The organism is Peribacillus sp. B-H-3 (genome assembly GCF_048572925.1).
Lineage (GTDB): Bacteria > Bacillota > Bacilli > Bacillales > DSM-1321 > Peribacillus.
Window position 1 is genome coordinate 3064003 of the sequence record NZ_CP183879.1, and the last position, 57671, is coordinate 3121673.

General features: G+C 40.6%; 54 protein-coding genes and 1 pseudogene (2 of these 55 only partly in view). 11 read left to right on the forward strand and 44 right to left on the reverse strand.

Annotated elements, in window-relative coordinates:
- Positions 1-572 carry the 3' portion of a 3-ketoacyl-ACP reductase gene (locus tag ACN6MY_RS15255; RefSeq protein WP_419880959.1) on the forward strand. It extends 145 nt beyond the left edge of the window, so the window shows 572 of its 717 coding nt (coding positions 146-717); its start codon lies off the left edge, out of view; the stop codon is at positions 570-572.
- A gap of 84 nt (positions 573-656) precedes the next feature.
- Here the strand turns inward: ACN6MY_RS15255 and ACN6MY_RS15260 are convergent, their stop codons facing one another.
- The 10 genes from ACN6MY_RS15260 to ACN6MY_RS15305 all read right to left on the reverse strand — a co-directional run bounded on the left by ACN6MY_RS15260 (position 657) and on the right by ACN6MY_RS15305 (position 13611).
- Positions 657-2072 (reverse strand): sigma-54 interaction domain-containing protein, encoded by a 1416-nt coding sequence (locus tag ACN6MY_RS15260; protein WP_419880960.1) that lies wholly within the window; start codon positions 2070-2072, stop codon positions 657-659.
- 121 nt (positions 2073-2193) lie between these two features.
- Positions 2194-2982: a 3-hydroxybutyrate dehydrogenase gene (locus ACN6MY_RS15265; protein ID WP_419880961.1), complete on the reverse strand. Its 789-nt coding sequence runs from the start codon at positions 2980-2982 to the stop codon at positions 2194-2196.
- Between the two features lie 56 nt (positions 2983-3038).
- Entirely contained in the window at positions 3039-4478 is a 1440-nt protein-coding gene (locus ACN6MY_RS15270) for a GntP family permease (protein WP_419880962.1), read from the reverse strand.
- Positions 4479-4939: 461 nt separating this feature from the next.
- A complete protein-coding gene (locus ACN6MY_RS15275; protein ID WP_419880963.1) occupies positions 4940-5794 on the reverse strand; it encodes a carbon-nitrogen hydrolase family protein in 855 nt (284 codons plus the stop codon).
- A gap of 197 nt (positions 5795-5991) precedes the next feature.
- Entirely contained in the window at positions 5992-6810 is an 819-nt protein-coding gene (locus ACN6MY_RS15280; protein ID WP_419880964.1) for a hypothetical protein, read from the reverse strand.
- Between the two features lie 387 nt (positions 6811-7197).
- Positions 7198-8916, reverse strand: coding sequence for an ABC transporter ATP-binding protein (locus tag ACN6MY_RS15285; protein WP_419880965.1), 1719 nt, complete (start codon positions 8914-8916; stop codon positions 7198-7200).
- Positions 8917-8999: 83 nt separating this feature from the next.
- On the reverse strand, positions 9000-10268 hold the full coding sequence (locus ACN6MY_RS15290) for a LysM peptidoglycan-binding domain-containing protein (protein ID WP_419880966.1): 1269 nt from the start codon (positions 10266-10268) through the stop codon (positions 9000-9002).
- Between the two features lie 460 nt (positions 10269-10728).
- Positions 10729-11478, reverse strand: coding sequence for a (S)-benzoin forming benzil reductase (locus ACN6MY_RS15295; protein WP_419880967.1), 750 nt, complete (start codon positions 11476-11478; stop codon positions 10729-10731).
- 148 nt (positions 11479-11626) lie between these two features.
- Positions 11627-12613 carry an aldo/keto reductase gene (locus ACN6MY_RS15300; RefSeq protein ID WP_419880968.1) on the reverse strand — a complete coding sequence of 329 codons (987 nt, stop codon included), beginning with the start codon at positions 12611-12613 and terminating at the stop codon, positions 11627-11629.
- Between the two features lie 122 nt (positions 12614-12735).
- On the reverse strand, positions 12736-13611 hold the full coding sequence (locus ACN6MY_RS15305) for an NAD(P)-dependent oxidoreductase (RefSeq protein WP_419880969.1): 876 nt from the start codon (positions 13609-13611) through the stop codon (positions 12736-12738).
- Between the two features lie 199 nt (positions 13612-13810).
- Here ACN6MY_RS15305 and ACN6MY_RS15310 point away from each other — a divergent pair, with 199 nt between their 5' ends.
- On the forward strand, positions 13811-13990 hold the full coding sequence (locus ACN6MY_RS15310) for an H-type small acid-soluble spore protein (protein WP_419880970.1): 180 nt from the start codon (positions 13811-13813) through the stop codon (positions 13988-13990).
- Positions 13991-14114: 124 nt separating this feature from the next.
- On the opposite strand, the gene ACN6MY_RS15315 is transcribed toward ACN6MY_RS15310, so the two are convergent.
- On the reverse strand, positions 14115-14819 hold the full coding sequence (locus ACN6MY_RS15315) for a CAP domain-containing protein (protein ID WP_419880971.1): 705 nt from the start codon (positions 14817-14819) through the stop codon (positions 14115-14117).
- Between the two features lie 495 nt (positions 14820-15314).
- Here ACN6MY_RS15315 and istA point away from each other — a divergent pair, with 495 nt between their 5' ends.
- Together istA and istB are read left to right on the forward strand one after the other, a co-directional pair.
- Complete coding sequence (istA, locus tag ACN6MY_RS15320; RefSeq protein ID WP_419884159.1) at positions 15315-16571, forward strand: IS21 family transposase; 1257 nt, start codon at positions 15315-15317, stop codon at positions 16569-16571.
- Positions 16568-17329, forward strand: coding sequence for an IS21-like element helper ATPase IstB (gene istB, locus ACN6MY_RS15325; protein WP_419880522.1), 762 nt, complete (start codon positions 16568-16570; stop codon positions 17327-17329). Before istA ends, istB begins: the two co-directional genes overlap by 4 nt.
- 87 nt (positions 17330-17416) lie before the next feature.
- On the opposite strand, the gene ACN6MY_RS15330 is transcribed toward istB, so the two are convergent.
- From ACN6MY_RS15330 to ACN6MY_RS15365, 8 genes are all read right to left on the reverse strand, one after another.
- On the reverse strand, positions 17417-18877 hold the full coding sequence (locus tag ACN6MY_RS15330) for a spore germination protein (protein WP_419880972.1): 1461 nt from the start codon (positions 18875-18877) through the stop codon (positions 17417-17419).
- Positions 18878-18898: 21 nt separating this feature from the next.
- Complete coding sequence (locus ACN6MY_RS15335) at positions 18899-20014, reverse strand: Ger(x)C family spore germination protein (RefSeq protein WP_419880973.1); 1116 nt, start codon at positions 20012-20014, stop codon at positions 18899-18901.
- Positions 20007-21086 (reverse strand): GerAB/ArcD/ProY family transporter, encoded by a 1080-nt coding sequence (locus ACN6MY_RS15340; protein WP_419880974.1) that lies wholly within the window; start codon positions 21084-21086, stop codon positions 20007-20009. The genes ACN6MY_RS15335 and ACN6MY_RS15340 overlap by 8 nt, the downstream gene beginning before the upstream one ends.
- A 234-nt stretch (positions 21087-21320) precedes the next feature.
- The gene (locus tag ACN6MY_RS15345; protein WP_419884181.1) at positions 21321-22286 is read right to left on the reverse strand and encodes an ABC transporter ATP-binding protein; all 966 of its coding nucleotides are present in this window, start codon (positions 22284-22286) and stop codon (positions 21321-21323) included.
- On the reverse strand, positions 22279-23262 hold the full coding sequence (locus tag ACN6MY_RS15350) for an ABC transporter ATP-binding protein (RefSeq protein WP_419880975.1): 984 nt from the start codon (positions 23260-23262) through the stop codon (positions 22279-22281). The genes ACN6MY_RS15345 and ACN6MY_RS15350 overlap by 8 nt, the downstream gene beginning before the upstream one ends.
- A 9-nt stretch (positions 23263-23271) precedes the next feature.
- Positions 23272-24195 carry an oligopeptide ABC transporter permease gene (gene opp4C, locus ACN6MY_RS15355; protein WP_419880976.1) on the reverse strand — a complete coding sequence of 308 codons (924 nt, stop codon included), beginning with the start codon at positions 24193-24195 and terminating at the stop codon, positions 23272-23274.
- Between the two features lie 14 nt (positions 24196-24209).
- Positions 24210-25166 carry an ABC transporter permease gene (locus tag ACN6MY_RS15360; RefSeq protein WP_419880977.1) on the reverse strand — a complete coding sequence of 319 codons (957 nt, stop codon included), beginning with the start codon at positions 25164-25166 and terminating at the stop codon, positions 24210-24212.
- A gap of 51 nt (positions 25167-25217) precedes the next feature.
- Positions 25218-26945, reverse strand: a complete 1728-nt coding sequence (locus ACN6MY_RS15365; RefSeq protein ID WP_419880978.1) for an ABC transporter substrate-binding protein — start codon at positions 26943-26945, stop codon at positions 25218-25220.
- A 574-nt stretch (positions 26946-27519) separates the two neighbouring features.
- Here ACN6MY_RS15365 and ACN6MY_RS15370 point away from each other — a divergent pair.
- Positions 27520-28734, forward strand: coding sequence for a threonine synthase (locus ACN6MY_RS15370; protein ID WP_419880979.1), 1215 nt, complete (start codon positions 27520-27522; stop codon positions 28732-28734).
- 120 nt (positions 28735-28854) lie between these two features.
- On the opposite strand, the gene ACN6MY_RS15375 is transcribed toward ACN6MY_RS15370, so the two are convergent.
- The 8 genes and pseudogenes from ACN6MY_RS15375 to ACN6MY_RS15410 all read right to left on the reverse strand — a co-directional run bounded on the left by ACN6MY_RS15375 (position 28855) and on the right by ACN6MY_RS15410 (position 36715).
- Entirely contained in the window at positions 28855-30360 is a 1506-nt protein-coding gene (locus tag ACN6MY_RS15375) for a glycoside hydrolase family 32 protein (RefSeq protein WP_419880980.1), read from the reverse strand.
- Positions 30361-30393: 33 nt separating this feature from the next.
- A pseudogene (locus tag ACN6MY_RS15380) lies at positions 30394-30648 on the reverse strand (carbohydrate ABC transporter permease); the annotation flags it as partial.
- 10 nt (positions 30649-30658) lie between these two features.
- Entirely contained in the window at positions 30659-31444 is a 786-nt protein-coding gene (locus ACN6MY_RS15385; protein WP_419880981.1) for an MBL fold metallo-hydrolase, read from the reverse strand.
- 95 nt (positions 31445-31539) lie between these two features.
- The gene (locus tag ACN6MY_RS15390) at positions 31540-32151 is read right to left on the reverse strand and encodes a flavin reductase family protein (protein WP_419880982.1); all 612 of its coding nucleotides are present in this window, start codon (positions 32149-32151) and stop codon (positions 31540-31542) included.
- Between the two features lie 237 nt (positions 32152-32388).
- Entirely contained in the window at positions 32389-33006 is a 618-nt protein-coding gene (locus tag ACN6MY_RS15395) for an alpha/beta hydrolase (protein ID WP_419880983.1), read from the reverse strand.
- A 44-nt stretch (positions 33007-33050) separates the two neighbouring features.
- Positions 33051-34028 carry a ring-cleaving dioxygenase gene (locus tag ACN6MY_RS15400; RefSeq protein ID WP_419880984.1) on the reverse strand — a complete coding sequence of 326 codons (978 nt, stop codon included), beginning with the start codon at positions 34026-34028 and terminating at the stop codon, positions 33051-33053.
- Positions 34029-34232: 204 nt separating this feature from the next.
- Positions 34233-35750, reverse strand: a complete 1518-nt coding sequence (locus ACN6MY_RS15405; RefSeq protein WP_419880985.1) for an ABC transporter permease/substrate-binding protein — start codon at positions 35748-35750, stop codon at positions 34233-34235.
- Complete coding sequence (locus tag ACN6MY_RS15410) at positions 35747-36715, reverse strand: ABC transporter ATP-binding protein (protein ID WP_419880986.1); 969 nt, start codon at positions 36713-36715, stop codon at positions 35747-35749. Before ACN6MY_RS15410 ends, ACN6MY_RS15405 begins: the two co-directional genes overlap by 4 nt.
- Before the next feature lie 190 nt (positions 36716-36905).
- Between ACN6MY_RS15410 and ACN6MY_RS15415 the strand changes: the two genes are divergently transcribed.
- Positions 36906-37358 (forward strand): OsmC family protein, encoded by a 453-nt coding sequence (locus ACN6MY_RS15415; RefSeq protein ID WP_419880987.1) that lies wholly within the window; start codon positions 36906-36908, stop codon positions 37356-37358.
- A gap of 75 nt (positions 37359-37433) precedes the next feature.
- Here ACN6MY_RS15415 and ACN6MY_RS15420 read toward each other — a convergent pair whose 3' ends face one another.
- Positions 37434-37679 (reverse strand): YkuS family protein, encoded by a 246-nt coding sequence (locus tag ACN6MY_RS15420; RefSeq protein ID WP_419880988.1) that lies wholly within the window; start codon positions 37677-37679, stop codon positions 37434-37436.
- Between the two features lie 95 nt (positions 37680-37774).
- Between ACN6MY_RS15420 and ACN6MY_RS15425 the strand changes: the two genes are divergently transcribed.
- On the forward strand, positions 37775-37906 hold the full coding sequence (locus ACN6MY_RS15425) for a YuzL family protein (RefSeq protein ID WP_419880989.1): 132 nt from the start codon (positions 37775-37777) through the stop codon (positions 37904-37906).
- A 379-nt stretch (positions 37907-38285) separates the two neighbouring features.
- Here the strand turns inward: ACN6MY_RS15425 and ACN6MY_RS15430 are convergent, their stop codons facing one another.
- The 6 genes from ACN6MY_RS15430 to ACN6MY_RS15455 form a co-directional block, all read right to left on the reverse strand.
- Positions 38286-39224: a magnesium transporter CorA family protein gene (locus ACN6MY_RS15430; RefSeq protein WP_419880990.1), complete on the reverse strand. Its 939-nt coding sequence runs from the start codon at positions 39222-39224 to the stop codon at positions 38286-38288.
- Positions 39225-39241: 17 nt separating this feature from the next.
- Positions 39242-39367, reverse strand: coding sequence for a hypothetical protein (locus tag ACN6MY_RS15435; protein WP_256213149.1), 126 nt, complete (start codon positions 39365-39367; stop codon positions 39242-39244).
- A 239-nt stretch (positions 39368-39606) separates the two neighbouring features.
- A complete protein-coding gene (locus ACN6MY_RS15440; protein ID WP_419880991.1) occupies positions 39607-41718 on the reverse strand; it encodes a YhgE/Pip family protein in 2112 nt (703 codons plus the stop codon).
- A 198-nt stretch (positions 41719-41916) separates the two neighbouring features.
- Positions 41917-42195, reverse strand: coding sequence for a hypothetical protein (locus tag ACN6MY_RS15445; RefSeq protein WP_419880992.1), 279 nt, complete (start codon positions 42193-42195; stop codon positions 41917-41919).
- Positions 42196-42321: 126 nt separating this feature from the next.
- Positions 42322-42957: an FMN-dependent NADH-azoreductase gene (locus ACN6MY_RS15450; protein ID WP_419880993.1), complete on the reverse strand. Its 636-nt coding sequence runs from the start codon at positions 42955-42957 to the stop codon at positions 42322-42324.
- An 88-nt stretch (positions 42958-43045) separates the two neighbouring features.
- Positions 43046-43897 (reverse strand): VOC family protein, encoded by an 852-nt coding sequence (locus ACN6MY_RS15455; protein ID WP_419880994.1) that lies wholly within the window; start codon positions 43895-43897, stop codon positions 43046-43048.
- 261 nt (positions 43898-44158) lie between these two features.
- On the opposite strand from ACN6MY_RS15455, the gene ACN6MY_RS15460 reads away from it, so the two are divergent.
- Positions 44159-44443: a winged helix-turn-helix transcriptional regulator gene (locus ACN6MY_RS15460; RefSeq protein ID WP_419884182.1), complete on the forward strand. Its 285-nt coding sequence runs from the start codon at positions 44159-44161 to the stop codon at positions 44441-44443.
- A 248-nt stretch (positions 44444-44691) separates the two neighbouring features.
- Complete coding sequence (locus ACN6MY_RS15465) at positions 44692-45612, forward strand: NAD(P)/FAD-dependent oxidoreductase (RefSeq protein WP_419884183.1); 921 nt, start codon at positions 44692-44694, stop codon at positions 45610-45612.
- A 42-nt stretch (positions 45613-45654) separates the two neighbouring features.
- Here ACN6MY_RS15465 and ACN6MY_RS15470 read toward each other — a convergent pair whose 3' ends face one another.
- Positions 45655-45804, reverse strand: a complete 150-nt coding sequence (locus ACN6MY_RS15470; protein ID WP_419880995.1) for a lmo0937 family membrane protein — start codon at positions 45802-45804, stop codon at positions 45655-45657.
- A 178-nt stretch (positions 45805-45982) separates the two neighbouring features.
- Here ACN6MY_RS15470 and ACN6MY_RS15475 point away from each other — a divergent pair, with 178 nt between their 5' ends.
- Both ACN6MY_RS15475 and ACN6MY_RS15480 read left to right on the forward strand, forming a co-directional pair.
- The gene (locus tag ACN6MY_RS15475; RefSeq protein WP_419880996.1) at positions 45983-46306 is read left to right on the forward strand and encodes a YckD family protein; all 324 of its coding nucleotides are present in this window, start codon (positions 45983-45985) and stop codon (positions 46304-46306) included.
- A gap of 143 nt (positions 46307-46449) precedes the next feature.
- The gene (locus ACN6MY_RS15480) at positions 46450-48432 is read left to right on the forward strand and encodes a S9 family peptidase (protein ID WP_419880997.1); all 1983 of its coding nucleotides are present in this window, start codon (positions 46450-46452) and stop codon (positions 48430-48432) included.
- 55 nt (positions 48433-48487) lie between these two features.
- On the opposite strand, the gene ACN6MY_RS15485 is transcribed toward ACN6MY_RS15480, so the two are convergent.
- From ACN6MY_RS15485 to ACN6MY_RS15525, 9 genes are all read right to left on the reverse strand, one after another.
- Entirely contained in the window at positions 48488-48673 is a 186-nt protein-coding gene (locus ACN6MY_RS15485) for a YozQ family protein (protein ID WP_419880998.1), read from the reverse strand.
- Positions 48674-48692: 19 nt separating this feature from the next.
- Entirely contained in the window at positions 48693-49532 is an 840-nt protein-coding gene (locus ACN6MY_RS15490) for an MBL fold metallo-hydrolase (protein ID WP_419880999.1), read from the reverse strand.
- Between the two features lie 305 nt (positions 49533-49837).
- On the reverse strand, positions 49838-50818 hold the full coding sequence (locus ACN6MY_RS15495; protein ID WP_419881000.1) for an ABC transporter permease: 981 nt from the start codon (positions 50816-50818) through the stop codon (positions 49838-49840).
- Complete coding sequence (locus ACN6MY_RS15500) at positions 50811-51728, reverse strand: ABC transporter ATP-binding protein (protein ID WP_419881001.1); 918 nt, start codon at positions 51726-51728, stop codon at positions 50811-50813. Before ACN6MY_RS15500 ends, ACN6MY_RS15495 begins: the two co-directional genes overlap by 8 nt.
- Positions 51725-52516 carry an SGNH/GDSL hydrolase family protein gene (locus ACN6MY_RS15505; RefSeq protein ID WP_419881002.1) on the reverse strand — a complete coding sequence of 264 codons (792 nt, stop codon included), beginning with the start codon at positions 52514-52516 and terminating at the stop codon, positions 51725-51727. Before ACN6MY_RS15505 ends, ACN6MY_RS15500 begins: the two co-directional genes overlap by 4 nt.
- Before the next feature lie 421 nt (positions 52517-52937).
- Positions 52938-54431: a DHA2 family efflux MFS transporter permease subunit gene (locus ACN6MY_RS15510; protein WP_419881003.1), complete on the reverse strand. Its 1494-nt coding sequence runs from the start codon at positions 54429-54431 to the stop codon at positions 52938-52940.
- Positions 54432-55450: 1019 nt separating this feature from the next.
- Entirely contained in the window at positions 55451-56314 is an 864-nt protein-coding gene (locus ACN6MY_RS15515; RefSeq protein ID WP_419881004.1) for a phosphotransferase family protein, read from the reverse strand.
- 275 nt (positions 56315-56589) lie between these two features.
- Positions 56590-57195 (reverse strand): group-specific protein, encoded by a 606-nt coding sequence (locus tag ACN6MY_RS15520; RefSeq protein WP_419881005.1) that lies wholly within the window; start codon positions 57193-57195, stop codon positions 56590-56592.
- 99 nt (positions 57196-57294) lie between these two features.
- Positions 57295-57671, reverse strand: the 3' portion of a protein-coding gene (locus ACN6MY_RS15525; RefSeq protein WP_419881006.1) for an SRPBCC family protein. 73 nt of this gene lie beyond the right edge of the window; 377 of the gene's 450 nt are visible here — the last part of the coding sequence; its start codon lies off the right edge, out of view; the stop codon is at positions 57295-57297.

A 57671-nucleotide genomic window follows, 5' to 3' on the forward strand; every position in this document is an offset into this window, starting at 1 on the left:
AGCTTGAGCAATATGGGGTTGAATATTCTGCCGCTGCTGCAGATGTTACAGATCTTGTGTCAGTTACATCTGCTGTGGAACATATCAAGAATGATATTGGCTCTATTGATATCCTTATTAATAACGCTGGAATTGCAAAGTTCGGCGGCTTCCTTGAATTGTCTGCTGAAGAATGGGAACGCATCATTCAGGTTAATGTAATGGGTGTTTACAATGTCACAAGAGCTGTTCTTCCAGGCTTAATTGAACAAAAATCAGGAGATATTATAAACATTTCTTCTTCTGCCGGCCAAAAAGGAGCACCAGTGACAAGTGCCTACAGTGCATCAAAATTTGCTGTATTAGGACTTACTGAATCGTTGATGCTTGAAGTCAGGAAACACAATATCCGTGTCAGTGCTTTGACTCCAAGTACAGTTGCAACTGACCTTGCCATCGAAACAAACCTGACAGACGGAAATCCTGAAAAAGTCATGCAGCCTGAAGATCTTGCTGAATTCATTGTTTCACAGTTAAAACTCAATCCTCGTGTGTTTGTAAAAACTGCAGGAATGTGGTCTACAAATCCTTAAGCACAAGAAATGAGTTAGCATAAGCGGCTAATATCTGAAATGAGACCAAAACGGCTATTCAAATGAATAGCCGTTTTGGTCTATTTAAAATTCCTCCAGGATACCGTAACTCCTGCATTTATCGTACAAACTGGTTTTGCCGATTTTCAGCAGTTTGCTGGCCTTGAGTTTATTGCCCCCTGCCAGCTTTAAAGCTTGCATGATTGCTTTTTTTTCTGCTGCAGCGACTGTCTCTTTTAGCGGCAAAACTTCCTGGAGCAATGGCATGGCTGTTGCATACTGCCCATTGTCCGTTACGTACATGTCTAAATCCTGAAGATATAATGGCAAATGCTCATGGCGGATTTCCTGCCCATCCAAAATGTTGATTGCTCTTTCAAGCACATTTTCCAATTCCCTGATGTTACCTGGCCAGCTATAGTTTTCAAGCAGATGAACCACTTCTGCAGAGACAGAAATCTCTGGCCGGCTAAAATTTTTTTGTAGTTTTTTCAGAAGAATATCTCCAATTATCCAGATATCATCCCTTCTCTCCCTTAAAGGGGGAATTTCCACTTTCAATACATTCAGCCTGTAATATAGATCTTTTCTGAATTCACCGTTTTCTACCATCTTATCAAGATCGCGGTGGGTAGCAGCAATAATTCGGACATCTACTGTTTTTGGAGCATTCCCGCCCAGCCTCTCAATTTCTTTTTCCTGCAAAACCCTTAAAAGCTTGCTTTGCATTGGCAGCGGCATATCGCCGATTTCATCAAGAAAAACAGTTCCTAAATGGCCCTGCTCAAACTTCCCTTTTTTGCCGCCTTTTTTTGCACCTGTAAAAGCTCCCTCTTCATATCCGAATAGCTCTGATTCCAATAGATGCTCAGGGATGGATGCACAGTTCATCCGAATGAATGGGTACCTTGATCTGGTACTGTTCTGGTGGATGGCGTGTGCAAACAGCTCCTTCCCAGTGCCAGACTCACCGAGGATCAAGATGGACGAGCTGCTGCAGGATCCTTTTTCAGCAAGTTTTTTCGCTACAATGAATTGAGGGTTTGATCCAATCAGATCCTTGAACGTATATTTGCTTTGCAGTTCTTTTTCCAGCCTATTTTTGTAATAATGCAGCTCTTCCAATAGGGGCTGAATCTTCCTGGAGTAATCCAGCCACTCCTGAGGATTTTTGAACATAACGGTACCGACAGAGCCTACCAGCTCATCATCAACTACCAGCGGATAACGGTTGGCAATCATTTCACTCCCTTTAATCGCCTGTACCGCTGATAATTCCGCAATTCCGGTTTTAGCGACGATATGCATCCTCGAGTTTTCTATAACATCCTGGACATGGCGTCCTATTGCATCCTCCTCGCGTATCCCGAGAAATTCACAATAGGCACTGTCCATATACCGGATGTAACCTGTCCGGTCTACTACTACTAGCCTTTCTGCCACTAAATGGATGACTTCCCTGATCCATTCTGCCGGGAGTATTTCAATGCCAACCTTCATGATAAACTTCATCCTTTATCCATAAAATGAAATAAGTATATTCATTATAACAAAATATGGAGGCAAGCCTTCGTTAATATTATAAAATTCAAATAATTTCAGGTGATTTACAGCATAGTAATTATTGAACGGTATATCCTCCATCCAAAACCGCTGCCTGCCCTGTAATCCCCTTTGCTTTATCACTTGCTAAAAAAATGGCATAATCTGCAATTTCGGATACTTCTATCAATCTTTTTTGCGGCACCAAAGGAAAAATCACTTCTTCAAGCACTTTACCGACATCCACATTCCTTGTTGACGCCAAATCCTTTAATTGATTGCGGACAAGGGGGGTATCCACATAACCCGGGCAAATTGCGTTAACAGTTATTCCATGGCCTGCCCCTTCTAGGGCTGCAACCTTTGTTAATCCGATTACACCATGTTTCGCGCTATTATACGCAGCTTTTCCGGCAAAACCGATTAATCCATTGATCGACGCCATATTCAGGATTCTTCCATAATTCTGCTCTTTCATGATAGGAAAAGCATGCTTGATTGCCATAAAAGGAGCCGTAAGCATGACGCTTATCAGTTTTTCAAAAGTCTCAGTGGGAAATTCCTCGATTGGTGAAACATGCTGTAAGCCAGCGTTGTTAATCAAAATATCCAGTCTTCCGAATCTGTCAATCGCTGATTGAATTCCTACCTTTATATCACTTTCATTGGCCACATTGCAGGTAAGGGCCATCGTTTCATGTCCCTTTTTCTGAAGTTCCAAAGAAGCCTGCATGCTTGCCTCTTCATTTAAATCCGCAAGTATGACACTTGCCCCTTCTTTGGCAAAGGCCTGTGCCATCGCCAGCCCTATACCGCTTCCTGCTCCTGTTATAAATGCCACTTTGTTTTTCAAAGAATTCACCTTCATGCACCCGCCTTTGCCCCCCTGCCATTTTCTGCCGAGGGTGAAATGTATTTTTGAAATTACATGATTCCAGTCAAGCTGTAAAGACCAATAATCAAAAACACGGTCACTGTTTTTAAAATGGTGATTGCAAATATATCTTTGTAGGATTGCCTGTGAGTAAGACCTGTAACAGCGAGCAATGTTATGACTGCACCGTTATGAGGCAGTGTATCCATTCCGCCTGATGCCATGGCAATAACTCTATGCATCACTTCTGGAGGAATTCCGTATGTTGCCATTGCGGCAACATACTTTTCTGACATTGCACTGAGTGCAATTCCCATTCCGCCTGAAGCAGAACCGGTTACGCCCGCTAATGCTGTGGTCGTAACAGCACCATTCACTAATGGATTGGTAAACGTTTCTGATATCCCTTTGCTGACTGCCCCGAAGCCTGGCAAAGAAGAGATCACACCTCCAAACCCATATTCAGCTCCCGTATTCATGACCGCAAGCAGGGCACCGCTGATACTCATGTTTAATCCACTCTGGAAATTCGACCTGATCTTTTTCCAATCATACAAAATGGCTCCTGCAATTCCGATAGCAAGTGCGAGCTCTACGGACCACACTGCAGCAACAGCCGAAGTCTCCACTTTACCGAATAAAGGCAGATTAATTTTGGCAAAATCAAAGCCTTGCGGGTACCACTTTGGAATGTATATAGTGAAAACTTTATTCATCACGCCTACAAGTACGAGCGGAACAAAAGCAAGTACTTGCCTTCCAGCAGGCAGTGTCCCTGGAGAAAGAACATGATCCGGCTCATTTATGACTTCTTTTTGGGCTTCGGCTGCAGCAGCTGAGGCATCAAATCCATAATAGCCTTCTCCAGCCCTTTCAGCCTTCTTCTTCCTGTATTCCAGGTAGAGTAGGCCGACAATTAAAATAAATACGCCTCCTGCTGTTCCGAGGATAGGTGCAGCATAAATGTCTGTTTTAAAGAAAGTAGTTGGAATAACATTCTGGATTTGCGGTGTACCAGGAAGAGCATCCATCGTGAAAGTGAATGCGCCTAAAGCAATGGTTCCAGGAATCAGGCGTTTCGGAATATTAGCTTCCCTGAATAAATTTGCTGCAAAAGGATATACAGCAAACACAACAACAAACAAGCTGACTCCGCTGTAGGTTAATATGGCACCAAGTAGGACAATAGCCAGTATAGCGCGCTTGGCACCGACCAATTTAATGATAGTCTTAGCAATTGTTTCGGCAATGCCAGACATTTCTACAACTTTTCCGAAGATGGCACCGAGCAGGAATACAGGAAAATAAAGCTTAATGAATCCGACCATTTTCTCCATGAATACATTAGAAAAAAACGGAAGGACATAATCAGGATTCGTCAGTAAAACCGCGAATAAGGCACAAATCGGCGCAAAAAGAATGACCGAAAACCCTCTGTAAGCTACAAACATAAGCAAAGCTAATGCTAAAAGAATGACAACTAACTCCATATAGTTCCTCCTTCTCCAACTTTTATAGAAAGCGTTTTCATAAAATTATGATAAAATTGCAGAGGCTATTTCCCTGTCCTCCCTCCATTTCATGTTCGGCTTTGTTAAAGTAGATTATTGATTTAATCAGTGAGATTCGCTTATCGACGCTGGGGCCCGGCAAACACCTCCGGAATGAAACTGTCTGGAGCGAAAATCAACAGACAAGTTAACAAAGCCGATTATTAAAGGATGTTCACTATTATAACTTGCAAGTTTCATGCCAACATTTGCTTGCCTAAAAATGGAGATAAATAAACCGTCTGTAAATGACATTTCCGCAATTCCGGAAAAAATCGAAGAGAAAAACTTTCCGGAATTACGGAACTTTCCGTTTTTGTGGAACAAGGAATAGGTATCCGTTATTTTAATATGCAAAAAAGCCTGCATGCCAGCACTGAAGCCGCACACAAGCCCATCGTCTAATAGTGTATATTCTTATTTCCCCAGTCAAAATAAAGATCTGTTCTGCGGTCACGCCATGTAGTAACAGAACCTCTTTCACGGACTTTATACAGCAGCTCTAAATCCAAGTCTGCAGTTACAATCATATCATAATTCATCTCACCCTCAGCTAAGATTCCGCCCGGAGGAAAAGGTATATCATTAGGAGTCAAAATTGCAGCACTTCCGAAATTCGCTCTCATAAAGTCAACTGTGGGAAGCGATCCAGTTGTTCCTGCTCCTACTACATAAACCTGGTTTTCAATGGCACGGGCATGGCTCGTATAGCGTACACGATGAAACCCATGCCTGTCATCTGTGCAGGATGGACAAAAAATCACATCTGCCCCTTCTGCCCTGGCCATTCTCACAATTTCCGGAAACTCGATGTCATAACAGGTAATGATAGCGATTCTTCCCTTTTCGGTTTCAAAAACCTGCAGCTTCTCCCCAGGAGCCATATTCCATTCTTCGACCTCTGTGGGGGTCATATGCAGCTTTGCCTGTTCTTCAATTCGTCCGTCCGGGTAGAATAGATGGGCCGTATTGTACAATTCCCCTTCCTTTTGAATAACATGCGTACCGCCGATGATATGCATCTGATAGTCGCCTGCAAGCCGCATAAATAGGCTTTTATATTGCTCTGTAAAACCCGGCAGTTCATTTATCGTAAGCGAAGTGCCATCTTCGCTGCCGATGGAAAGGAGCTGAGTAGTGAAAAATTCCGGAAATAAAACAAACTCCGAACCAAATTCTTCAGCAGTTTTTATATAATGCTCGCACTGTCTTGCGAACTCTTCAAAGGATGAAATGGTATGCAGATGATACTGCACGGCAGAAACGCAATTTCATTGTACTCCCCCTATGCATTTTTTGCTGGAGGGATTCACAAACATGCCCTCATGCAGCAAGTAAACAGTCTAGAAAGTAATATATAACATCACCGCCTTAGCTGTAAAGCAATTCATTTAATTGAGGTAAAAAAATTCAGCATCCCTAGCAATGCGTTCTTATTCTCCTATTTCCCGCATTAAAGGGCAGAAAATCCTCGATGTTCAAGGGAATACAGTGAATCGCAAAAAAAGTCATATAGGCTTTTTTCAGATCTCATAAATGAAAATTGCCAATTTCTATAGAGGGCATCCAGAAGGAAACACATAAGCATGCCAGAGCAGGCACAGCTTTTCTTTAAATGAAAAAGAGATTGCCCTTGTTCAAAAAGGATGCTTGTGTATGGATTAAGAAGAGTCCTTTCTGCATTCCTGCTGCATCTTCTAAGTGCTTTAAATTGAACATATAAAGCTGGACCTTTAACGGTTTCAAGGCTGAATTCGTAAGCAGCAAATTCCTTAATCAGCTTGATTCTGCGACTTCTGAAAGATATAAATTCAAAGATCTTTTTTTCTTTTAAAGCTGCATCTTCTTCCATGCAGGCGTCATACAAACATATTCTCTCCTTTATTTTCAAATCAATGGCATCCAGATAAATAGGATAACGAAATCCTCCCCATGTATCCGGAAATCGTGCCTCGCCCAATAAAAACTGATAGCCTCTGAACAGCTCCTGCATTAAACGCGGGTACAGACAGTCTATTTCGGGATAATGATCTGTCGATACGATAGCAGTTGGATAATCACGGTAAAAAATTAAGTCGTCTCCGCTGAATTGGGGATTCCAGGGAAAGAAGGTTATATTGTCATCCAGGTTATCAGGATGATTCCAAAGATAAACTTTTTCCTTATTATAGATAGCAAATGCAACAGGCTCAAAGCCGTGCCATAATCCGTTAAAGTCCGTCTTTTCCATCATTTCGTCAACTTGCTTCCACAAGTCCTCAATCTGCTGCATGATTTTACACCGCTCCCTCATATAAAGAACACTATTTTATTCACTTGGCCGGAACTCTTACTTCAATCACAATAGTGTAAATCTAACACAAATATCTGAATTTTTAAATTAAAACACCATGCTTTTCCTCTCAATTTTTTCGACATAAACCTCCACTGTGAGCGACACGTTTTTTTATTAAACTGCTCTTAATCTATCACATTTATTTGCCATCAGCAGCAGGATTCTAGTCGAAGTCCGTAAGGTTCATGCGTGGCCGCCTGGATTGTTGATTCCCAAAGAATCTGACGAATTTATTTCAATTAACAATGTGCAGAAATCAGCTAAATCCTTTGACATTCCTGTTAAAAAAACAGCAATCCAAATGGAATGCTGTTTTTTAATGGTCTATGCCTGCTGAAATTGTACACGGTGGAGCTTTGCAAATATCCCTCCTTGCTGAAGCAGTTCCTCATGGCCGCCCTGCTCAACAATGCCCTCTTCTGTAACAACCACAATCCGGTCAGCATTCCTGATTGTTGCCAATCGATGGGCTATTACCAGGGTTGTTCTATTCTTGGCAAGCTCGGACAGCGCATTTTGGATGATCATTTCCGTTTCCGTATCAAGAGCCGAGGTAGCTTCATCCAGAATCAGGATAGGCGGGTTTTTCAAGAACATTCTAGCAATCGCAATTCTTTGCTTTTGCCCTCCCGAAAGCTTTAGGCCCCGTTCGCCAATTTGAGTTTCATAGCCTTCCGGAAGACCTTCTATGAAACTCTCCAGATGGGCTCGCCGTGCTGCTTCTTCTATTTGTTCAAAGGTAGCATCAAGCATCCCGTATCCAATATTTTCTCTTAGCGTTCCGGTAAAAAGAAAGACATCCTGCTGGACAATGCCAATCTGTGAACGAAGAGAATTTTTGGACATATCCCTTATATCAATACCATCGATGAATATACTCCCTTCATCTACATCGTAGAAGCGGGGTATCAGGGAACAAATAGTCGTTTTCCCTGCTCCTGAAGGTCCAACAAAAGCAACCGTTTCTCCAGCGGATATGGTTAAATCAATGCCAGTTAAAATCCTTTTGCCAGCGTCATAGCCGAATGCTACAGAATGGAAATCAATATCACCGTGAAGCGAAACCATTTCAATGGCATCCAGTTTATCTTCAACATCAGGATGGATGTCAATCATTTCTGTAAATCTCTTGAAACCGGCCATGCCTTTTGGATAAAGCTCCATTAAAGCATTAATTTTATCGATAGGCTTAAATAACACATTAACATAAAGAACAAAACTCACAAGCTCTCCGCTGGTAAGCCGGCCTTGGTAGCAAAGCCATGCGCCATATATCAAAACCGCAATCGTCATAAAACGGGTCATCATATAAATGGCAGATGCGGTATAGCTCATTGTTTTGTAGGCACGAAGCTTTGCATTGCGAAAATTTTTGTTATTTAATGAAAACCTGTTTATTTCAAATTTTTCATTTGTGAAAGATTGCACCACACGAATGCCTGATACACTGTCTTCAACCCGCGCGTTCACTTCCGCGATTTGTGTGTACATGTTTTTCCATGCTTTATTCATGCTTAAATTACTGAAAATAATCAGTGCAATCAAAAATGGAGTAATGGCAATCGCAAGCAGCGCCATTTTCACATTTACCGCCAGCATAATGAAAAATGCGCCTATAAATGTCATAACAGCTATGAACATGTCCTCGGGACCGTGGTGTGCCAATTCGCCAATGTCTAAGAGATCATTCGTTATCCTGCTCATGATATGCCCTGTTTTCGTATTGTCAAAAAAACGGAAGGACTGCTTTTGAACATGCTGAAAAAGCTGCTGCCTCATATCAGTTTCAATATTGATTCCAAGCTTATGACCGAGATAATTAACAATGTATTGAAGTAAGGTGCTCAATATATATAATAGAAGCAACCCGGCACTTACTAAAACAATCGATCCCCAATCCCCTCCTGGAAGCAGATCATCAATAAACCACTGAACTGACAGCGGAAAAGCAAGCTCCAACAGGGCGACGATGACAGCACTGCTAAAGTCCAGCAAAAACAATTTTTTATGCGGAATATAATATGAATAAAAACGTCGGATCATGGTGTTCTCCTTTTATTGGTTAATCCAAAGATACTAGGATTATAAACGCATCTCGCTAAACATTCAATATTTTCTGAAAAAAATCATGACTTTAGGACTAAAATATTTTGCTTTATGTAGGCATCATTTTGTGGAAACTCCAGACCTAATCTCCAAAAAGTCGTACCTGCTATTTCATATTCATCCATGAGCTGATATTTAGCTGTTATGCTTCTGATATCTTCATACCAGACATCATGCTGCTTTTTCTTGGGCCAATATTGATACCAGGGTGATGCTGCCTTCAAGTCATAATGAATATCGCTTTTTTCTTCGATCGCCCGGTTTTGGGCGCGCAGCATGGAGCTTGCAGCTGTTTTGTTGCTCGGAATCTCCCAATCATAGCTGTATAGCGGGAAAGCAGTCAAAAGCTTTCTCGCTGGAATCTTGGAAACTGCATAGTTCAGAACATCTTTCATCCACCAAATCGGTGATATTGGATTAGGCGGCCCTGTCGGGTACCCATAATCAATAGTCATTACAGCAGTAATATCAGCTATTTTCCCAATCTCCTCATAATCATGTCCCCCAACAATCCGGTTATTTGGGATATTTCCTGTTTTGGCATGGACATTTACCTGCAAAACCAGGCGGCCTAACGCCTTTTTCAGTTCCCTTAGCAGCAAAACATAATTTGCCCTGCTCGCAGGCGGAACGAATTCAATATCCATGCTTACCCCAGCATAGCCTTTTTCCGCCACATATGACATGATGCTCCTCACCAGTCGCTGCCGGTACTCTGTATTATCCAGCACGCCTCCTGCAAGCTCCGGGCTGAATTCATCATTAAGAAAGTTTCTGATCATCAAAAGCGGCATGACACCAAGCTGTTTGCTTTTGGCAATCATTGAGCTGTCATTGCCAATGATATAAACATATCCCTCTTTTGTGAAGGAATAAGCGACGATAGCAAGATAGGTGAGCTGCTCTGCAGACTTTTCAAGTGCCGAAAAAACCTCGCCTCCGTTTGCAGGAAATGAAAATGAAAGAGTTTTAAGACGAAGCTTATACCGGGTTGGAATCTTCAGTAGCTGCCCTATTTTTATAACATCAGGCTTTAACCCTGGATTGGCCTTAAGGATGGCAGGGATTCTCACATCGAACCTTGCCGCTATCTCCCCAAGGACATCTCCCTGCTTCACTTTATATATTCGATCCTCCACTTTTGATGCAGGAATATATAAGGCAAGTCCCGGGATAATTTCATCTCCGGATGGCAAGCCATTCAATGTCCTGATTTCCGCAGTATCTGTCCGGTATTTTTTTGCGATTTCAAACAAAGTATCACCCGCTTTAACAACATGGATCCCCAAAGTATCACCTCCTGGTAATAGGTATTAATTAAGTTTATGGATAAAGAAGCCAGAGGTATGACAAGAACTTGGATCAAACGGGGATAATATTGCAGTCGAGGAGAGAGTACACTGCTCTTTTTACTGAAATGCAGGTGGATTAAAACATTTATTAGCTTTATTACCCACTCCCTATAAATCGCTGAATTTTTAGTTCGTTTATTTCTTTATGGCGTTATCTTGTGTTTTTTTCATTTTTGAAAGCTTTGTTGCTATGGAACATGGAGGTTGATTTAACAATGGGATCGCCTCACAGAACCAATTAAAAAACAACAATCTTTAAAGTAGAGCCAATTTTTCACAACAGCCGCAGTGATCCTTGATTCAAAAAGAGGTAAAAGTAACCGTATTCCTTAAAAAAGCAATTATGCACTCTTAAGGCATAATTGCTCGATTTCTGGCATTTGGTTGTTGCTTCTTGTTAAAGCATTTCTTTAATATCGTAAAATTTGCCATTTTGCAGCTGTGTCCATTGAAGCAGGTCCATTACTTTTTCCGCTACAAGGGCAGGTGTCCTGAGCATGCCGTTTTCTTTGTAATCCTTGAAACGTGAGGACTCTGCAAAATCCTTCTCGTCAGCTTCACGGATGTCAGCCTGCATTTCTGTATCCATAATACCTGGCGAAAAGGATATCAGGACGGTTGGATTCGGTTCTCCGGTTTGTTCTAACGCCGCAGTTCTTGTAAACATTTCAAGTCCTGCCTTCGTGCTGCAATATGCTGACCAGCCATGATAAGGATTTTTAGCAGCCCCGGATGAGATATTCACAATGATTTTTTTGATATCCATATGTCTCGTTCTATTAATAAAGCTGTTTGAAAGAATAACAGGAGCGAGGAAATTCACCTTCATGCTAAGCTCCATTTTTTCCTGCTCCAAAAATCCTGCAGGTTTAATCGGGTTTACAATGCCTGCATTATTAATTAAATATAACTCTTTTGTATTGCCCACCTCAGAAAAAACGATGTCCATGAGTGCTTCAAGCTTTTCCGTCTCTTTCAGATCAGCAGCTATGTACGTAATCTTCGTTCCTTTTTGTCTGGCTTTTTGTTCTAAATCCAAATTGTTTGTCCGAGATATTAAAATGCAATGATTGCCCTCATTGAAGCATTGCTCTGCAATAGCAGCTCCCAGGCCTTTTGAAGCGCCGGTAATGATATAGGTTTTCATAAACATATCCCCCGCCTTTCACTTTTTTATCAGCTGAATCTTTCCTTCATGCTTCAATGGTAACATTAACGTTCCATTCATGTAAAAAATTCATTAGCTTTACGCAAAAAAACCTCCCTGAATCACCGTCCAGAGAGGTTATCAAAGCCTATATGTTAACGCCCTTCATTGTTGCCTCAGGGTAACGCTGTCCTGCTGCAGCTCCCTTTGGGGCTGCTTCATTGATGGCATCAAGCTCCGCATTGCTTAACTTGATATTAACAGCTTCAACATTTTCCTTTAAGTATTTTCTTCTTTTTGTTCCCGGAATCGGAACAATATGCTCGCCTTGCGCAAGGATCCAGGCCAATGCAAGCTGTGAAGCTTCACAGCCTTTGTCATTGGCAATGTCCTGGATTTTTTTCACTAAGCTAATATTTTTGTTGAAATTTTCGCCCTGAAACCTTGGTGAAAATCTGCGGTAATCATCTTCAGCCAAATCTTCAAACTTTTGGATCTGTCCTGTTAGGAAGCCGCGTCCGAGCGGGCTGTATGGAACAAATCCAATGCCGAGCTCCATGACGGCCGGTAAAATTTCGTCTTCAACATCTCTGCTCCATAATGAGTATTCTGTCTGCAAAACGGAAATTGGATGAATTTTATGGGCTCTGCGAATGGTTTCAGCAGCAGCTTCAGACATGCCGATATAGCGGATTTTTCCCGCCTTGACCAAATCGGACATCGCACCGATTGTTTCTTCAATCGGCGTATCGGGATCTACACGATGCTGATAATACAAATCAATATAATCCACACCAAGACGCTTCAGACTGGCATCACATGCCTGTTTTACGTACTCCGGCCTTCCGTTGACACCTAAAAAGCTGCCATCCGCCCCCCGGACATTCCCAAATTTTGTAGCAAGAATTACTTCATTACGGCGATCCTTAATGGCTCGGCCGACAAGTTCTTCATTTTTCCCTACCCCATACATATCTGCAGTATCCAAAAAGTTAACTCCGAGCTCCAGTGCATATTGAATAGTGGCAATGGATTCATCGTCATTTCTGTCTGCATAAAAGTCAGACATACCCATACATCCTAGTCCTAACGAAGAAACCTCCAAGCCTTCTGAACCCAGTTTGCGTTTTTCCATGATACGATCCCCTTTCCTATAGGCCAATTTGATAATCCTTTTTCAATGATTCACTTTTTACCATTTGAAGCTTTCTGAATACAAAGTTTCTGGCAAGTCCGTTAAGAATAGCCTGCGATTTATTAAATACGTGTTCCTTGCTTCAGTTCAAGAAAGACCGCGGCAAGATCCATTTTTCCTTTGCCATTTTCCTTAGCAGATGCATACACTTTATCTGCAGCCTTAGCGAGCGGGAGCCCTATATGGTTCTTTTCTGCTTCATCGGTTATTAGCCCTAAATCCTTTGACATAAGCTCAAGCATGAATGCAGCAGGAAAATCTTCTTTCAAAAAAGATTCTTTTTTCATTTGGAAAATTGGCGTATTAACAGCAGATTCTGAAATCATTTCAATGACATCATTTTTGTTTAAACCAGCACTTTCAGCCAGCAGCATGGCTTCAGAAATCCCCTGAACGGCCACACCAAGGAGCAGGTTAATGGATAGTTTGGCGGCACTGCCTTTTCCATTTTCCCCAAAGAAAATGGTTTTTTTTCCTAATACATCAAAAATATACTGGACTTGCTCTACATCTTGTTTGTCCCCGCCTGCCAGGATCAATAACGTACCATCTTCTGCCGGCTTGACAGATCCTGATACAGGCGCATCGATAAAATGGGCGCCTGCCTTCCGGACCTTTTCAGCAAACACTTTTGAATCTTCTGGGCTCACGGTACTCATATCAATTACAATCTTATTTGAATTAAGGCCGGCAAGCATGCCTTCTTCTCCTTCTAATACATCCTTTACAGCTGATGCATTTGCAAGCATGGTAATAATAATGTCAGATTGTTCAGCTGTTTCTTTTGGCGATGACAAAGCTTTTGCACCATCTTTTGAAAGTGTTTCTGCTTTTTCAGCAGTCCTATTATAGGCAAATAGCGGCAATCCGGCTTTTAATAAATTTTTTGCCATGGGCATTCCCATGCTTCCAAGTCCTATCCAGCCAATTTTTTTCATATAGTTACCTCCCATGAAATATCATCTGTTATTTACAGCAAAAAAAACATATGTAAAAAAAGTTTATTTTCTGTCTTTATTCACCATAATGGATAGGCAAGCTTACAAAGTCAAAACATTTGCTCCATTTTTTCAAAATGAATAAAACACAGTTTCACTTCAAATAATAGTTATATGTCTTTATAGGGAGCTGATCAGTATGGATCAAAAACGAATCAAGCAAATATTATCTTCTTCTGCAGAAATTAATGTGCATTATCATGGTGTTTCAGTATGGATTGACGGAATCAACGAAGATGGAAATACAGCAACAGTCCATTTAAGAGGACCTGGAGGAGAAAAATCGGATGTGGCTATTTCCGAATTAGAAGAAATATGACGAGTGCCATCATCCTGGCATACAGGATGGTGGATTTATTATACAGGAACTCTTCTTATAGAAAACTTATTACATCAAAAAAAGCCAAACCGCGGACGATTTGGCTTTACCTATAATTATTATATTATTTACCGATGAACTGCTGAGTCCAGTAATTGCCTGAAGCTACATATCCAACACCGATGTGAGTGAAGTTAGCGTTTAGGATGTTAGCACGGTGGCCTTCGCTGTTCATCCAAGCTGTTACAACTTCTTTAGGAGTAGGCTGTCCCATAGCGATGTTTTCTCCGGCATATTTATAGCTGATACCGAATTTCTTCATCATGTCGAAAGGAAATCCGTAAGTTGGGCTGTTATGATCAAAGTATTTTTTATCTTTCATATCCTGTGATTTCAATCTAGCAGTCTTGCTAAGCTCTGTATCTACTGCAAGCGGTTTTAATCCCTGCTTTGTACGTTCTGCATTGGTAAGATCTACTACTTCTTTTTCATACTGGCTTAAAGAAGAAGAATCAGAAGAAGATGCTGGTTTAGCTGCTTCCTGCTTTGGAGCTGCTGCCTTTGCTGGAGCTGCCTGTTGTGCTGGAGCTGCCTGTTGTGCTGGAGCTGCCTGTTGTGATTGTGGTGCAGCATTTGCTGACATCTGTACATTGTATTGCTTCATATACTGATTTAATATTTTTTGGATGTCCTGCTGATTAGTAACCTGGAATGAAACCGGTTTGGCTTGCGGACAAGGCTGAGTAGCGGCACTAGCTTGGTTGAACCCTGCACCTGATAGGATTACTGCTGCTGCAGCTGCTGCTGAGAAAATCATTTTCTTTTTCATGTATATTTTCCTCCCCGTTAATTCTTTGGTTGTTTGTTTCTTGCACAGTTATCGTAACATGCATTTTTTGTAATAAAACGACCATGTTTTTCCATTGCAAAAACAAATAAACCAAATTGGAGAGAGGAAAGTGCTAACTTACTGTTTTTCTAGAAGGAAGAGTTAAGCTAGCAAGCTTCCAGCAAATTTCTCTAGCAATCTTATTCATTCACTATTTTTTCTTCTATTGGAAAAACACTTAAACTATTCCCATCTTTTCACCAAAAACTCAGGATTGACAGCTTTTTAACGTCCTTATTTGCTGTAATATAGTTTACTTTTTTGTTACAATACCTTAATTTGATGTAACGAAAAAGGCCCTTTTTAAAGGACCCTTCATTACACTCTGTATATTGTCATCAACGGTGCTAAAATACCCAATATCAGCGGTTTAAAATTCCCCAATAATAACAGATAATTGTCTCATCACTTAAGAGGGTTGGAGTGTTTGAGACGATGCTGAAGACTGGGGAATTTTTTATGATAAGAGAATTACATCAAAAAGGATGGACAAAAACAGCTATAGCTGAAGAGACAGGGTTTGATCGTAAAACAGTAAGTAAATACATAAATCAAGATCAATTACCTCAATCATCTAAGCGTAAGGTTAGGGAGAGTAAATTAGAAACATTTAAGCCTTATCTTCTTCAAAGGATTCAAGAAGGAACGACAAATTGCATGGTTCTATTTGAGGAAATTCAAGCCATGGGATACGAGGGGAAAACAACTATCCTCCGAGAGTTTATAAAACCCTATCGGGTTCAACCGAAAAAACAAGCCACTGTACGATTTGAAACAGCACCAGGAAAACAAGCTCAGATGGATTGGGCGGATGTAGGTATGTATGAAGTAGATGGTAAGCTTCAAAAAGTTTATGCATTCATCATGGTTTTAAGTTATTCCAGAATGAAATATGTGGAGTTTACAACAGATATGAAATTAGAAACACTGATGAAATGTCACATGAATGCCTTTGCATACTTTAACGGTCTACCGGAACAGATTCTCTATGACAATATGAAAACAGTCGTCACGAAGCATAGTCCAGTAGAGATTCGATTTAATAGAACGTTTGAAGATTTTCTAGCCTATTATGGAATCATCCCAAAAGCATGTAAACCTCATCGTCCACAAACCAAGGGGAAAGTGGAAAGAACGGTTCTATATGTAAAGAATAATTTCTTCCAAAGAAAACATGAACCTACAATATACGCCTTAAATCATGATATCCGTATATGGCTTGATCAAACAGCGAATCAAAAGAAGAATCAAACAACTAATGAACCACCGGTTCAACGCCTACAACACGAACAAAGGTTTCTTCAGACTTGGGGAACAAAACCCCTCTTCCCGACTAGTCATTGGGAGATACGTGAAGTAAGCCGGGATTGTTTCATCTCTTATTTAGGCAAAAAGTATTCTGTCCCTTTCCGGTATGCGGGCCACAAAGTAAAGGTTAAAGTAACCTTGGATCATCAAATTGAAATCTATGATGAGAAGGAGTGCGTGGCTCAACACCCTATTTTAACGGGTAAAACGAGTGTTCATGTGAAGCTAGAGCATTATGAAGGATTACACAAAACAGGAAAAGAGCAGGAACATCAGAATCCCACTGGTTTGGCGGCCAAAGATTCTGGAAATGTCCCTACTCCTATTGTTGAAACACGTTCTCTAGCTTCTTATGCTGCTCTGGAAGAAGGTGATTCAATATGAAAAACCAACTCGAAGAGCAGCTAGAGAATCTTGGTTGGCAGGAAATAGCCAACCAATTAGATGATCTTTTAGAGAACGCTTCTAGAAATAATGTATCATATTTTGATTTTTTGCACACTCTTGTTTTGAGAGAAACTGAAGCTAGACAGGGGAATCTCTTGTCCAAGAGGATGAAGAGCGCCAAGCTTCCTTACATGAAGAACATCCATGATTTTGAGTATACGTTTCAGCCTAGTGTAAGTGAACAGCGTGTGAAGGAAACCTTGACTTGTAGGTACATCGCAAACGGGGAAAATAGGATTCTATTAGGTCCACCAGGTGTAGGAAAAACCCATTTAGCGATATCCTTTGCCGTAGAAGCTATTACACAAGGATACACTGCGTTATTTTTAACGGCTGATGAATTGGTATCAGAATGCCGAAAGGCAGAATCAAAAGGAACTCTCCATCGCTTAGTTAACAAATGGAGCCGCCCCAATTTACTCCTCATCGATGAGGTAGGATATTTTCCATTTGATGAACTAACAGCCAATATCTTTTTTCAGGTGGTGTCCAAACGATATGAAAATGGGGCAATGATCTTAACATCTAATAAATCATTTATTGAATGGGGAAAAGTATTTGGGGATGATGTTTTAGCTACAGCGATTCTAGATCGACTCCTTCATCACTCTGTCACTTTTAATATCAAAGGAGAGTCCTATCGCCTCAAAGAAAAGAAAAAGGCTGGAATGTTCCCAGCCAAAGTAACTGAGTAACCGATATAAATGGGGACTTTTATTCCGATGACAATGGGGAAAAATAAACCGACGTTGACATATATTTTATCTCTTGGGATGATGCTCTTATTTTTTCATTTTATTGCGTATAATGTTTTTTGTTTTAGAGGATACAGGCCTTGTTTTCATCATGGAAAATGGGGCCCTAATCAAAACATCTTTTATATCATTAAAAAACATAGGAGAAACTGGATTAAGATAGGAAGTGCCTAAATTCGTAATGCGGGACATATGTATAAGAACGAATGCAACACCCACAACAATGCCAAAGTTGCCCCATATTCCCGCAAGAAGGATAATTCCAAACCTGATTAGACGAATTGCCCCGCTCATTATATAACTCGGAACAACAAAAGATGAAATGGCGGATATTGCAACAACCACAATTAATATATTGCTTGTAAAACCTGCATCAACGGCTGATTGCCCGATAACAATACCGCCAACAATGCCTATAGTCTGGCCAATTTTGGTAGGAAGCCGGGCGCCTGCCTCTCTCAATAATTCTATCGTCACCTCCATTATGATCGCTTCAAGAAGCGGAGGAAAAGGAACGCGGCTCCTCGATTCAATCAGGGTCAGCAGCAAATCGTGCGGAACCATTTCATAATGGTAGGTGGTAATGGAAACATAAAAGGCTGTAAATAAAACTGTAATTAAAAAAGCTATATAGCGCAGGATCCTTAAAAAGGAAGCCTGTGTCCACCTTTGATAATAATCATCAGGCGAATTAAAGAAATCAAAAAAACTGGTGGGTGCGACAATGACAGAAGGACTTCCTTCCATTAAGATGATTATCTTGCCTGCAATTAATTTAGAAGCCGCACTGTCTGGTCTTTCAGTTGTCAAATATTGCGGAAAAACCGAATAAGGATTTTCGTCAATCATTTGAGACAGCATGTTAGAGTCATGAATCCCGTCGATTTCTATGTTAAGGAGCCTCTTTTTCAGCAGCTCGACAAATTCCATATTCACAATATCCTTTATATAAGCAACATACACATCCGTTTTTGAAATCTCTCCTACCTGCAATTTAACGATCTTAAGATGTGTGCTTTTAACCCGTCTGCGGATAAGCCCCAAGCTTTTTCCTGGGGACTCATTAAACGCTTCGTGAGGACCCGTAATAACCGTTTCTGTTCCTGATTCGTTTACAGGGCGTGTCTCCGGGCCAAATATATTCACACTATAAGCTTTTCCTCCATGAAAAATAGCAGCATTTCCATTTAAGATGTCTTTATATAGGTCACTTGTTTGTGTTATTTCTTTATACCTTGTATCCTTAAGGGCTTTTTCAATCGAATCTTGCGAACCATAGTCGAAGATGTCTGTAAGGTATTCTTTGATCTTTGTTTCATTGCCAATATTATCGATATATACATAATCTATATTGCCTTGCACAACGGAAACTGTTTTTAAATCTGCACAATCTTTAAATTCAAGTAATGTTTCTTCCATAGATGGAGCCTTATTGCGGGTTTCTTTTGCATTAGTATGAATTTTACCTTTCTGCTTAAAGAGATCCATTTCCTCCTCTCCTTTCTTCCTTTATTTAATTTTTCCATAATCCTTGATCATGATTCGAACATGAAATACCACATTCGTTTTTGGATAAATTTTTCTCCAATCCATGTTTTTCCACTCTTTATACGTCATGCTGTTTTTAACATACCTTCCTATTCCCAAGCTATCTGTGGAATACTTCTTTGTTTTTTCAGCAATCTTCACCATGTCTTTTTCAATTTGTTTTGCCATTACTGCTTCAAGATAGACTCTGTCTTTTTCACTGCTTAAGTCTTTCTTTCCCAAATACTCAATAACTGATCCTTTTAATTTAATTGAAATATGAACCGTAAAACGTTCTGCAGTTTTTGTCCGTACCACTTTGGCTTTTTTATAGCTTTTGATAATTCTCATTGCTGCAAACTCTGCCTGGGATTTACCAGAGCTTGGTATTTCTATATTCACCTGTCCCGTGTGGATCCGGTCTGTGAGTATGGTAAAAGTAATTCCTTGAGAATGCTTAAGACTCGTGATATAACTGTCACCGCGGAACAATGCTATTCCATCCGAATCAATGGAGCTGTTTTTTTTGACAAGTATCGGCATCACAGGATCAATTCCATCTTCATAATAGTCCCTGGCAAATTTATATAGTGTGACTTCAGGGATCACATTGTTTTTCACCCCTTTTTCAAGAAGCTTATCAAGATAAGAGAATGTCCCGCTTCCAGTTTTAAAATCAGAAGACATCAAATCATATGCATTTTGTTTTACTAAGGCCAGCTTTACCCTTTGGCTGACAGAAGGCTCTCTCTCAAGAGTATCTAAATGCTTCCAAATAGACTGTTCAGCAACATCTCTTCCTATCAGTGCAGTCCGCAGCTGGCCGCTGACTAAATTCCACTCAGTCTGTGAAGTCAGCAGAGATCTCGCTTCTTTACTGCTTCTGGCGACAGCCTCCAGGTTTTTTTGTGAGGAACTGCCGCCTTTCATAATCGGTATGGCTATTCCGACATGTATTGGCTGTATATCTGATCCGTGTCGTTTTTTTGCCAAATCATACGAAACCGCCTGAACCAGCCCCTGCTCCTCCAATATCTTCTGGTCGCTGCAGCCGGCAAGAAAAAGGGCTGCTAATGTGACGATTATCCGTTTATCCATAATATTCCCTCTTTCTTTTTCTGTATAAAAGGAGGGCAATTCCTAAAAGAGGCAGCAGGAAACATACAGCCGCTTCTATATTTGAAAGCTTCATGAGCCATGAATTCACATCATCCATGGTCTGAAAATAAAATGATATTAGATACGTAAGCGTTACAATGACAAAAGATATCCTTTTTTCGTTTGTTTTCTTAAACACCCTTTTTGCACATTCTTTTGCTCCCCAGTAATACAGAACAACGGTAATCAGCACTTTAAAGAAGAATAATGCGAACAGGAGATTTTCAATCCTCTGCACAAACGGCAGTTCGACATTTGACAATAAGTCCATAAAAGGAAATAACAATACCTTTAAATATGTATAACCAAAAAAACCAAAGCAAACCACACATATTATTCCGTATATAAGGGTAGTTACTAAGCTGCCAAGGATAAGTGAACGCACAAATTTGCTTTCTTTATTGACGAATGGGAAAAATAAAAGGGAGAGCTCATAACCAAGGAAAGAAGCAAACACCGAAATACTCCCCCTTGTCCAATGTCCTCCGTCTTTAAAGAAAAAAGGAGTATACCGGGAAAGGTCCATTTCCTGAAACGGATACACAAGAAGAACGAGCATCCAGATGGTAATGAAAAATATAATGGTAGAGATTTTCGAAATATTATATAAACCTTTGATTACCAGCAGATACGTCAGAACAGCAAAGGCTAATTTAAGCAGCATGGGAGATGTCGTGGGAAAGGTAATCATTTGAAATATCATGATGTATTGCTTGCCAATCACGCAGCCATACAAGGACCATATGACTGCCAATACTAAAAATAGGGACGAAGATAAAAATCCCGGCAAGGAAGTTTCAAGTGTACTGAGAAAGTCGCCATCTGAAAGTCGATAACACGCACCTATCAGAAAAATACCCAATAAAACGACGAAGAAGATGAGGAATATTGCAATCCAGCCATTGGTCCCGAATTCTCTGGCAAGTATACCTGGCAGTGAGAAAATGGTTACACCGAATTGGATGGAATATATAAATAGAACCAGATGGATATGATGCAGCTTCTCTTTCAATGCAATCACCCTTGTCTCTCTTTTACTTGAGAAGTCTGTAATCTTGTTCGATTTTAATAGTATTTTTCCTTTTAGCAAAACTTACTCAAGGGAATTAATGACATTGCCCCAGTTCTCACGGAAAGATTCATAACATAAAAAAAGCCAGCTGCATATGGACCTATCATCCACGGCAGCAGGCTTTACAATATCCTATTCATTCTCATATACTATGCATTATGGGCAATTAATTATTCAGACAAAATGGCATGAAGCAAAATGTCCATTGCCTTGATCTCTATATTTAGGCACCGCACTAGCGCAGATTTCCTCAGCCATCGGGCATCTTGTCCTGAATTTACATCCAGATGGGGGGTCAACAGGACTTGGGATATCTCCTTTTAAAATGATGCGTTCCCGTTTTATTGCAGGATCAGGAACTGGTACAGCAGACAGTAAGGCTTTTGTATAAGGATGAAGCGGATTTGAAAATAAATCCTCCTTGGTTCCAAACTCAACGATATTCCCCAAATACATAATGGCAATTTTAGTGCAAAGGTGTTCGACTACACTTAAATCATGGGAAATAAAAAGGTATGACAAGCCTTGTTTTTGTTTTAAGTCACTGAATAAATTGATGATTTGCGCCTGGATGGAAACATCCAATGCTGCAACAGGCTCATCCATGACAATAAACTCCGGATTCAGGGCCATGGCTCTTGCAATGACAATCCTTTGCCTCTGCCCCCCGGAAAATTCATGTGGATACCTGTCAATTTGATATGACGACAGACCGCATATTTCCATTACTTGAAGCACCTTGGCCCGCACATCTTTTTTTGTGGCAAGACCATGCTCCACCATCGCTTCACCGATGGCGTCTCCTACACGAATTCTTGGATTTAATGAGCTGAAAGGATCCTGGAAAATAAGCTGCGTTTGAACACGGAGACTTTTAAGCTCCTTTTTGGAAAGAGAAAAAACATCCTTTCCTTTAAACTTCACGTCACCTTCCGTTTTATCATGCAGACGGAGAATCGTCTTCCCAATTGTCGACTTTCCGCTTCCCGATTCCCCTACAAGGCCGAATGCATCGCCTTTTTCAATCGTAAAGCTGACTCCGTCCACTGCTTTAACAGGCTCCGCTGATTTATTAAACATTCCTTTAGAAGATGAATAATACTTTTTAAGGTTGGTAACCTCGAGCAGGGTCTCAGCCATGATTTTCAGTCCCTTCATACAGCCAGCATGCTGCTTTATGGTTTGAGGATAATTCCGTGAAAGAAGGCTGCTGCAGGCGGCAGATATCCATGCTGTGCTCGCAGCGGTCAGCGAAGTAACATTCTTCTTTTAGGTCTACTAAATTAGGCACCTGGCCAGCAATCGTATACAAACGCTCTTTTCTTTCGCCAATCACCGGCTTAGCCTTTAATAATCCTTTTGTGTACGGATGCTTTGGATTTTTAAATATATCCATCACACTTCCTTCTTCCACGACCTTCCCTGCATACATAACCACCACATAATCTGCCATTTCAGCAACCACGCCAAGATCATGGGTAATCATCAGCAGGGATGTTTGAAATTTTTCCTTAATGTTGCGAAGAATGTCCAGAATCTGCGCCTGAATCGTAACATCAAGAGCGGTTGTTGGTTCATCTGCAATAATCAGCTGAGGATCGCAGCTGATGGCGATTGCGATCATGATTCTTTGCAGCATGCCTCCGCTCAGTTCATGAGGGTGCATATTGATTATTTTTTCAGGATTAGGAATCCCCATTAAACTGATAAGCTCCATAGCCCGTTTGTAAGCCTCTTTTTTGCTTAGCAAAAGGTGTTCCTGAAGCGGTTCAATCATTTGCTCGCCAATCGTAAAAACAGGATTCAGTGACGTCATTGGCTCCTGAAAGATCATGCCTATTTCGTTTCCTCTGATTCGCCTGATTTCTTTTTTATTGAGTTTTAATAAATTTCTTCCTTTAAAATAAACTTCTCCTCCTGTAATACTCCCATTTTCCGGTATAAGCTGCATTAAGGATAGGGATGTGATGCTTTTGCCGCATCCAGATTCACCGACAAGGCAAACCGTCTCTCCCTTGCGGATAGAAAAACTGACATCATTCACAGCCCTTACTGTCCCGCCTTCTGTATCAAAATTAGTATGCAGGCCGTTCACTTCCAATAACATTTCTTCCATTCCATTTCCCTACCTTCTCATTTTCGGATCAAGAGCATCCCTCAGCCCGTCACCCAGGAGATTAATCGAGACGACTGTCAAAAAAATCGCAGTGCCTGGCGGGATCCAAAGCCAGGGACGTTTTCTGAAGTCCATGAAATTATTGGCTGCGTCCATCATATTGCCCCATGAAGGAGTAGGCGGAACCACGCCAAGTCCAAGGAAGCTCAGTGCTGATTCACTTAAAATAGATCCCGCTACATTCAAAGTGGCTACAACAAGCAGGAGGGGCACAGTATTTGGAATCAGGTGATGCAGGATTTTCCTTTTGTCGCTAAGCCCCAAAACCTCTGTGGCCATCATGAAAGGCTGTTCCTTCAATGTAAGAATCTGTCCCCTGACAAGCCTTGCCAGCCCTGGCCAGCCAACGAAGCTTAGCATGATCATGATTATATAAAGCCTGTATTCAGCAGGTACCTTCCATTCAGAAAGGATGGCTCCCATGATCAAAAGGAGCGGCAAGCCGGGTATGCTCATTAAAATGTCTGCCACGCGCATAATGACCATATCAGCAATCCCCCGGTAAAAGCCGGATACTGCACCCAGGAGCGAGCCAATAATAATCGATAAAAACATGGAAGCGAGACCGATTGTGAGTGATATTTGTCCGGCCATCATTAGCCTTGTCAAAACATCTCTGCCGTAGGTATCTGTTCCAAACCAATGTGTTGTGCTTGGAGGCTGGTTAATTTCTGCCGTATTGGTCCTGTCAAGCAGATATGGTGAAAAATACGGACCTATGAAACTAAGCAAAAACATGATTATCAGAAGCACCAGACTGATTGTGGCCAACTTATTTTTTTTAAGCCTTTTGAAGGTTTGTTTCCATAATGTTGGTGTTTTTAATGTGCTGCTTGTTTTCTCTTTTTGTACAACGATTTTACCTGTCTCCACTCTTTATCCCTCCTTTATTTCAGCCTTATCCTTGGATCTGCTGCTGCATAGGTTATATCCGCAAGGAAATTCCCGATAATCGTTAAGCTTGAAAGGAAAAGCGTGAATGCCATGAGTACTGGATAATCCCTGAATCCGACTGATTCAAGCTGAATTTTGCCTACGCCAGGCCAATTAAAAATCTGTTCAATAATGATGGCACCCGAAAAGAGACCGGGAAGTTCAAATGCAAGCAGAGTGATTGCAGGAAGAATCGCGTTTCTTAACGCATGTTTAAAAATGACGGTTCTTTCCTTCAGACCCTTGGCACGGGCTGTTCTAATAAAATCCTGGCGAACCACTTCGAGCATTCCTGTCCTGAAATAGCGGGTCAATGAACCGATCGAAAGCAGGGTCAGGACTGCAACTGGCAGAATCATATGCTTAACTACTTCCAGGATATGCGCTAATCCCCCGGCCTCGCTTCCGGTATCAATCATGCCTCCAATCGGCAGGATCTGCAGGTCTACCCCGAACCATTTAATAAATAGCAATGAAATAAAAAATGACGGAAAACTCATCGCGGCAAATACAAAGAAAGTTACGATTCCATCAAACCAGGAGTACTGCTTAATCGCAGACAGCACACCGGTAAGCAATGCGATGGTCCATGTAAGGATCAAAGCAAGCAGAGCGATAATAAAAGAGTTCCAGACATATTTATTAAGCAGGGAAGTTACCTTTTCCTGATGCTTGAGCGAATAGCCGAAATCTCCATGAATCGCATTTCCAAGCCAGGTAAAATACCGCTTTAGGACGGGCTGATCAAGGCCGTACAGCGCTTTTAGCTCATGGGCCCTTTCAGGGGTCAAATTGATATTTGAATCAATATAATCTCCAGGAAGCATGGCAAAAAGAAAAAAGATGATAAAAGATGTTCCGAATAAAATGACAATCATCTGCAGAAACCTCTGCAGGACATACTGTTTCATCACGCTCTCCTCCATAATGAAAGTGCCTGGCTATGCCAGGCACTTCTCCTTTTATTTAGTAATTGAGATGTTCGGCAAGCTGGCACTAATGCCTGTATAATTGTCAGGATTCAACCCTTCTACCTTCCCGCTCACCGCGCGTGCACTTTGGCGATAATTCAAGAATATATATGGAGGATCATCATTTAATTCTTTATAAAGCTCATGATATATGCTCTTTCTTTTTTCAATATCCAGTGTAGAAAGGCCTTTTTGAATCAGGTCATCCACTTTTGGGTTAGAATATCCTGCAGCATTATTGGGATTGTTTGCCGCCAGTTCCTCAACTGTATCACTTGGATCAAGGATTTGAGAGGTTGAAACTGCCGCAAAGTCATAATCCTTTTTATTCAGCTTTGAAACAAGGGCATTAAAGTCCATGATTTCAGGCTCGAATTTAATTCCGATATCCTGGTAATTTTCTTTGGCAATCGGAATGAACGGATCTTCTGCATCTGCTGTCAGGTAGTGGATGACAAATGGCTTGCCTTCTTTTTCGCGGATGCCATTTTTCCCTTTCTTCCATCCAGCCCCGTCAAGCAGTTCTTTCGCCTTTTTGCTGTTATATTCAAACGGATTAATGCCTTTATCATCATAAGCCCATGAAACAGGCGATACAGGGATGTTCGCCACCTGACCGTAGCCTTTGAATTTCACATCCACGATCTTTTGGCGGTCCAAGCCGTAAATAAGGGCCTGCCGTACTGCTTTATCCTTGAATTGAGGATGGGTGTTATTCACATATACCAGCCCGTAATCATTTACAGGGGAAACTTGAATATTTGCGAATCCAAGGCTCTTAAGCTGTTCAACTGTATCATCATCAGCAGAGAAGCCAGCATAATCAAGCTCCCCTGTCTCAAACAGCTGCAGCGATGTTGATTTATCAATAATTTTGAAGATCAAATGTTTTGTTTTTGGTGCTCCAGCATAATAGTTTTCATTAGCCGTATAGCGGATTTCCTGGCCTGGAACATACTTTTCGAACTTGTAAGGACCAGCACCAAGCGGTTTAGGATAAAGATTTTTCAAATAATCCAGTTTGCCATATTGATAGTCTTTTCCGTAGTAGGACTTAGATAAAACCTGGCCGCCCAGGAGAAGAAGAGATTTGGCATTTACTTTATCAGTCGTAATTTCAATAGTTTCTTTATCGATGACTTTGATTCCTTCTATACTTTTGGCTTTGCCTTCTTTATATGCTTTTCCGCCTTTAATGCTGGCCAGGGAAATATCCTGGCCTCCTGAATAGGCCGGATCATGAAGCAGTGTTAATGTGAAAGCTACATCATCAGCAGTTAAAGGAGAACCATCGCTGAATTTTAATCCCTTTCTCAAATGGAAGGTATATGTAAGCTGATCCTTTGAAACATCCCATTTTTCTGCCAAAATCCCAACTGGTTTTCCGTCTTTATCGAGGTTAACCAATGGTGCAAAAATTGGGTCAGTAGCATTTCCATCCCAGCCATTTTCATAGAAGTATGGCAGGAATACTCCACCTGGTGCTGAAATTCCAGCAATGAATGTATCTTTCCGGGCTTTGGATTTAGCAGGAAGGGCAGACATATTATTTGCCCTATAACTCTTTGAGTCCGTGCTTTTTACATTGGCGGTGCTTTTCTGATTACTGCCGCTTTGAGGTTCCTTTTCACTTGAGCTGTTCATTGCACAAGCAGATAACATCAAGGAAAGTAAAATGGCGCTGGTGATACCTATAAGACTTTTTTTCAACCTGTTCACCCCTAATAGTATGTATATCTTTTTATAAAACCGACAAATCCTATTGGTTTTATAAACCTTGTATATATTATCTGCTTTTCCCTAATATGTCAACCGCTTTTTAAAAGCCCTATTAATTATTGCTGCTAATATGGTTTTAAGCACTTCTATCCTGGCGGCCCGGACATCCTTCTGCCTGTATCTCTGCGAAACTTTTCAAAATCTGTCACAAATTCTATATAGATGCTTAGATGGCATTTATTAAAAATACTTTTTAAGTAATAAGTCCATCTTTTCAATTCTAATGCAGACTTAACCGGTAAGTTAAATGAATACACATTGACAGATGTATATTTCTTCCTTACTATTAAAATATGAATTATCAGATAAATGAATTTTGCCAATCGGACCACCGAAGGCTTCTGACCCGTTTTGTTTTGGGCTGGAAGCCTTTTTTTATTTGGCTCTGTTACTCCTGCTGATTCCCGCCTGCAAGGCTAATTCCTCAAGTGAAAGGCATTCAACAAGATACAGCAACTAACCAATGTCATTTACTAACGAAAATAATTCCCTAAATCCAAAGGAGGTTTCAAAAATGAACTATAGCTTTGCATCACATCTTGACTGCCCAAAATGCCATTCTGTATTCTCTGTCGATAGCATCCATCAATTATGCCATTGCGGATATCCCTTGCTTGTCAAATATCATCTTCAAGAATTAAAAAATAGGCTTACAAAGGATGAGGTAAGCAATCGGAAGGATTTCTCACTATGGAGATATCATGAACTTCTTCCTGTATTGGATGAGAATCATGTTGTAACATTGGGAGAAGGTTTTACACCATTAATAAAAACGGAAAATATCGGCCATTGCTATTCCATTAAAAACTTATTTATGAAAGATGAAGGAATCATTCCTACAGGGTCCTTCAAAGCACGCGGCGCTTCGGTTGGCGTTTCTAAAGCGAAGGAACTCGGTGTCCGCACCCTTGCGATGCCGACAAACGGAAATGCAGGCGGAGCGTGGGCACTTTATTCGTCCCGTGCTGGCATTGAAGCATATGTGGTGATGCCAAAGGATGCCCCTTACGTTACTAGAGTGGAGGTAAGCATTGCAGGGGCACATCTGTATCTTATTGACGGATTGATCAGTGATGCAGGAAAGACCGTGGCTAGGCTTGTTTGTGAAAATGAATTTTATGATGCATCGACCCTGAAGGAACCATATCGGATAGAAGGCAAAAAAACGATGGGCTATGAAATAGCGGAACAGCTTAACTGGAATCTGCCAGATGTTATTTTATATCCGACAGGCGGCGGGGTGGGGATTATCGGGATATATAAAGCTCTTCTTGAATTAAAGGAACTAGGCTGGATTACCGGAAAGTTGCCGCGCCTCGTGGCCGTCCAGTCTGAAGGATGTGCACCGATAGTCAAGGCATGGAAGGAAAGGAAAAAAGAGTCGGAGTTCTGGGAGAAATCCAGTACAAAAGCTTTTGGAATCAATGTCCCTAAAGCAATTGGCGATTTTCTTGTATTGGAGGCACTTTATGAAACAAACGGGTATGCCATTTCTGTAAGTGAAGAAAGCATACAAAAAAGCCAGCGGCAGGCTGCTGAATTGGAAGGCAATTTCATTTGTCCCGAAGGTGCTGCAACTTTTGCAGCGGCATATGAGCTAAGAAAAAGAAACTGGATAAAAGAAGATGAAACTGTAGTCTGCCTGAATACAGGACAAGGAATTAAATATCCTGATTTATTTTCAGCAGAACTGCCCCTGCTACGAAAGGGGGAGAATATTGTTATTTGACATGCAAAATAGCCATCCCCTTAAAATCTGGCACTGTTAATACAGACTGTGGATTCCGCTGCAGATGTCCACTCCTGCAGCGGAATTCAAAAAGAATTATAAAAAAGAATGGCTGCCTATTCATGCCCAGATATCTTTTAGGTTCCAGCACTCTAAGGATGCTACAGAAAGTGTGCCATTGGCTGAAAAAATCTTAATATCCCGGCTTTCCTGACTAGGATAGATTCTCCCTGACATGACAGCTTCACCGTCATTGGCAAATATCTCGAGGGAATATTTGTCCAAAAAGAGATGCAGGGTCAAAGCCGCGGCATCACGCATCTGAAGTTTCACTCTTCTTACACCACCATCTCCTTCTCCAGATTTATTCCTATTGAATGTCAGGTAACCATCTTTTTGGCTATAGCTGACTGCCGTTTCTTCCCTTCCGTCTTCAGAGCACCTGACTTTAAGTCCAAATTCACTGGCATCTGAGGAGGCTAAATCAAACGACACGCATATTTCTAGAGTATCTCCCTTAATTTCCGGAATGAGTTGCTCCCCTTTTGATATGAAAGCAGGAATATCAGCCTTCTTCCCCCTAAGGAGCTTTAAGTCTTCTGCCGGCTTCATAACAAGCCTATTTTCACGGAATACGAGCTCTCTTGGGATGGTAAGCGATCCTGCCGTGCCATATTTCTGTGATGGCATTTTTGATTCCCACATATCCATCCATGCGAATATCAGCCTTCTGCCTTTATGATCCATGAATGTCTGGGGAGCATAGAAATCAAATCCCCCATCGAGCTCCTTAAAGGTATGATAGCTATATTTCCCGCTCTGATAATCCAGTTCACCAATCATATAAACAGATTGATAGAGATTTTGATAGCTATCTCCCCGAGCCTCCATGCCCTGAGGGGATGCAAGCAAAATTTGCTTTCCTTCTAGCTCGAAGAAATCCGGGCATTCCCACATATAGCCCTTTTCTTCATCACTTTCCGCCATGACTCCGATATAATCCCAGTTTCTCAAACACTCAGAACGGTATAGCAGAACTTTTCCTGTATGATTTTTTCGGGTGCCAACAGCCATATACCAGTATCCGTCTTTTTTCCAGACCTTAGGATCCCGAAAATGGCCGGACCCGGTTTCAGGATGTTTGTTAATCACAGGATTTGACAAATCTTTCTCAAAATGAATGCCATCCACACTTGTTGCTATGCACTGGCATTCATCCACTACGTCCAATTTTTTATCAATGAAAATGTTGCCTGTGTACACGAGCGTCAGTATACCATTATCATTTACAGCACATCCGGAGAAACAGCCGTCACAATCATATTCTTCAAGCGGATACAATGCAATCGGCAGCCTTTCCCAATGCACAAGGTCCTTGCTTCTTACATGGCCCCAGTGCATCCAGCCAGTTTTTACATCATAAGGGTGAAATTGAAAAAATACATGGTAGTAGCCTTCCCAATAAATCAGGCCGTTCGGATCGTTCATCCAGCTTGCAGGTGGTACGATATGATACGCCATCTTGTATGGGCTGTTTTTTCCCTTTTCCGCATTTTCTTGAACATGCTTTTCTGCCTCAATGACATAATTTTTTTCATCAGCCAATTTAAAGCCCCTTCTTTCCATAAGAATGGCCTTGCTCGTCACAAGGCCATCTGATTATTTATCATTTGTGAAGGAAATGCCATTCATGAAATACTTATTAAAGAAAGCATATATCAAAAGGACGGGCAGCGTAAAGACCATTGAAGCTGCCATAATATAATTCCAATAACTGATATACTGGCCTTTGAAAGAATTCAGTCCCAAAGGCAATGTGAAAAGATCAGGATCCGATAATACGATAAGAGGCTTCATGAAATCATTCCACGATCCCATGAATACAAAGATGGCCTGTGCGGCAAGGGCCGGTTTTTGTTTGCTGTTACTTTGCCATCTTCAGATTATGTTCATGTATACCCCTCAACCCATCAAAGAACTTATATGTTTTTGATAGCTCTTCTACATCAGGCCCTCCACTTTTCAAGGCCAATAGATATTCATGCGAGTCCCTGACACGGTTCAGCATTTTCTGTTTTAAGGTTTCAGGTGTCCCGTGGCCTGGCACAAGCAGGCTGATTTCATTTTCTTCCAATAGGGTTTTTGCTTTCATCATTGTTTTTATGTATTCCTCATAGTCGCTTTCTACAAACGGGAATTCCGCGTCAGATAAATAGTCGCCTGCGATGAATATTCCGTAAGGCTCTACGATTGTAAATAATCCATCCCGTGTATGCCCTGGTGCTTTATAGAAAGTGAGTGATGCTTCACCAATGTCGAGACTTTGTGAATCTTTATGTATCATGATGTCCACTTCAGGATAAGTGATTTCATAATTTCTTGTTATATAATTTTTGGTGTCGAATTCCTGAATTTGCTTTAGGGGAGCTTCTTTGTCCGGCCTATCTGCAAATTCCTGCGAAGCAATAATGATGGCATCTTCAAAGGCTTTATATCCAATAATATGATCAAAGTCGCTATGTGTAAAAATGATATATAGCGCCCTTCCTTTTCTTCTTTCATGAACAAACTTTCTTATCTCTTCCACTTCAGCGGGAAGCCATGCAGGATCAGTCAGAAATACAGCTTGATCTGTTTCAATGAATACAGAGACAGTTTGGTATAATGCACTTTGAAATACAGTTGTATGTTCATTTTGAAAAATAATCATGAAAATACCCTCCTTTTATTTCATCTTAATTCATCAAGAAGTGTAATGTCAGATAAAACCGCATCATTTCCAAATAAATGATGCGGTCTAAGTCCTTATTCTGGCCGTGCTATCTCAAATATTTCACCAAGCTTAGAGTAAAAATTTCCGGCCAGCCTGCTGACCGGCTTTAATTTCTCTGCATGTATCTTTCCGTCTTGATAAAGATCGTCAGCAATATGATAACGGACAATTTTTCCGATCAGCAGGTCACAAGCAGGCGCCTCTTCATGTCCGCCAAGAGGTACTGCCTGTTCAAGCACACATTCAAAACGAATCTTTGGTTCCTTTAATGATGGAACTTTGACCACATCGCTTTCTGCAAGGGAAAAATGTGTCCGTGTAAGCTCACTTTCTCCAGCAGGAAGCTCTGCTGCCGTTTCATTCGCATCTGAAACGATATCTTCATCGATAATATGAATGACAAATTCCTTTGTTTCCATGGCATTTCTGGCAGTGTCCTTGCATATGCCACTTTTCCGCTGCACAGACACAGACACCATTGGAGGATCCGCAGCAACAATATTAAAATAGCTGAAGGGACCGATATTAAGTATTCCATCATGCGATTGGGTAGTGACCAAAGCAATGGGCCTCGGTATAATGCTTCCAATAAGAAATTTATAATTCTCCTTAGTGCTGATTTTTTCTGGATCAATGGCGATCATGGGCTGCACCTCTTTAGTTAATAGTGGGCTTTGTTAGCCTGCTGATTACAGCTTCAGAACAACAGGCTCCAGGGAGTGTCCGGCCGAGTATCAAAGCCTGGCTTCAGAAGACTCTCTCCTTTACAGCTTCCCCCAAGTGTAGAGCAAAATTCGCACCTGTCATGTACTTTTACTAAGTAATCGTTAAAGCACTCTTTAACATACCCTTAGATTCACTTCGGGCAAACCAATCATTTCTTATAATTTCAGCAGAAAAGTATCCTTGAACCATTTCGCTGCTGCCTCCGCCTCGCTCCTTGTCAGCTGGTGTCCATAGTTTTCCCACTGCACCTGGACCTTTGCACCTGCATTTTCCAGAAGTGCTGACAAATCCTCTGTTTCAGCCCGCGGACAAATGGGATCGTTGCTTCCTGCTCCGATAAATACAGGCAAATCTTTCATCGACGGCAGATCAATTCCTCTTCTTGGAACCATCGGGTGATGAAGAATAGCACCTTTTAAGGCGTTTTTATAGTGGAATAAAAGACTTGCCGCAATGTTGGCTCCGTTCGAATATCCTACAGCTACAATATTACTTTGATTAAATCCATATTTTTTTGCTGATTCAAGTAGGAATTCCTGAAGCTCACTTGTCCTGAAAATCAAATCTTCTTCATCAAATATTCCTTCAGAAAGTCTTTTGAAAAAGCGGGGCATGCCATTTTCCAGCACATTTCCCCTAACACTAAGAACAGAGGATTCTGGCGATATCATTTGTGCCAGCGGCAGCAAATCTGTTTCGGTTCCGCCTGTTCCATGCAATAAAAGCAAAACTGGTGCATCAGCTGAACTTGCCTTTTGAAAAATATGTTTCATTTTATATCCTCCTCGTATCTTAAGAACATCTTTTAAAAAATGAATTACTGTTTCTTCACTTTTGTTTCCAAAGGCTTGAGTTTTCCTTCTATTTCACTGCGCCGCGGTTCAAGGAACGGAGGCAGTGCAAGCGATTCGCCAAGCTGGCTAAGATCTTCATCTGCAGTAAACCCGGGCCCGTCTGTAGCCAGTTCGAATAAAATTCCATTAGGCTCCCTGAAATACAGGGATTTGAAATAATATCGGTCCACTAGACCTGAATTGATGAATTTTGTATTCTCTATTTTTTTTATCCATTCCTGCAGTTCGGCTTGGTCAGCTGTCCGAAAGGCAACATGATGGACGCCCCCTCTTCCTAGGCGTTCTCTTTGCAGGTCCTTTCTCTCTTCCAAGTGAATTTCTGTTCCAGGGCCGCCTTTTCCCGCTGCATAGACAATGATTTCGCTCTGACCATGATTTTTGGAAAGATAGCTGCCCTCTCTGCGAAATCCGAGCAAATCTGTCAAAACCTTATGTGTCGGTTCCAGCTCAGGAACTGTTAGAGAAACTGGCCCCAAGCCCAGAATGCTGAATTCAGCGGGAACAGGACTGTTTTTCCAAGGTGTTCCACTTTCCCCATTCTCATTTTCTTCTGATATCAAAACAAGTCTTTGGCCTTCAAAATCCCTGAAAGGCAAAGCTTTACGGTTATAACGGATTTCGATTTCCCCGTGTTCAACATTTTCTTCCTGAAATCGTTTTTTCCAATACTCAAGTGCTGCATCACTAGCAGTCCGCAGGGATATTTCAGAAATGCTGTTATTTCCTTCATGTGTCCGTGCTGCACGCGGCAGCTCAAAAAATGTCAATTCTGTTCCAGGCGTACCAATTTCATCACCATAAAATAAATGGTACACACTAACATCATCCTGATTTACAGTTTTCTTTATTAATCTCATTCCCAAGGTTTTTGTGTAAAACTCAAAATTCCCGGCAGCATTTGCTGTTATGGCTGAAACATGGTGAATTCCCTTTAATTCCATATTCACACAGCTCCTTCTTATTTAAATACTTCCTGTATTTATCCATCAAAATTACTTTCAATAAAAATATCTTGATTTAAAGATAATTGATTATGTTGAGTCTGTCAAACATATTTAATTATCAATATTAAATAAGCCCTCTCTTCTGTTCAAACGAAAGAAGAGAGGCTTACATTGCAAGGATTTTCGGCTAAAGTTTTTTTATTATTTCAGAAGCCCATGGCTTTTCAGGTATGTCTTGGCTACTTGTGATGCACTTTTATTTTCCACATTAACTTGATAGTTCATCGCACGCATATCATCATCTGATATTTTTCCGGAAAGCTTGTTCAATGCTTTTTTTATGCCGGGATATTGTTCAGCAAGACTTTTTTTCATGAGCGGAGCACCCTGGTAGGGAGGAAACAGATGTTTGTCATCTTCCAGGACCTTAAGCCTGTATTGCTGGAGCTCACTGTCAGTTGAATAAGCATCAACTAAATTGATGTCCCCGGATTTGACAGCCTGGTACCTAAGCTTAGGCTCCATGGTTTTCACTTCCGGAAAATCCACCTTATATAGTTTTTTAATTCCTTTGTATCCGTCGTCCCTGTCCTTGAATTCCAAAGTAAAACCGGCTTTTACTTTATCCTGGATTGCCCCAAGATCAGAGATTTTGGTAAGATTGTATTTTTTCGCAAAGCTTTCAGGCACAGCTAATGCATACGTATTGTTATAGGACATAGGCTTAAGGAATTCCATGCTGTATTTTTTCTCCATGCCCTCTCTTGCCTGATCATACACCTCTTTGCTGTTTGTACTTACTGCCGTTTCTTTCAGGAAAGTAGAAATTGCCGTTCCAGTGAATTCCGGATAAATATCAGCGTTCCCAGTTTTAAGCGCATTGAACACAAAAGGAGTTTTTCCCAGTCCCGGTTTTAGGTTTACCTCAAGATCTGTATCCTTCTCGATCAAAAGCTTATACATATTAATTAAAATTTCCGGCTCAGATCCCAATTTTCCCGCTATGCTAATGGAGTCATTTTTATTTTCTGTGATTGACGGGATGATCAATAAGAGAATGGCAGCCGCAAATGCTGCACTAATAATGGAAGCAGATTTCTTAAAAGAAATTCTCTCGAAAATACGGAGGACCCTGTCAAATAAAATGGCCAAGATTGCAGCAGGAACAGCGCCCAATATAATCAGAGAAGTATTATTCCTGTCGATCCCGAGCAAGATTAAATCACCAAGACCTCCCGCTCCAATCAGGGCTGCCAGTGTAGCCGTACCGATGATTAAAACCATGGCTGTCCTTACTCCTGCCATAATGACTGGCATTGCAAGAGGGAGTTCTACCTTCACAAGCCTTCTTGCTGTATTCATTCCCATGGCATCAGCCGCTTCAATAAGCGCAGGATTCACTTCTTTGATACCTGTATATGTATTTCGGATAATCGGCAATAAAGCGTATACTACGAGGGCTATGATGGCCGGCACCTTTCCTATTCCAAATAAAGGTATCAGCAATCCCAAAAGAGCCAGAGATGGAATGGTCTGCAGCACCGCCGTAACACCAATAATGGATTCTGCCAGTTTTTCTTTCCGTGTAAGATATACGCCAAGCGGAATGGATATGATGATGCTGATCAGAAGTGCAATGAATGAAATTTGAATATGTTCAAGGATTGCTTGAAGCAATTCGCCTTTTCTGTCATGAAGCACTTGAGTAAATGTATTCATCCTTTTTCTCCCTTCGATGCCAGCTGACCTGACATATATTGGAGTACGCGCTGTCTCGCCGCAATGCCAATGACCCGCCCATCCTCAACTACCGCCAGTTTTTCTTCATGCGCCAGCAAACCGATCAGGTCACTGAGTGAAGAAGAGGACGTAATGGAAGCAATACTTCCGCCGATTTCAGTTTCATCGGTTAAAATATGCAAAAAATCAGCAATGGGTTTATTTAATGATTCTTCTTTTTGTTCTCTTCTTCCGGTAAATTCCCGGACAAATGAATTGACTGGATGGCTGATTAAATTCTGCGGTGTATCGATCTGAACTGCTTCTCCGTCTTTCATTAAACAAATCCGGTCACCCATTTTTACTGCCTCATCGATATCATGGGTAACAAAAACGATGGTCTTTTTGATTTTTTTCTGAAGCTTTAGGATATCACTTTGCAGTTTTTCCCTGCTTATGGGATCAAGAGCACTGAAGGGTTCGTCCATGAGAAGAATTTCAGGATCAGCAGCTAATGCACGGATCACTCCGACCCGCTGCTGCTCTCCTCCTGACAATTCGGATGGTTTTCGATTTTTATATGTATTGTGGTCAAGTCCAACCATATCCAGCAGTTCATCTATGCGTGAAGATATTTTTTCTTTCCCCCATTTCTTCATTTCTGGCACAACTGCTATGTTTTCTGCAATTGTCATATGTGGAAAGAGGGCAATCTGCTGAAGAACATAACCGATATTCCATCGCAGCTCATGAATATTGTAATTTGAAATCTCTTTCTGGTTAATTGTAATGGTTCCTGAGGAAGCCTCCATCAGCCTATTTATCATCTTCAGCGTAGTGGTCTTTCCGCTTCCGCTCGGGCCAATGATTACAAAAAGCTCCCCTTCCTTTATTTCCATGTGCAGATTTTTGACAGCATAATCTCCATCACGGTAATGCTTTATCACATTCTCAAAGCGTATCATTCTTTTTCTCCTTTCCCACTATTTTATTGCATACTTATTGTTAAACCCTTCTTTACACATAACCCTTTTTTCTCTCCTGTCAAACCTTCTATTACAGTTTGCAGCTTAAACCACTCTAAAAGCAAATCGGAATACTTTTAATGCTATTTGTTTTACACTATTAATGAAGTAAATCTTGGGAGGAATATAAATGGCAGAGCATCATTTTCACTTAAAGGCCAGCTGGCCCGGACTAAGAAACGGCACAGGAAGCATTCAGGCAGGAAATCTCCGAACCGAGATATCGATTCCTCCTGAAATGGATGGACCCGGCGAGGGCACCAATCCTGATGAAATGCTGCTGGGCGCGGCGGCAACCTGTTACATCATTACACTTGCAGCCATGCTTGAGAGAAGCAAAATCGAGAAGGAAAGCCTTACGATGGAGTCTGAAGGAATTGTGGATGTCACAAATGGTGTGTTTACATATAAAAAAATCATTCACCGCCCTAACCTTGTATTGATGGCCGGGACTTCTGACATAGATGTTGAAAAAGCGGTAAGGCTTATTGAGAAAGCTGAAGAATCATGTATGATTTCAAGGGCAGTCAGAGGAAATGTCAAAATAGCAGTGGATCCTATAATCGCTTCAGCAAAAAAATGAAGCCAGGGGAAATCCAAATGCGAATGACAATTCGGATTTCCCTATCCAGCTTCAGTGCTTCAAAATCATTGTTAGTTAGTACTGCATTTTTTGCTGAATCTGTTCACACACTTCATCTGCAGATAGTCCGTTTGCATCTATCACTGATCCTTTTATAGATGTATCCTGCATGCCCATCACGTTCGAATCCAGGCCAGTAACAACACAAAAATCACAGCCTTGTGCATCGGATTCCTGATTAAGCGCCACAACATCATATCCTTTTTCAACTAATGCCTGCTGTACATTAGCTAAGGATTGCTCAACTCCAATTTTAGCCAAATAAAACACCTCCTCTTTTGTAATCTTTCCATTTGGTCACAGTATATGTATACAATGAAAAGCAAAATGGAAAAGTAAGTTCTGGAGGTGAAAACATGAATCATAAAACAAAGCAAGACCCATCTAGAGCTGGTCTCGGTTCATCACAGCCTGAGGGACAAGGCACCACGAATCACGAAACAGGCATATCAAAACCTTCTTCACGGAAAAAGCAAAAAAAATCTTAATATTGAAAGCCCATTGATTCTCTTCACTGGGCTTTCAAGGTTTAATTTAATGCTGGTTAATCATTTTTATCGCTGTCCTGCTGAGAACTGCCTTCATCATTATAAGCCGAATTGATTAGATCTATGATGTCATCTGACAGGCTATCTGCTGAAATTTTATCATTTTTGTCCATAGTCCCCCTCCTTTTCTATCCTTATCTTTCCCTCATCGAAGGCCTTCACAAGTAGAAAATCCCTCCTTATTTTTATGCGAAAATAAAGCCAAAGCACATGCACGAACCAGACCAGAATACTGAAAAGTTGATGAAGATATAAAAAGCCTCACTCATTCCAAAGATATGGAATAAGTGAGGCTTTACATATTTAAGCCGGATTTAAATTAGAAATATTTCTTTTTCCAGAATATGAAGGCCGTTCCTCCTGCCAAACCTACGGAAAGGAGCAGTGTGAATATGAAGGAATATGGGCTGTGCGCAAATGGAAGCCCGACATTCATACCATAAAAGCTTGCCACCATGGTTGGAAGCGTAAGGATGATTGTAATCGAAGTAAGGAATTTCATGGCTATATTCACGTTATTAGAAATAATTGATGCAAAAGCGTCCATCATTCCGCTCAGGATTGATGTATAAACCTCTGCCATTTCAATGGCCTGGGTATTTTCAATAATAACATCCTCAAGCAATTCTTTATCTTCTTCATACATTGTCAGATAATTAAAACGCAGGATTTTATCAAGTACGACTTTATTGGACTTTAAGGATGTTGTGAAATAAACAAGGCTTTTCTCAAGTGCCAGGAAAGTATACAGTTCCTTATTCTTCATGGATTGATGAAGCTCACGTTCTGCATCATTTGTTTTTTTGTTGATTTGTTTGAGGTAACGCAGATAATAAAGGGATATTTCAAATAGGATTTGAAGGGCAAACCTGGTTTTTTTATGTGTATAAAAAGTTTTGATTTTGTTATTTTTAAAATTGCTTAAAACAGGGGTATCTTTTAATGAAATGGTTATGAAACAATCCTTAGTGAAAATCATACCAATTGGAATTGTCTCATATATAGGAAATCCTGATTCATCATGAGTAATATAAGGATAATCGACTATGATCAGAATATCTTTGTCTTCCTTTTCGATTCTTGGGCGTTCTTCATCATCAAGAGGATCTTTAAAGAAGTCCAGCGGCAATTGGAGCTCCAGGCAAATCTTCTGAATTTCTGCTTCTGATGGTGCAACCATGTTCACCCAGCAGCCTTTAGTAATTTCGTTTACTTTTTCAAGATTTCTAGATTCATCTGTTTTATAAATTTCAATCATTTTATTAACCTCCTCTTCTAATGAGGAAGCAATTCTACCTTTTTAAGAGCTGATACTCCTGTAGCTATCACATCATGCATAACCAAGATAATATTGGCTTCCTCGTGCTGACTGGGTTCAGGATCATATGAACTACTACTCAAATGTATCAACTCCTTTTTATTTTTTAGACTTTATTAAATACAATCCACTTATCCATCTTAATCCCTAACTTTTCAAAGTACAATAAAGAGTTTTTTATTTTTTAAAATTTAAAAGTTCTAAATGTTTGCTTATACACCTATGCTGTTTCTTTCCTAATTAGTGCCAAATGCAGACGATGATCCAGTTAAGGCCAAAACCTGTTTCTGGCAGCATTCACCAGCAACAGGCTTTCTAGAAATTAATGTTCAATCAACCTCGATTTTTTGAGCTTTCTTTTAAACGACTGGCCCAGTTTTTGAAGGGGTTTCTTTAAAAGCGCCCCTGCAGCCGCAAACATGAAAAAAATGAGGATTAGTATTGCACAATCCATGAAAACTGTACTCCATACACTGCCTCCAACCGCTTCCCTCATTAAGCCAATCGCATAAGTAAACGGCAAAAAGGGATTTATTTTCTGAAAGAATACAGGTGTTACTTGTATAGGAAAGGTTCCACCTGAACCTGAAATTTGGAGAACAAGCAAGATAACACTGAGTGCCTTTCCAATATTTCCAAAAAGAGAAACGAGCGTATAGACAATAAGCACAAATACGGTGCTAATGATCATTCCAGACAATATAAACAGCCACGGATCACTGGCATATACATTAAGGAATAGAATATTTCCTGATGTCACGATTAGTGATTGTACAAGCCCCAACATCCAAAAAGTCATGAAACGCCCTAAATATAGCTGATATTGCTTTACTCCTGGCACCTCCGCATCTACAGCCATAATAGACACAAGCAGCAAGCCTCCAACCCATAGTGACAGTGTAGTATAAAAAGGTGTCATGGCAGAGCCGTAATTGGGTATAGGAAACATTTTATGTTCCTTAAGCAAAACTGGCTGTGCAAAAAAGTCGCTTTCCTTCTTAACATCGTTGATTAAAAGGCCAATGATTTGGTTCACATCATTATTTTTTTCAAACTCCCTGATTCTATTTGCCATTTTCCTTACGTTCTGCTCAATAGATGGGAGCTGCATTTGAAATTGTTTTATATCTTTAAGGCTCTTTGCAGCTGCCTTGTTGGATGTACGGAGAAGATCTTGAGTTTCCGGAATGGATCTGAGCTGTTTATCAATCGTTTTCCTTAACCGATCTGCATGTATTTTTGCATTCTTGACGGCTATTGTAATTTCAGGTGAAAGAGCCTTCTCGAAATCACTTATCAGGCTAAATAGCATTTGCCCATTTTGAATTTCCAGCCTTTTTAACTCGTTTGCTTCGCCAGCTTCCGGCGCCGCCAGCAACTGTGCCTGATTACGGTAATTGCTGATCATGGAATCCAATCTGCTGATAAAAGGAGATAGATTTTGCCCGCCCTGCCTGCTATTCAACTGTTCCAGTATATTTTTCATTGCGGATATCTGGTTAATTTGAGCTTCGATTAAAGATTTAGCTGATTGAATAATTTCTTGTTTATCTTCAGATGAAACAGACTGATCCTGCATTTTACCGTATTTACTACCCAAGCCGGCTGAGTTCGCAGATAATATTTTTAAACTCTCTTTAAACTGCGGTTTGATAAGGTCAACAGCTAGCTTTACAGTACCCAGATAGTCTGTCGCTGCTTGATGCAGATTTACCCCAGTTAGATTGATTCCCGAAAGCTCTTCAAGCCCCGCAGAAACTGTATGGATAATTTGCTGAGCTTTAACAGCATCATTTTCAGCAATCGAAGCCGCATACTTAATAAGCGGAAGCTCGCCTTCCAGCCAAAATATCATTTGTTTCACATGCTGTATTATTGGGAGATCCCGCTTCAGCTCATTACCTAAATCATTAAATACACTGAGTAATATAGAGCTTGCGGTTCTGTCAAATTCCCTGCTCACCTGTTCTGCAATCCCGCTAGCTCCCTTAGAAGTTATCTTCGGGGCGACGGCATTTATTTTTTCATTAACATAATACTGTATGACTGGTTTATCTGGTACATCTGTCAATACGCTGGTCATACGGCTGGAAAAATTTGAAGGAATGATAATACAAGCATAGAATTCCCCTTTTTCCGTTCTGCTTTTAGCATCCTTTTCACTGGTGAATTGCCAGCCGAGTGTACGGTTCTTTTTTAAAGATTGAACCACTTTTTCACCCAAGTCGATATGCTTTCCATTTAAATTAGCGCCTCTGTCATTATTCGCAACACCTATAGCAATTCCTTTGGTATTGCTGTAGGGATCCCATGAAGATTCAATATTGAACCATGCATAAAGAGATGGCAGCACTAAAACACCCATGGTTACGATTAACGCTGCCCAATTTACATACACACTTTTTATATCATCTTTAAAAATTCTCCATAACATAACTTAACATCACCTGCCTGGCAGTATGATGCTATTCTTTGTTTAGAAATGTTGTATAATACATTATTTCAGCAGTGCTTTTGCATGCAGCGGAAAAACGGCCCTTTACATTCTATTCATGAGGCAATGAACTACAGGAACGATTTTTTTTAAAAAAAACGTCCTGACATGCAGACGTTTTTGTAAAGTATAAATTTGTTAATGGTGAACCTTTTCATTATAATAATTTACACTGTACATGGCGCCTTCATCGACCATCTTATTATCGTCTGTGTCATAGGGATCGGGATGTCCAGACTTTTCCAATGCATCGGGGACGGGCGGCTGCTGCCGGGACCAAAGACTTACGGCCTTATCTTTTATACCATTATAAAAGCCTACAGCTTTATCCCTGCTGCTTTTAGACGATAAGAGAGAAACACCGGCAATTCCGACTCCAAGCCACACATAGGGTCCAACTCTTTTAGCTGCTGCCATCCTTACCTTCCTCCTTAAAATGCAATATATTTTTTTGTACCCTTTATTGCGTTTATACAAACCATGAATAAATTCTCCCTATAGAAAAAACCGCACGGAGCAGAGCCCCAGTGCGGTTTTTTCTTATTAAAATGTTTTTCCTAATTGTTTCGCTTTTTCAATTCCTTCTTGCTTAATTGCTTCAGCACGGTCAGGGAATTGGTTATGTCCTTCGATAAATAGACCTTCAAATGAAGGGATACCGAAGAAGTTCATGATAACTTGAATGTATCTGTGTCCCATTTCAAGATCAGCTGCAGGACCTTCGGAATAAACTCCGCCTCGAGCCTGGATATGAAGTGCTTTTTTGTCTCCAAGAAGCCCTACTGGACCTTGCTCGGTATATTTGAATGTTTTTCCTGCAGTACAAATTGAATCAAGATATGCCTTCATAACTGGAGGGAAAGAAAAATTCCATAATGGTGTGACAAAAACGTATTTATCAGCTGCAACAAATTGATCAGTCAATTCAGCAAGGCGGCCTACTTTAGCCTGCTCTTCGCTTGAAAGCTGGTCAAATTGTGAGCCAGAACGAAGCTTGCCCCATCCGCTGAAAACATCAGCGTCGATATGAGGAATATTCATTTTATAAAGATCCAAATGAACCACTTCATCGTTAGGATTTGATTCACGGTATGAATCTACAAAAGATTTACCCGCAGCAAGGCTGAATGATGTTGTTTCATCATGAGGGTGTGCAGTGATGTATAAAACAGTTGACATGTTGAATACCTACCTTTTCATTATTTGTCTTAAAAGACTTTTTTATTTTACTGCTTAAAGCAGAAATAAACCTAGGATTTTGCCTGAATCAGACAAGAAGCTTTATAACATTTCCAGAAGGATCCCTAGTAAAAGGCATTCCATGTTCGTTCCATACTTCATGGCCGGCAAGGTTAAGCCTGCTGATTGCAGACTCTCTTTCCTCGCTTTTGGCAAAAATAATGGAATACCATTGCATGCCTAAGCTTTCCGGATCCGGGGCGGGCGCTTCATGGCCCTTCCAAGTATTTAGCCCGATGTGATGATGATATCCCCCACTGGAAACAAACAGGGCATTATTACGGAATGGAATAGTAATATCAAACCCTAATCCATCGCAATAAAAATCTTTTGCCAGATTTAAATCATTTACAAAAAGGTGGATATGACCTAAAACCGTCTGATTTGGAAGCCCTGACCATTTTTGATTTTGGCCTTCGTTTAAAATACCTCCCGCATCAAGCGGATCACTGACAAATGGAAGCTCTCCGTCCTGCCAATCCCATTCTTCTTTCGGCCGGTCACAATATATTTCAATTTGATTGCCTTCGGGATCATCTAAATAAAGAGCTTCACTAAATTGATGGTCAGATGCGCCTCGCAGGGGATATCCGAATTCAGACAAATGTCTCATTACTGAGGCTAAGTCACGGCGCGCCGGCAGCAGGAGGGCAAAATGGTATAAACCGGCCGCCCTGCTATCTGCGGGACTTGCCCCCCTCTTTTCTTCAAGAATAACAAGAGGAACCCTTCCATCCGCTGTAAAATATACTGCCTTTTCATTTTCCGATAAAATGTTCAGGCCAATTACTTCTTTGTAAAAGTGTTTAAGGTTTTGAAGGTCTTTTACAGCAAGATGCACATGTCCTGCCCGGGTGTGACGGTTGTCATGAAATTCCATGTTATCTCCCCCTGCTATTTATTTTCCACCTTTTTTGCATTTTTACCATTGGAATAAAAACCCTTTTAACATAAAGCAATCTGCTGACTCGCAATAAATAGGTTACTTTATGTAAGTTAGTATATTATTTTCTTTTCATTCCGTCAAGTAAGTTTGTTTTAATTAGTTGTATTGTTACTTTTTCACTAAATAGGGTATACTATTATTCAAGAGGTGATACATGTGAACATAGCTTCTATATGTCCGCGATTTGAAAAAGGCATGCAAATAATCAGCAAACGGTGGTCGGGAATGATCATCAGCCAGCTTTTGCAGGGGCCTCAAAGATTCTGCAATATTGAATCTTCATTTCCAATCAGCGGCAGAATCTTATCTGAACGGCTTAAGGACCTGGAGCAGGAAGGCATTGTAAAGCGGGAAGTATTTCCTGAAACTCCTGTCCGGATCGAATATTCTTTAACGGAAAAAGGCATTGCCATTGAGCCTATCATCCGTGAAATCGAGAAATGGTCACAGCAATGGATTACACTTGAGGATGAATCATAATCATGGCTTCATGTTTTAATATAACATTCTTGAAAGGAGACAATACGCAGCGTCTCCTTTTTGCTTTGCTTTTTTTATTTTCATAAAACCCGCCCCGCGTCAGTTAATCTCCTTGTCTGTCTCCTCTACACACTTACCTTTCCCTTTTGATCCTGCAGTTAACCCGCATCTTCGAAAGTTTATGCAAAGACCTTGGGTGGTATATTTTGTTTAGATGTTGCCAAACAATTAAATTTATAGGCGGTGAAATTTTGAAAAATTACGATTGCATAATCATTGGCGGAGGTATAGCCGGTCTGCAGGCTGCTATACAGCTCGGCAGATATAAGCATAATATTCTTGTCATTGATTCCGGCCATGGCCGTTCCAGCATATGCAGAGGGTATCATAATATATTAGGCTGGCCGGATGGGGTCAGCGGGAACGAACTACGCGAGCTTGGAAAAAGGCACGCAGAAAAATACGGTGTAGAATTTATAAAAGACAAAGCCATAAAATTGGAAACTCATAAGGATTATTTTACAGTCATTGCCGAACATCTGGGCACTTTCCAAACCAAAACCGTTTTTCTTGCCACCGGCCTTGTTGACCGCCTTCCCCAGCTTGAAAATCTAAGTCCCTGTCTTGGGCGTTCAGTCTATGTATGTCCAGATTGCGACGGATATGAAGTGGCCGACAAAAAAACGCTAGTATTAGGCGGAGGAAATACCGGGGCAGAAGCTGCACTTACCTTAACGTATTTTACGGGTGACATCGTTTTTATCAATCACGATCAAAAGCAAATGGATGATGGTCTTGAAATAAAACTGAAAAAAAATGGCATCCCTATTATTTGGAAAAAAATCGCCAAAGTACTCATTGATGATGAAGAAAACTTTAATGGAGTAACACTTGAGGACGGTGAGACGATACTTGCTGAAAGAGGGTTTACAGGCTTTAGCGGCAACAAGATGAATAACGAACTGGCTATTCAGGCAGGCGTACAGCTCAATGAAAGCCAGCATATCGCAACGAACCCCAGAACGAAGGAAACAAGTGTTACCGGGATTTGGTCTGGCGGTGATTTAATAGCACATTCCGAACAGGTAACCATTTCCATGGGTGATGGATCACAGGCAGCCATATGGATTCATAAACGGCTGATGGGAGAAAAAAGAATAGAGGAATAACCAAAAAGGAAGCTGAATCATATCAGCTTCCTTTTTGGTCATTCAGGTCCTGCTTGACCGGCCTTTGATAACATTCACAATAATCAGGATAATTGCAATGATTAGCAAAATGTGAATAAATCCTGCTGCTAAATGAAAAACCATTCCCAGTATCCATAAAATAATTAAAATACCTATTATTGTCCAAAGCATATGAGATCTTCCTTTCAGTTTGTATGTAACCTATTTATAAATTACCCTCTCTTTTGAAATTAAAAACAATTATTTTAAAAATTTTTATAAGGCAAATGGTTAAGCTACATAATTTTTTTTTATAAGAACAAAATAAGAAAAACCTATTTAAAGGGTTAATTGGAAGGAGCTTATCTTAATGAAAAAAACAGCCTTGATTCTGCTGCTTGTGATTTCGATGTTTACACTTTCTTCTGCTTCCGAAGTGTTTGCAAATGAACAGCCAGCAGCAAAAGCAGAGAAAGTGCAGCTAACAGACAAACAAAAGAGTGAATTATCTTCCATCCACGAAGATATTCTAGCCAAGAAGAAGGAATTGATTATGAAATATGTCGAATATGGCATGATGTCTAAGGAACAAGGAGATAAAATCATTCAGCGTTTTGAGGAGCATTATAATATGCTGAAGGAAAATGGATATAAAATGCCCGGACACTACGGACACCGCCACCATAACCATTAACTTATACCAGCCTTTATGGCTGGTTTTTTTATGTTAATCTATTGTATTTCTGGCTTGCATTCAGAAAAACCCCCATTAAAAAAGGTATTGATATTTCTGCTGTCGAAATAGTAACGATAAAGAGTTATTAGGAGATGAATTGGATGAACAAAAAAGGTATCACAGCAGAAGATTTATATCAGTTAAAATCGGTAACAGATCCACAGCTTTCTCCTGATGGAAGTCTTATTGCCTATGTACAGACAAGTATTGATGAAAAAACAGATAAATATCTTTCCAATCTGTTTGTTTATAGCCTTTTGTCTAGAAATACGGTTCAATGGACTTTCGGTAATTTCAGGCACTCTTCTCCCCGCTGGTCTCCGGATGGGCAAAGCCTTGCTTTTCTATCCAACCGGACAGGCAAAAATCAGATTTATCTTATGAGTACTTATGGCGGTGAAGCAAAGCAGCTGACAGATTTCCCATACGGTGCGACCTCCCCGATATGGTCTCCTGACTCTGCCCTTCTCCTTACTGGCTGCGGATTAAAACCGAGTGAATCACTTGAATCGGCACATGAAAAAGAAAACAAGGATGAACGAAGCGAAGGTTTAATATATCATTCCATTAAATACAAAGCTGATGGAAAAGGCTACTTAAACCAGGTATTTCAGCAGCTTGTGATTGTGAATGTCCGAACAAAAGAATTCCAGCTCCTTACAGAAGGAAACAGGGATTATCATCCAAGCGGCTGGTCTCCTGATGGCTCAAAAGTGGTTTATCATACAGATGAAGCGGAAGACAGCGATTATCGATATATTTCTGATGTATTCATCTTGGAAATCTCAACAAAGGAGAAGGAAAATATAACAAACAGCAGAGGTGTTTTTTACGGCGCCAAATGGTCTCCTGATGGCCACTATCTTATTATGACAGGGCATGAAGCGGAGTATAGAGGCGCAACACTGGCCAAAATTTGGATTTATAATACAGAAGATAAATCCTTATCCTGCTTAACCGCTGGATGGGATGTAGAAGTCGGGGATGCGGCAATTGGCGATTTTCAGATAGGCTCGACAGACCCTGGATTGTTATGGACCAAAGACAGTGCGGGCTTCTACTTCTTAATAAGCGACCATGGAAACACAGGCGTATATTATGGAACGATTGGAGGAGCCATGTATCCTTCCATCCTTGATTCTCAGCATGTATATGGTTTATCCATCAACCCTGAAACACACCATGCAGCAGTGGCCATCTCTCTGCCTGAACAGCCGGGAGATTTATTTACCTATAATCTTTCCACTGGTGAAAAAGAACAGATTACCTTCGTTAATGAGCAATTGCTGAAGGATCGCTTCCTTTCAAAGGCAGAACCTATTGTATTTCAGTCAGCTGACGGTCTTGATATTCATGGATGGATTATGAAGCCAGTTAATTTTCAGAATGGGCAGAAATATCCGCTGGTTCTTGAGATACATGGAGGCCCGCATGCTATGTATGCAAATAGCTATTTCCATGAGTTTCAGTCGCTTGTCACAGAAGGTTATACCGTACTTTTCGCGAATCCGCGCGGAAGCCATGGATATGGGCAGGAATTCGTTAATGCAGTCCGCGGCGATTATGGCGGGATGGATTATGAAGACTTAATGGCTGCAGTGGATTATGCACTCTCAACATATGACTTCATTGATCCGGAGAGGCTTGGTGTGACTGGAGGCAGCTATGGAGGCTTTATGACGAACTGGATTGTTGGCCATACTGACCGTTTCAAAGCAGCTGTCACCCAGCGCTGCATATCCAATTGGCTGAGTTTTTACGGTGTGAGCGATATCGGCTATTACTTTACAGAGTGGGAAGTCGGCGGGAATATACTTGATGATCCTGAAAAATTGTGGCATCACTCGCCTCTTAAATATGCTAAAAATGTAACAACCCCTTTGCTATTGCTGCACGGAGAAAAGGATTTCCGGTGCCCGATTGAGCAATCCGAGCAATTTTACGTTGCACTCAAACGGCAAAAGAAAGAAGCAGTACTGGTATCATTCCCTGATCAGACACATGAAGTATCCAGAAGCGGTGCTCCAAAAATGAAGCTGCAGCATGTACAGCAAATTCGGGACTGGTTCAAAAAATATCTCTAAAAACCAAAAAGGGCAGAAAACTCTCTGCCCTTTTTGGTTCGTGATAAAAAGCTCTTTACTGCTCTTTCTCACTTTTAGCTTTTTGGTCAATTGTCCCTGCCATATAATCATCGTTTACTTGTTCATGAGTTTCAGCGAGTCCACTGGATAGCTGATCATTTTTCTTATAGTCTTCAACTTCAAATTGCTTGCCTGCAATTTCAGATGAGCTGTTTTGCTGTTTTTTATTATCTTTTTCCATGTTAATTCCCTCCTTATTATCAATCCACAAATTTTCCATAATCAGGAACGGCAATGGTATCAAATTCTCTTGCAAGCCTGGCTAGATTTTCTGCCAGTTCTGTGCCTATCATCGGCCTTCCATGTCCTGTCACGGCAGCGGAGGGTTTTAGCTGTTCCAGTTTAAGAACCGAAGCTTTTGCCGCTTTCCAATCTGTTGTAAGGTAACGCGGCGGTCCGCTGATTTCTTTTTCCTGGGTAATCACTTTATACAGATTTTCCTGTTTAACCGTAACGAAAGCATCTCCAGCGATTAATGACCTGTCACTTTCGCGAAACAGAGAAATATGTCCTGGTGAATGGCCAGGAGTCCAAATCCATTTCCATCCGGACAACCCCGGGACACTTCCATCCTCCGGAAGCAGTGAAACATGATGATCTAGATCAATGCCCTCGTTTGGAAACAGCCTGGACATTTTGGCGACCATCCCTCCTTCAACTGAGGAATCTGGTTCAGGATAATCCTTTTGTCCAGTTAAATAAGGAAGCTCTAATTTATGTGCATATACAGGCGCATTCCAGTATTCAATCAAATCAACAATTGAACCGATATGGTCAAAGTGCCCGTGAGTCAAGATAATAGCAGCTGGAGGATTGCCTTTTCCATACAGCTCTTCCGCTTCCTTTATAATTTTTTCGGCAGAGCCTGGCATCCCTGCATCAACGAGCACCCACTCTTGATTTTTGGCTGGTTTTCCTATAAAACAGACATTGACGATTTGAATAGTAAAGCAATAAATATCTTCTGTTACAAACTTTGCGTCCCCGCTTGTGACAGAAGTGACTGGCAACTTCTTTTCGCTTAAATGGTGATCATCCAAGATGACGTCCCTCCCCTAGTCATTTTTGTTAGTATTGTTCATTCTGAAATTTTTATGTTTCTTACGCTTTTTTACCCTTGTTTAGGGTTTAATACACGGCAAAATTTAAAACAGCTTCATATTTGCATATGAAACTGGTTTTTTAATCATGAAATTTTGGCTCTGTTAAATCTGTTTGCCGGATTCAGCTACAGGCAACAGCTGGGCCGTTCGCAAATCCTTATAACAGCTTTGCGTCTGCTTCGAGGAGACCCTGCCACTAATCCCCCATACACATTTACCAAAAAGCAGTGTGAATGAACAAATTAATATACATCCTTTCTGGTAAAAACCGTAAAGGATACAATTAAAGCAATGGCCCACCATATCAAAAGCACTGCCATTGAGGACATTAAGGTCATTCCGTTAATAGGAGGGGAAACGCCATTTAAATAATTCGTTAATTTCATATTAACCATAAATAAATATTTCGCAGACTGCCAAGATGAGACCATATTTGAAAGAATCGCGCCTGAGATGAGTGCAGCAAGCATAACTCCCATGCCGGCTGCCGTACTTCTGATGAGCACTGAAAGCATGAAGGAAAGTGTGCCAACTACAACAGCCACGAACCAGACTAGCCCCATATCCATCAGCAGGAATTTCCACTGGCTTATCAGGCGTACATGGCTGGTATCCAGATTTCCGGCTTTGACACTGAAACCCGTAATAACCGGTGCATTCCAGCCTGCATAACTGAACACAATCCCTGACAGCACGTATGCAAGAAGCGCCGCCATGGCCACTATAACGGAAGCAGAGAGCAATAAAGTAATATATTTGCTCATTAAAATCCTCCATCGTTTCACTGGCCTGGTAAGCAGCAACTTAATAGAACCAAGGCTGTGCTCCGAAGAAACCATATCACTCGCTATAATCATAACAAGCAGGGGAATAAATAAATCACTGGCATTCTCAATAAACATCCTGGTGAATGATACTGCCCCGGGCTCTGTAGGATTGATATCATGATCAAGGTAATATTGCTCCTGTTTCAGGCTAATCTGCAGCTGCTTTCTCCAGTCATCAGAAAGCCTGCTTGAGCTTAATCTGTTCTGGGTATCAACGATTTGCTGCTGCAGGGCTGTACGCCAATCTTTGGTTCCAAGTTTTTCCCGCTGTGATTCTGATTGCTTGTATTGGGCATACGTAAATAAAAGTACCAGCACACCGATGATGATTCCTATAATGACTAAACGTTTTCTGGCGAGCAGCTTCAGCATTTCGTTTTGGACAAGCTTATCCATGGCCAAGCCCTCCCCCTGCAGTCATTTCCAGGAATAGATCCTCAAGAGAAGGCAGTTTGCGGTTCATCTCAATCACTTTAACTCCCTGCTGCAGCAATTTTTCATTCCACACCGGCACTTCATTTTCATGAAACGGAGTAGAAAGATAACCATCTTCTGTATCAGTCACCTCTGTCAGCTTTTCCAAGACTTCCTTTCCCTTTTCCTGCGGAATGAGGCGCCAGTTCATTTTTTCCTGTGCATGAAGCAAGTTCCCAACAGTGTCTTCCTTAATTATTTCTCCATGGGATATGATGGCAACCCGATCGCAAAGCAGCTGAATTTCACTGAGCAGATGGCTTGAAACCAATACGCTCAGTCCTTCCTTTTTCGCAAGGTCCCTGATAAACTGCCGCATTTCCCTGATTCCTGCAGGATCCAGTCCATTAGTAGGCTCATCCAATATTAAGATCTTAGGAGAATTTAGCAAAGCCTGCGCAATCCCAAGCCTTTGCCGCATGCCTAAAGAGTAGGTTTTGACCTTATCCTGAATTCTGTCCGTTAATTCAACCAGCTCTGTGACCTCCCGGATGCGCTCTTCGCCAATACCAGGAAGCATTCTGGCAAAATGAAGCAAATTATCCCAGCCTGATAAGTAAGGATAAAGTTCAGGATTTTCTACGATACACCCCATTTGCTCCATGGCTTTAGTAAATTGTTTTTTTACATTATATCCGCAGATTTCTATGCTTCCTGATGTAGGCTTTATCAATCCTACCAGCATCCTTATTGTCGTGGTCTTTCCAGCCCCGTTCGGGCCAAGAAAACCGAATACCTCACCCTTCAATAACTGAAAGCTTACTCCTTTAATGATCTCATGCTTGCCGATTGTCTTTGTCAAGTTTTTCACTGAAAGTGTAACTCCGCTCATGGTTTATTCCCCTCCCACTTAATCATCGGGGCAATGCGTTCTGCAATTAATTGATACCCAGCCTGATTTGGATGAAATTTATCACTATATAAATAGTCATTAATAGAGAGCTGAAACAGATCAAAAACTGGAACAAAAACAATCTTAGAATATCCAGCACACAGCTCAGAAGCCTGGTAATTCCAATCTCTAACAATGGCACTGGTCAGCTTGCTGTCCTGAAGAGCGATAAAAGGATTATACAAACCGATCACGAAAATCGTAACTTCCTTATTATCGGAACGGATATCTGTCAGTACAGATTTCAGATTTTTTAAATACCCCGTCTCTATGGCTTTAATATTCTTTGGAGTCAGGTCAGACAGTGTCTTGCCGCCTTGAAACAGATCATTTCCTCCAATGGTAATCATAACTGTATCTGTCCCGGCAAGCTGGCGCTTAACTTCTTTCTGTTTTACTTGTTTTGCCAGCTGGACAGAGGTTTGGCCATTTATGCCGAGATTATGGACAATGACGTTTGTCTTAAATTTCTTTTTCAGCTTATCTGTGACTAATCCAACATAGCCCTTCCCAGAATCATCACCGGTTCCCCGTGTCAGTGAATCTCCCAGAGCCACTATGTCCATGCTTTTTTTATCGCTTGTCGGGATACTTGCAGAATTCTTTGGTTTATCTAACGATCCATTATTATGCTTGCCGTAATAATCAATTATGGCCCACCCAAAGCAAGCCAGGAACAAAACAGCTATACACGATGAAAGGATTGTCATGATCCGTACCTTATTCATGCTAATATTTGGTCACCCTCTCAATTTTTCACTTTATTCCATTAAAACATAATCTTTATTGAAATTAAAAAAAATGGCTTCTCTAAATGTGCCATAAATAGGCGGTGAGCTTATGTTCTATTTCTTCACAGCGAAATCACTGCTATTTGGTAATCGTTACTCTCATCATTCCCAAGATGACAAATGGTAAATAAATACAACAATATGAGTGGTGGTAATGCATGGTAAAATGAGCATTTTTAACGAAAATCTAAAAGGATTTAGTAAGCTGGCGGGGCAAAATAAGCCACAAAAGCTTTGCGAACATGAAAAAGCCGTACTTCATTCATATAAGTACGGCTTTTTTTGTATTTAGTTCTGCCAAGACAACAGCAAATTGACGGATTTTCTGCGGTACAAAATATCATTTACATCTATCTTGTTAACCTTTGCTGTAGAGTTTCCGGCGATTGGTAATCGTGTCTTCCTTAGGTTCTGTACGGCGGATAAAAAACGAAAGCGCAAAAGCTGCAACTGTCAGCCAGGTAGCAATCATAAATGCATCATTTATACCCATAACAGCACCCTCTCTGGCTGCAAGAGCAAAATGGGCTTTATCGGCTGGCAGTATGTGCTGCCTGGTCACGATTTCAGTGACATGCTTTGTTCCCTGATTCGTCATAATAGACACAAAGAAAGCCATACCGACAGCACCAGCGACCATTCTTAACGTGTTAACAAGAGCTGTGCCATATTTATTAAGAGTAAGTGCCAATTCATTTAACCCCGCTGTGAATATCGGCATCATTAATATGGACATTCCGAACATCCTGATTGTATAAATCGTTACAACGTAGGAAAAAGTGGTAGTCACTTCAAGCTGTGTGAGTGCATAAGTGGTAACTATCGTTATCGCTAAACCAGAAACAGCAAGCCACTTCGCACCGAATTTATCAAAAAGCCTTCCAGTTATAGGTGACATGATTCCCATGACAATGCCGCCCGGAAGCAGCATTAATCCTGATTGCAGCGGTGAGAATCCCCGTACACTCTGCATATAAATCGGCATTAAAATCATACCTGAAAACATTGCCATCGTTACTATTACATTGATGATGGTTGTCAGAGTAAAAATGGGATAACGGAATATGCGGAATTCAAGGATAGGATGGTTAACCTTGAACTGTCTCCACACAAATAGGGCCAAACTTATAGCACCTGCAAGGAACATGACAAGGACTTCTGGATCTGTCCAGCCTTTTGTCCCGCCTGTTGCAAAGGCGTAAAGTACACCGCCAAATCCTATGGTGGATAAAGCGACACCTAATCTATCAAGCTTCGGCCTGCTCGTTACAGACACATTCCTTACTAAGAAAATCGCGACAATGAAATTAAGAAAAGCAAAAGGGAAAATAACGAAAAATAACACACGCCAAGAATAATTCTGAATGATCCATCCAGAAAGAGTGGGGCCGACAGCAGGCGCAAAGTTCATCGCCACACCGAAAATCCCCATAGCAAATCCCCTTCGTTCAGGAGGAAACAATGTAAAAATAACATTCGTTATAAGAGGAAATAAAATGCCGGCTCCAGCAGCCTGTACTACACGTCCGACCAGCAGTACAGAGAAATATGGAGCAACTCCGCACAGCAGCGTGCCTAAAGCAAAAAGACCCATAGATGCGAGGTAAAGCTGTCTTGTTGTAAAACGTTCCATTAAATAAGCAGTGATTGGAATGACGATGCCGTTAACAAGCATAAAAATAGTAGTCAGCCAATTTGCAGTAGATGCCACTACGTGAAAATGTGTCATTAGCTGCGGCAAGGCAATATTAATTAACGTTTGATTCAAAAACGCAATAACCGCACCAGCAAGCATAACAGCAAAAATAGGGGTTACACTATTTTTGCTTCTTTCTTTTTCATGAATAATCATTGATGATATTTCTCCTCTATTTAAATTTATCACAACTTTTTTTTGCTATCCGCATCTCTTAACACCTATAAAGGCACATCTATAAAGCCTGTATCTTTGGTATACACATATTTCGAAGTGAAGATGTTATTATAAAAGAAAATACTGCAAAATCATAGCTATGTGCTCAAGCCTCGACATGAAATACAGAATAAAATTTTCTTCATTCTGCAACAGCCATAAAATCATCAGCATCCGTTTCACTGCAGCAATTTAGAGCATATCCAAAAAGGTAAATTGCAGATATATAAACTATACTTCATAATTATTCAAATACAAGTGAAATTTATAAGATTTTTATGAATGTCATGCATTTTTATTATTGTCTATGTTAATTTAATTGTTTGATTTTTCGGTTATATACACCTTCCTTAAAGAAGGTGTATCACATAAAGCCATTGCAGGCTTTAAGTTGCCGCACCATGAAATCTGGTATCCATCCTTTCAAACAGCTGTCATCCGTGTTGACATCCTGCTTATGGTAAAGATCTTTTACCATAAGCCTTAAAACGGTAATAACCATTTTTTTACGCAGACAGAAAAGCTCTTCAAGTATCTTTTTTGGTATGGTAATTAATGCGTAATGGTGATAAGAAAATTTGAACTGGAAAAGAGTTGCGAGGAAATTGCAAATGAAGATTTGCAAAACATATTATACCATAATTAAGCTTTCTATAAGTTTTATATTTTTAATTATATTTGAACCAATGGAACACCCAAACTAGTAAGTAAGGATTTAACCAAAGAAAAAGACAAAATAGTATTTAGATGATAGCCCCCTTTGCCTTCTCCAGAATAAAAAATGGCTAGAGCCTGGTTGGATCGTTTTCTGGAAAGAGGAACAGATAGTCGAGTTCAGTCTTTATTTTTGAAGTGTTCCTTATGTTTTGGCAACTCACCATCACTTTAAAACATTGCATCATTTTTGAAACTATCAGTATGGCTTACTGACGAAGAAGAATGCAGTGTACTCACCTGAATTAATGGATGAATTTTTTTAAACTCGCTACATTTTCTTCTAAAAATAAAGCATTTTTCTTAATTCCGCGGCGTTTACACCATCCTATACTATTGAAGGCATCCATAAATCGATAAAAAGGCAATACACTTTCTAAATCAATCAATGGTCTGATACTGTTATAGCCATCCCGATAGGCGTTATGCAAGGAGGAATCAAAGCGCAGAAAATCACGGTATAATTTGGTGAAATCCATTTCTGTTGAACCAAACCTTACACTCTCAAAATCTATAAGTCCTGAAACTCTGTTATCATCAACAATTATGTTTGCTGGACGAAAATCCATATGCACAAAGCTTGGTCCATCCGGAGCGGGAAGCTGATTTTTCATTTTCTCGAATTTTTCAATGGACTTTTGGTATAAATGCGCATCCAAAACGAGACTTACATCCTCAGCAAAGCTATAAAATTGTTTTTCAATAAAATTTGACCAGTCTGCAAATTCATTTTGTATGGCATTTAACTTTTTTCCTGCAACCGGACTGATAGTATGCATCTCAGCTTGAAGGACCCCAACTTGAAACGCGGCTAGCGGCGAAGCCATTAATGACAGCGGTTTTCCTTTTAATTCAGATAATAAAAAAGCACCCGGACATTCTTCATCACCAGACCAATACCCCAGCATATCAGGAATGGAAATCCTTCCTTTTAAAATATCATAGGCTTCTGCCTCCCGCTGGCACTTCAATTTTGTATATGGGATTTTCAAAAAAACATTTTCACCATTAGACAAAGTACATTTATAAACTGTTGAACTATGGGAATCCTCAACCTCGTTAATTGATTGTACCTGCAGTCCAAATTGTTGAATAACACGATTCAACATCAAACTTACCCTCCTTTATAATAAATCTAATCCTTGTTAGTTAGAGGAATATTGAAATACTCTTTCTTTTAAACAATCCAATACAGCATTTCTTCCCACTAACCTCTTTAGCACAATAAAAAAATAGACTCTGTATAAACTTGCCTGTTGATTTCCGCTTCAGACGCAAGACTCAGGGAGTCAAGCGTCCTCCCCTCCAATCAAAAAAGTGCAGAAATCAGCAATGTACAATACCGGCTGTATGCATTAATCAATAATCAGCCAAATAACGATATTTAGACATCTTCACAACACTTTAATAATTTTGATATTATCTTTGGCCTTTTTTGGGAGATATAAATATCTTTAATAGGCAGCACTGCATACCAAGAGTTCTCAGTATATCCAGTTAAAATTGTTTTATCATATATTAAATCTATCTTTAACCTTTTATTTACATCTAAAGATCTGGAAAGTTCCCTATAAACTTCATTCATTTTATCATTATCAAACACACTTTCAGTGGCTATCTTTCCAAATACCCCATTCCACCAAGCCAAAAAGGATTTAACACTCTCAGAATACCCGAATGCCCCCATAACATTATTCTCAAATAGTTTTTGATACAATGCTTTATCAAAGTCTAATATTCCATTATGGTCATACATGCGACTTTGGAAATTCTTATTTGCAGCCTCTTTCCATACTTCTTTAAAGATATTTTCAAACTCTTCATCTAATATACCCCACATTGAGCTATCAATGTATGGAAACAAAGGATCATCATTATCTTGATTTTTACTGTTTAGATATATATTTTGAATATAAATTAAATAATTCAAGGTATAAGGCGCATTGACCTCCATTTCAAATCCGTTAGGTACTGCTTCTTGAACCTCCATAAAAACATGTTCCTCCTGCAATTTTATTGCATTAAACTGTCCTTAAGCTGAATAAAATTTTAACTTTTTGACCTTCAAAGCCTCTATCATTTTCACTTTTCAGGAAGGTTCCAGCATTCTCCTGTCCAACTGTTCAAGCACTAACGGCCACGCTTGTTTGTGCTGATTCCTGGATTCTTCGTCTGGAAATCCTGAATGTGTTAGATACAACTTCGTACCGTTGCCGTATGGCTCTAGCTTAACAGTAACCACCGTCTCCGCTCCTTTTGTTCCCCCTGCTCCAGTGACCCAAGTGATTTCAATAAGGCTGTTTTGCTCAAGCTTTAAAAATCTGCCGTAATGAGGATAACGTTTATCTTCAAATTCAGTTTCAAAAAAGAAGGCTGTGTTGACTTCTCCCTGCATGATTACGCTTCCAGGCGCCGCAAACCAACGGTCAAACTGGTTTGTCCACGCTTTGAAAAGGACATTTGGCT

What these genes read in the sequence shown, in the direction of transcription:
- ACN6MY_RS15455 (WP_419880994.1), bottom strand. Translation starts at nt 43,897, where the DNA reads ATGGAATTTCATGACAACCGTCACACCCGGGCAGGACATGTGCATCTT.
- ACN6MY_RS15370 (WP_419880979.1), top strand. Translation starts at nt 27,520, where the DNA reads ATGAACTATAGCTTTGCATCACATCTTGACTGCCCAAAATGCCATTCT.
- ACN6MY_RS15280 (WP_419880964.1), bottom strand. Translation starts at nt 6,810, where the DNA reads ATGCAGCAGATTGAGGACTTGTGGAAGCAAGTTGACGAAATGATGGAA.
- ACN6MY_RS15425 (WP_419880989.1), top strand. Translation starts at nt 37,775, where the DNA reads ATGAATCATAAAACAAAGCAAGACCCATCTAGAGCTGGTCTCGGTTCA.
- ACN6MY_RS15475 (WP_419880996.1), top strand. Translation starts at nt 45,983, where the DNA reads ATGAAAAAAACAGCCTTGATTCTGCTGCTTGTGATTTCGATGTTTACA.
- ACN6MY_RS15515 (WP_419881004.1), bottom strand. Translation starts at nt 56,314, where the DNA reads ATGTTGAATCGTGTTATTCAACAATTTGGACTGCAGGTACAATCAATT.
- ACN6MY_RS15295 (WP_419880967.1), bottom strand. Translation starts at nt 11,478, where the DNA reads ATGAAAACCTATATCATTACCGGCGCTTCAAAAGGCCTGGGAGCTGCT.
- ACN6MY_RS15485 (WP_419880998.1), bottom strand. Translation starts at nt 48,673, where the DNA reads ATGGAAAAAGATAATAAAAAACAGCAAAACAGCTCATCTGAAATTGCA.
- ACN6MY_RS15385 (WP_419880981.1), bottom strand. Translation starts at nt 31,444, where the DNA reads ATGATTATTTTTCAAAATGAACATACAACTGTATTTCAAAGTGCATTA.
- ACN6MY_RS15405 (WP_419880985.1), bottom strand. Translation starts at nt 35,750, where the DNA reads ATGAATACATTTACTCAAGTGCTTCATGACAGAAAAGGCGAATTGCTT.
- ACN6MY_RS15470 (WP_419880995.1), bottom strand. Translation starts at nt 45,804, where the DNA reads ATGCTTTGGACAATAATAGGTATTTTAATTATTTTATGGATACTGGGA.
- ACN6MY_RS15260 (WP_419880960.1), bottom strand. Translation starts at nt 2,072, where the DNA reads ATGAAGGTTGGCATTGAAATACTCCCGGCAGAATGGATCAGGGAAGTC.
- ACN6MY_RS15500 (WP_419881001.1), bottom strand. Translation starts at nt 51,728, where the DNA reads ATGAGCGGAGTTACACTTTCAGTGAAAAACTTGACAAAGACAATCGGC.
- ACN6MY_RS15505 (WP_419881002.1), bottom strand. Translation starts at nt 52,516, where the DNA reads ATGAATAAGGTACGGATCATGACAATCCTTTCATCGTGTATAGCTGTT.
- ACN6MY_RS15450 (WP_419880993.1), bottom strand. Translation starts at nt 42,957, where the DNA reads ATGTCAACTGTTTTATACATCACTGCACACCCTCATGATGAAACAACA.
- ACN6MY_RS15400 (WP_419880984.1), bottom strand. Translation starts at nt 34,028, where the DNA reads ATGGAATTAAAGGGAATTCACCATGTTTCAGCCATAACAGCAAATGCT.
- ACN6MY_RS15440 (WP_419880991.1), bottom strand. Translation starts at nt 41,718, where the DNA reads ATGTTATGGAGAATTTTTAAAGATGATATAAAAAGTGTGTATGTAAAT.
- ACN6MY_RS15345 (WP_419884181.1), bottom strand. Translation starts at nt 22,286, where the DNA reads ATGGCTGAGACCCTGCTCGAGGTTACCAACCTTAAAAAGTATTATTCA.
- ACN6MY_RS15445 (WP_419880992.1), bottom strand. Translation starts at nt 42,195, where the DNA reads ATGGCAGCAGCTAAAAGAGTTGGACCCTATGTGTGGCTTGGAGTCGGA.
- ACN6MY_RS15305 (WP_419880969.1), bottom strand. Translation starts at nt 13,611, where the DNA reads ATGAAAAAAATTGGCTGGATAGGACTTGGAAGCATGGGAATGCCCATG.
- ACN6MY_RS15350 (WP_419880975.1), bottom strand. Translation starts at nt 23,262, where the DNA reads ATGGAAGAAATGTTATTGGAAGTGAACGGCCTGCATACTAATTTTGAT.
- ACN6MY_RS15520 (WP_419881005.1), bottom strand. Translation starts at nt 57,195, where the DNA reads ATGGAGGTTCAAGAAGCAGTACCTAACGGATTTGAAATGGAGGTCAAT.
- ACN6MY_RS15300 (WP_419880968.1), bottom strand. Translation starts at nt 12,613, where the DNA reads ATGGAAAAACGCAAACTGGGTTCAGAAGGCTTGGAGGTTTCTTCGTTA.
- ACN6MY_RS15335 (WP_419880973.1), bottom strand. Translation starts at nt 20,014, where the DNA reads ATGGATAAACGGATAATCGTCACATTAGCAGCCCTTTTTCTTGCCGGC.
- ACN6MY_RS15270 (WP_419880962.1), bottom strand. Translation starts at nt 4,478, where the DNA reads ATGGAGTTAGTTGTCATTCTTTTAGCATTAGCTTTGCTTATGTTTGTA.
- ACN6MY_RS15430 (WP_419880990.1), bottom strand. Translation starts at nt 39,224, where the DNA reads ATGATTGAAATTTATAAAACAGATGAATCTAGAAATCTTGAAAAAGTA.
- ACN6MY_RS15460 (WP_419884182.1), top strand. Translation starts at nt 44,159, where the DNA reads ATGCAAATAATCAGCAAACGGTGGTCGGGAATGATCATCAGCCAGCTT.
- ACN6MY_RS15310 (WP_419880970.1), top strand. Translation starts at nt 13,811, where the DNA reads ATGGATCAAAAACGAATCAAGCAAATATTATCTTCTTCTGCAGAAATT.
- ACN6MY_RS15495 (WP_419881000.1), bottom strand. Translation starts at nt 50,818, where the DNA reads ATGGATAAGCTTGTCCAAAACGAAATGCTGAAGCTGCTCGCCAGAAAA.
- istB (WP_419880522.1), top strand. Translation starts at nt 16,568, where the DNA reads ATGAAAAACCAACTCGAAGAGCAGCTAGAGAATCTTGGTTGGCAGGAA.
- ACN6MY_RS15315 (WP_419880971.1), bottom strand. Translation starts at nt 14,819, where the DNA reads ATGAAAAAGAAAATGATTTTCTCAGCAGCAGCTGCAGCAGCAGTAATC.
- ACN6MY_RS15415 (WP_419880987.1), top strand. Translation starts at nt 36,906, where the DNA reads ATGGCAGAGCATCATTTTCACTTAAAGGCCAGCTGGCCCGGACTAAGA.
- ACN6MY_RS15480 (WP_419880997.1), top strand. Translation starts at nt 46,450, where the DNA reads ATGAACAAAAAAGGTATCACAGCAGAAGATTTATATCAGTTAAAATCG.
- ACN6MY_RS15395 (WP_419880983.1), bottom strand. Translation starts at nt 33,006, where the DNA reads ATGAAACATATTTTTCAAAAGGCAAGTTCAGCTGATGCACCAGTTTTG.
- ACN6MY_RS15265 (WP_419880961.1), bottom strand. Translation starts at nt 2,982, where the DNA reads ATGAAGGTGAATTCTTTGAAAAACAAAGTGGCATTTATAACAGGAGCA.
- ACN6MY_RS15390 (WP_419880982.1), bottom strand. Translation starts at nt 32,151, where the DNA reads ATGATCGCCATTGATCCAGAAAAAATCAGCACTAAGGAGAATTATAAA.
- ACN6MY_RS15360 (WP_419880977.1), bottom strand. Translation starts at nt 25,166, where the DNA reads ATGAAACAGTATGTCCTGCAGAGGTTTCTGCAGATGATTGTCATTTTA.
- ACN6MY_RS15410 (WP_419880986.1), bottom strand. Translation starts at nt 36,715, where the DNA reads ATGATACGCTTTGAGAATGTGATAAAGCATTACCGTGATGGAGATTAT.
- ACN6MY_RS15375 (WP_419880980.1), bottom strand. Translation starts at nt 30,360, where the DNA reads ATGGAAAGAAGGGGCTTTAAATTGGCTGATGAAAAAAATTATGTCATT.
- istA (WP_419884159.1), top strand. Translation starts at nt 15,315, where the DNA reads ATGCTGAAGACTGGGGAATTTTTTATGATAAGAGAATTACATCAAAAA.
- ACN6MY_RS15330 (WP_419880972.1), bottom strand. Translation starts at nt 18,877, where the DNA reads ATGGATCTCTTTAAGCAGAAAGGTAAAATTCATACTAATGCAAAAGAA.
- ACN6MY_RS15510 (WP_419881003.1), bottom strand. Translation starts at nt 54,431, where the DNA reads ATGATTATTCATGAAAAAGAAAGAAGCAAAAATAGTGTAACCCCTATT.
- ACN6MY_RS15285 (WP_419880965.1), bottom strand. Translation starts at nt 8,916, where the DNA reads ATGATCCGACGTTTTTATTCATATTATATTCCGCATAAAAAATTGTTT.